The sequence below is a fragment of the Acinetobacter sp. I-MWF genome (genome assembly GCF_025433935.1).
Classification (GTDB): domain Bacteria; phylum Pseudomonadota; class Gammaproteobacteria; order Pseudomonadales; family Moraxellaceae; genus Acinetobacter; species Acinetobacter guillouiae.
Genome location: NZ_JAMBAR010000001.1, coordinates 2,734,308 through 2,791,978 on the forward strand (window position 1 = coordinate 2,734,308; position 57,671 = coordinate 2,791,978).

Genomic DNA, 57,671 nt, shown 5'->3' on the forward strand with positions numbered 1-57,671 from the left:
ATCAGTAAAAATCCACACAAGTTGTTCTTCATATTCTCTTAATGATTAATTTATCACTTCGTCAGTGATAAATAAGACGCAATAAACATTTAACAACTTAACCCTCTAAGCTAAGTTCGTTTGCTGTATCGCGTCGGGATGCTGCGTATTCTATACAGATTTTAAACCAGCGCAAGCCCTATTTTCAACAAAATGCATCGTGTGATTATTTTTTAATCTAAATGTTTAAAAAACCGCATAATTCACCTATTTTTTAGGCATTTTTGAGAAATTCAGCTTAAAAGCAACCTATATCAATTATTCAAAATAATCACCAGAAGATTGTGCATGTAGAAACGCAGGAATTAATCCTGTTAATGCTGCACGTATATCTGCCCGCTCATTAATCAATTGATGCGAGCCTTCTTCAAGAATCAATAAGGTCTGTAATCTAAATTGTCGACGTACAAAATCAATATTATATTTCCAGTCTACAGTTTGGTCTTGTGCACCTTGTGCCAACCAAACCGGAATGCGGCACTTTGGATAGGCTTCCATTTCCAGCATCCACTTAGACATTGCCAAAATCCAATCCATTCCCATCATTCGAGGTTGTAACGGGTCTTTAAGGCGTACAAATCTTAAAAACTCAGGATTGTGATTATTTCTTTTAAAGTGACGTGGAACTTCTCTTTTAATTCTGCGAATAATTCCTAAACCGATAGAATTATGCCACCACGCTGTTTTTGCAGGTCGTACCAATGGTGAAAGCAGTAACACCCGATCCACAATTGGATTTTCACGTTTTTGTGCATATTCAAGTAAATGATGCATCCAAATTGCACCACCTGTACTTTGTCCCACTCCCAACCAGGGCTTAGGAAGCTGCTCTGCATTTTTTACATATTGATAGACCGCATGTAACACTTGTTGGTAATGGTCAAAGTTTTGAATATTTGCAGGAGAACCATTACTCAGCCCATGCCCTGGCAAATCATAAGTAATCACACTAAATCCTTGTTCAAGGATTTCTTTCACAATCGGTTGGTAAATACCACTATGTTCTAAATAGCCATGCAACAAACACACAGTGCCTTTTATTTTATCTATATTGGGTTTAAATACTTGCACATGGAGTTTAAACAACGGCATATCAATAAAACCTTGCCATTGCACACAGTCCAGTTGATCAAAACCATAAAGACGTTGGTAAGATTTTATTTCTTTATTTGGAATATATTCACGATTTAAGTTTAAAGCTTCTAATAGTTGTGGTGTTGTATCTCGACTTGGAATAGGTAAGTCAAGTTGCTTTAGAATTGTTGGATTTAAAAATGGAATATCTGCCATTAAGGCACCTCTCTACAGCCACTCGAACCAAACAACATATCTCTGATTGTTGCTAAAGTTTCATAATTGGCTCTACGACTATGATCATAATTTTGTTTGCTCGGCTGCCATGCTGTTAATTGAGTTGGCATTGGTGCATTAACAGGAATTGTTTCGATACCATTTAATGCAAATAAACGACGTGTTCTTGGCATATGGTAACGATCGGTAATTAATAAGACTGTAGGTGCACCACCTTTCTTCTGTAAAAGTAATGAGCTAAAGCGTGTATTTTCACAGGTGTTCATGCTTCTATTTTCTAATAGTTTTGCTTGAACACCGCGCTCAGATAACCATTTTTGCATATAGGGTGCTTCTACACCACTCAGCACAATAGGAAGTTTAACCTTCTCTTCTAAGGCTAAGGTTGTTTCAAGTCTTAGTTTGGTATAGTCATTCACAATAATGTCTTTTTGATTTTTATCTAAAGTTAAACCACCGCCCAAGACTACAATTGCATAAGGTTGACTGATTGGCTTCGGTTGTTCACTGGTTTTGGTAGGCAAACTTTCAAGATCTTCTTGTACTTGTGAACTGGACAATTCATTTGCCAATGTGTGTGAATTTTCTTGAAGTAATTTTTCATCAATTTTATGTTTTTTTAAGAATGTTAAATATTCATCCATTAAAGCCTTATTGTCTTCACTATTTAAATCCAATAAGTTTTTAACAACATCGTTCGATTGATTCTCAACAACCTCTGATGCAGCATGTTCAGACACCAATGGAATTACTGGTTTGTTTTGTTCTTCATCATCATTTTTTTGATCTTCAGCAATTTTTTCTTGCAAGGCTTTATATCGTAACTGGAGTAGCATTAAATCCTGAGCATTTTTACTCTTAATGGCTTCATCCATCAGCTTAAGATAGGCTTGTCGAGCAATCCATAAATCAGAACCAGGTTCTAAGTTTTCAGCCTCCGAAAGAGCAGCGTTTTGCTGGCTCTTTGCTGCCACCTGATTGACTTCAACTGGAACAATGCTATTCAGGATTTTAACCATCATTGTCGAATAAAATGGCGTGTACCAAAAAACGACCAAACAGCCGAATAATACAAATAATATGGCAATTATTCGTAGAAATCTGACCATCCAATGCGGTTTGACCATATATTTACTCAATTTAATGGTTTTCGATTAACCCTAGTTCATTATAAAGCACAGGTTCAGGTTCTAAGTGCACACCAAACTTCTCAAAAACATCTTTTTGTACTGCCTGATACGTTGCGCGTACATCTGTCAATGTTGCATCGGCATAATTCACCAACACCAAAGCTTGTTTATGAAACATTCCCACCTGATTAAGCTGTTTACCTTTCCAACCTGATTGATCAATCAACCAACCCGCTGCAATTTTAACGTGATTCCCTGCTTGAGGATAATGTGGAATATTAGGGAATTTTGCAATTAATTGTGAAAACTCTTGTTGCTTAATAATCGGATTTTTAAAGAAACTTCCCACGTTTGGATATTCTTTTGGGTCTGGGAGTTTACTTTGACGAATATGAATCACTTGCTTTTGTAAGTTTTCAGCACTCATATCATCCATCATTGCATCTTTTAAATCCCCATAATTCACTTTTAAATCAGCATGTTTAAGTAATTTAAAAATCACATGGGTAATCACATAACGATCTGGATCATCTTTAAAAATACTGTGTCGATAAGAAAAATGGCAATCTTGTGCTTGAATTGAAAGTGTCTGTGCTGATTGACGATCGTAGACTTCTACAGATTGAATAAATTCACCGACTTCAACACCATACGCGCCAATATTTTGCACAGGCGATGCACCAACTAAACCCGGAATCAAAGCCAAGTTCTGTAAACCATAAAGTTGTTGCGTTGTCGTCCATAATACAAAGTCATGCCAAACTTGCCCTGCACCCACTTTGATTGTTTTACTTTCGGCATCTTCACTTAAAAATTCAATACCTTGTATATCTATAGCAACTACAAGCGCATGAATATACTCAGGCAGCATCATATTGCTACCCCCTGAAAGCAGTAGAATATTTAAATCGTGTGCTTTAGAAAATTGCAACGCTTGTTGAAGATCTACGATAGATTGTATTTTGACATAATGTGATGCAATCGAGTTCAAACTCAATGTATTAAAGGGTTTGAGCTGAACCTGTGATTCAATATTCATAACTTAAATTTATTTCCTAAAAATATTTCAATCACTTGCATTAAAACTGTTGTTGAAACACATGTACCCAAGCCAAACTGCTTGATTCACACTGATCAAGTACACGTTCAAATCCATCAGCTTCACCATAATAAGGATCTGGAAGCGCCTGTTGTGGATAAACGCGATCGTGCTCACTCATTAAAGCAATTTTAGCTTTGATTTGAGCAAGACCAAATTGGCTGCAGGCTTGGTTATACACATGCTGTATATCCGCAAAATTCTGATGATCCATGGCAAGCATCAAATCAAACTCTAAAAAGTCTTGTATTTTTAATTGTCTAGCACGTAATCCAGAAAGATCATAACCTCTTTTTATTGCATGTTTTTGACTGCGACTATCGGGAGATTTATTCGGATGATAATTGCTCGTTCCAGCGGAATCCACAACTACATTTAATCGTTTTTCATCACAATAGTGTCGTAAAACCACCTCTGCTGTGGGTGAGCGACAAATATTTCCTAAGCACACACATAAAACTTTGTATGGCATTTTGGATGACATAACAACCTCAAATGATCATTTCTTTTATAAAGTCTTATGTTAAGTTATTTAGCAGGCGAATCCTATAGAACCTTAAAACAATAATGTTTAATTTGTGATGATAGATTAAGGATAATACATATGAGTCATTTTCAATTCCAAACTGTAGCCAATATTATTTCAGGTTTAGGATCAATCCAAGAACTCAGCACAGTATTAGGCAATCAATACCACAAAGCATTAATCGTGACAGATGCAGGCATGATTCAACACGCACTACATTTGCCGCTATTAAAAATTTTAGCGCAATGCAATTTAGACTATGAAATTTATGCCGATGTACAGGCAGATCCAGCAGAGCGGATTGTTTTATCGGCAGTTCAATTCGCAAAAGACAATCAAGTAGATGTGGTGATTGGCTTTGGTGGTGGTAGCTCTATGGATGTTGCCAAACTCATCGCGATATTGGCAAATCCAAAGCAATCACAAAGTATTCAGGAAATCTATGGGGTCAATAATGTCAAAGGCCCTCGCCTTCCTTTAATTCTCATTCCAACCACAGCTGGCACAGGCTCTGAAGTCACGCCCATTTCAATTGTCACTACAGGTGAAACCACCAAAACAGGTATCGTTTCCCCCATTTTATATGCCGATGTGGCAATTCTAGATGCAACATTTACCTCAGGCCTACCTGCACATATCACAGCAGCAACAGGTATAGATGCGATGGTGCATGCCATTGAAGCCTATACCTCTAAAATTAAAAAGAATTTTTATGCAGACATGCTTGCTAAACAAGCCCTTAAACTTTTAAATAAAAATTTAAAATTGGTCTTGGCGGATGGTACAAATTTAGCAGCTCGTCAAAATATGCTGGTTGGTTCTATGCTTGCAGGGCAGGCTTTTGCCAACGCTCCTGTAGGTGCTGTACACGCTTTAGCATACCCCTTAGGTGGTCATTTTCATTTATCACATGGGCATACTAACGCTTTAGTTTTATTGGAGGTGTTAAAATTCAATGCGCCTGATGCAAAAGCACTTTATGCAGAGTTGATGCAATGGCTTGATCCCTATAGTAAAGGCAGTACAGAAGGCTTATGTGACTTATTTATTGATCATATGCAGAGACACTTGGATCACAGTGGTTTGACTTTGAAATTGCGCGATTTAAATGTACACGAGCAGCAACTGGATAGATTGGCATCCGATGCAATGCTACAAACACGTCTTTTACAAAATAATCCAAGGCCTCTACTCCACGCAGATGCATTAAAAATTTATCAGGCGATTTATTAAAATTTATCAACATTGATCATGCATTGATTTATTGAATGCACTTTTAAATAGACTTCTTTCATAGGTCCTTTTTAAAACCATAAATCAACATAAAAGCGCCCTCATCCTAGCCTTCTTCCAGTGGGAGAAGGCACTTTCAATACCAATATGACTCGCACCACATGATCATTTTTTGATTTATGAAAAACCTTGAATAAACATAGAGTACAATTGAGACATACTCGCTGTGTGTTTTATTTAAAAGTATAAAAATATCTATCATATGACCTATAATTTGTGTTTGAAATATGTGGCCTGCATCAGATCAAATCGACCTAAATTTTGAACAAAATTTATAATCTTGTAAAAATACAGCATTAAAATTAAACTTGATTATTCTCAAAATATGAAAAAAACTATCTTATTACGTCGTTTTGTTATATTTTTTAATCAATCGAACTTAAAGTTTTTTTAAATATTTTATTTAAAAATGATTAATTATCAAACCATTAACCCATTAAATGTTTATTTTATGACTAGCTAGTAATTAGTTTTTATTTAATTTTTATTTAATTTTTAAAATAATTACTCTAAAATCGCGCCAGATCTTAATCGGAAAATTAAGACAACTAGTATTGGAAAATGATTCTATGAAAAAACTTACATTAGCAATTCTGCCATTAGCAGCATTTGGATTAAGCAACGTTTCTCACGCAGCAACTTCAGATGGTAAAACTTTTGGTGTTTCTGCTGGTTGGTTACATGTTATGCCTCAAAGTAAAGGACAAGGCGTAAATGGTAAAACTGGTAATAGTCCTTATTTAGGTCCATTGGCGAATATACAAGCCAATAACCCAGATGCAGGCTTTGAAGTACAAAATGCGGATACAGCAGGCTTAATGCTTGACTATTTTGTCAATGACAATGTTTCACTTGAATTAACTTTAGGTGCTCCTCCTGAAATGGAACTTGCTGGCCAAGGCAGCATTAAAGTTCACGGTGTTACTGTCGTTGATCTAAATAAATTTGATAAAGCTGCAACAACAGATGCTTATACACCAACGCTTTCTGCTCGTTATCACTTTGGTTCAATCAACAACAAGATCCGTCCTTATGTAGGTGCAGGCTTGATGTATGCTCATTTCTCAAATGTTGAGACTGATTCAGCAATCAATGATGCATTAAAAGCCAATCCTTTACTTGGTCGATACAATCCAGAACTAGGTAAAGTTAAAGTTGATGATGCGTTTGCACCTGTTGCAATCCTTGGCGCAGATTTCAATATCAACAAAAATTGGTATGCAACTGCTTCTGTTTCATATGCACATTTAACAACAAAAGCAAAATTAAATGTTAATGGTACAACACCAGCTGGACAAACCACTTTAATTTCAGGCCAAAGCAGCATTGAAATTAAACCAATCGTGACTTATTTAGGTCTTGGTTATCGTTTCTAATCGATTTGGACTGAATCAGCTCTAAATTGCAAAAGCTCATTAGGTTAGACTTAATGAGCTTTTTTATTGCATACACTTAATTATGAATGTTTAACTAAAACACTTGTAAACAAGTGCAAAATTCATCTATAAAGTTACTTGTTTATAAAATTTTGTAAAGCATTAACTTAGTGATTGATCACGAAAAAGCACTGTTAACTTTTTATCTATTTGAATGAATAATCCAAATGAAACCAGAAATAAAATTACGTATCCAATATCCCTTTATCTTCCCCATCCAAACACGTTGGGCTGACAACGATATTTATGGTCATGTGAATAATGTGACTTATTATAGTTATTTTGATACCGCAGCGAATGCACTCCTGATCCAAAAAACAGATTTTGATATACATCACTCACCCATCATTGGCTTGGTGGTAAATTCTTCATGTCATTTTCTCGAAGAACTCACCTATCCAGAAATTATTGAGGTTGGGGTCGCCATTGCAAAAATTGGTAATTCATCACTGAGCTATGATCTGGCTATTTTCAAACAAGGTAAAACTCAAGCTTCAGCACAAGGTCAATTTGTACATGTATTCGTAGAGCGTGAGACAAAGAAAAGCACCCCGATTCCACAAAAAATGCGAGATGCTTTGCAAGACTATATGCTTTAAGGCTAAAGCTAAAAATCGACGCTCAAAATAGCTTAAAACCGACACCCTAAAAATAAAACATCATTTTAAGCCAAGGTATTTTGATCCCAAAAAGCCTGACTCACTTCAGGCATTTGATTTAACATTTCAATAATCGGCTGAATTTCTTTTTCCTCAACAGAATTCGCAATCAAAATCGCCCTAATCTCTACATCTTGCTCACCAAAGGGTTCTACATCAAAATCTTTAGCAGGAAAATGATAACGCTTTAAAGCTTTATTTAGCTCATCCATGACATATTTACTGTGCTCTTTTTGACAAACCACATAAATTTCATGTTGCATTTCCGAATCAACATTTAAAGGTTTACGGTCGATAATATGCCCAATAGGGCGTAATAAAGTATTGGCTGCCAAAATAAATATCGTCGCTAATATAGCCTCCACCAAGCGGTCACAACCTGCCGCAGCACCGACAGCAGCAGAACACCACAAGGTCGCAGCAGTATTGAGTCCTTGAATATTCCCTTCTTGGCGCATGATTACCCCTGCGCCAAGAAATCCAATGCCAGAAACCACGTAAGCAATCACTCGTACTGAACCATCAGCACCTGTCAAGTTATTGGCAATATCAACAAATATAGCAGCGCCAAGTGCGACTAATACATTGGTTCTTAAACCTGCTGTTCGCTGTCTATACTGTCGCTCAAACCCGATCAATCCCCCTAAAATAAAAGCGCCAAGTAAACTAATCAAGGTATCTAGCATATTCGCTAATTCTAGATGTTGAATGAATTGGAGTTGCATTGGAGTTCTCCATTACCACCCGTAACGACGGATGTAAATTTTTTTCATCAGTTGCACAACCAGCATGTAGCCAAGCAAGATGAAAGGTAAGAATAAGAAATAAGTTAATGGTAAAGCTTGTAATTTTAAGTACTCAGCAAAAGGCCCCATTGGTAAGAAAATACCAGCAGCCACGATGACCAAGGTCATGACCATCAAAGGCATTGCTGCACGACTTTGAATAAATGGTATTTTTTCTGTACGAATCATATGCACAATAATCGTTTGTGTTAATAATCCGACGACAAACCAACCTGACTGAAACAAGGTTTGCTGTTCTGGTGAATTCGCATGAAATACAAACCACATGAGAGCAAAGGTCAAAATGTCAAAGATCGAACTGAGTGGCCCAAAGAAAATCATAAAACGTCCAATTTCATTTGGTTTCCAGCTTTGCGGTTTTTCAATCAACTCATCATCAACATTGTCAAATGGAATGGCGATTTGTGATACATCATAAAGTAAGTTCTGTACCAGCAAATGAATCGGTAGCATTGGTAAAAACGGAATAAAAGCACTAGCTACTAATACCGAAAAAACATTACCAAAATTTGAACTTGCCGTCATTTTGATATATTTCAGCATATTGGCAAATGTACGTCGTCCCTCTAGCACGCCTTCTTCAAGCACCATTAAACTTTTTTCAAGTAAAATTAAATCTGCTGACTCTTTGGCTATATCCACTGCAGTATCAACCGAAATTCCAATATCAGCACTGCGTATCGCAGCCGCATCATTGATTCCATCGCCTAGGAATCCAACCACATGTCCATTCTCTTTCAGCTGCATCACAATACGTTCTTTGTGAACAGGACTTAACTTGGCAAATACCTGTGCATATTCAACGGCAAATTTTAGTTCTTCATCAGTCATATTCTCAACATGCCCACCTAAAAGAACATGTTCACAGTCCAGACCAAGTTCTTTGCAAACCTTTTGCGTAACAAACTCATTATCACCGGTAAGCACTTTGACATTGACGCCATGCGCTGCCAATTGAGCTAAAGCAGGTGCGGCAGACTTTTTAGGTGGATCCAAGAAAGTTAGATATCCAGTTAAAATCAAATTACTTTCATCTGCGACAGAAAAGTCATCTGATCTACCACTAAAATCTCGATACGCGATGGCAATAACACGTAAACCGTCAAGATTAAATTGGCGTATTTTTTCTTGAATCGCCTCAAGATGGCCTGGTGTTAATAGCTCAATCTTGTCATTTATCTCTACATGCGAACAGACTTTCAGCATTTCCTCTGCCGCACCTTTAGTGATAATACGTGCGTTACCCTGTAAGGTTCTGACTACTACTGACATACGTCGACGCACAAAATCAAACGGTACTTCATCAAGCTTCTTAAATTTAAAATTTAGATCCTGTAAGTCTTGTGCGGCATGGTCCAAAATTGCAGCATCCAGTAAGTTTTTCAGCCCTCTTTGGTAATAGCTATTTAAGTAAGCCTGTACCAGTACACGTTGTGATGTCTTACCATTTACATCGACATGTTGTGATAAACAAATTTTATCCTCAGTCAAGGTACCTGTTTTATCTGTACACAAAACATCCATTGCGCCAAAATTTTGAATCGCATCTAAACGTTTAACGATAACTTTTTTACGAGATAAAAATACTGCACCTTTGGCCAATGTTGAGGTCACGATCATCGGCAACATTTCAGGTGTTAAACCCACAGCTACAGATAAAGCAAACAGCAATGCTTCACTCCAATCGCCTTTGGTAAAGCCATTGATAAATAATACAACTGGCGCCATGATCAACATAAATCGAATCAGTAACCAACTGACTTTATTTACCCCCATTTGAAATGAAGTCGTTGCACGATCTGCATGGGATACTCGGTGTGCCAAAGCTCCAAAATAGGTTTGTGTCCCAGTATTCACCACCACCGCTTTTGCAGAACCAGACACAATATTGGTTCCCATAAAAACAATATTTTCCAGTTCCAATGCATTTTGCAGGGTATGATCTTTTTGATCAGCAAACTTTTCTACAGGAATTGATTCACCCGTCATCGACGCTTGTGAAACAAACAGATCTTTTGCAAAGATTATTCGACAATCCGCAGGGATCATATCTCCAGCAGACAATAAAATAATGTCACCAGGGACCAAATCTTGGATCGCAAGTTCAACCTGTTGAGATCCTTGATCTAGGTCATATTGCAAGGTTTCAAGGTCTGGATCATCCCAATCTACTTGACGAATCACAGTAGCCGTATTACTTACCATTGCTTTTAATGCAGCGGCTGCTTTATTTGACTTAAATTCTTGCCAATAGCGCAGTACCGTAGAAAGTACAACCATGGTTGTAATAATGATTGTGCCTTCTATATCGTCGGTAAAGAAAGCCACCAAAGCCAAAATGGTAAGTAAAATATTAAATGGATTACGATAGGCATACCAAAGATGCTTCCACCACGGCAGTGGTTTTTCATGCGCAAGCTCATTTAATCCAAATTGTTCTTGTCGCTGCTCAACCTGCTTTGCTGACAAGCCTTGCTCTGTTGTATTTAAATGATTGAGCAATTGGTCTGAAGCTACATAGGAAGCATTGATCAAACTTTGTGAAAGCTTTTTACTAATTTCACTGGCATAACTGGCTTGATGTAATTCTTTAAATGAACGATGACGTTCAAATAAGTGTTGAATATGATATTTTTTGATGAAATTAGAAAATAAACGTTGCCATAGATTATGAAGCATAATGTTCTCCTTTTTTGGCAATAAAGACTTCTTCCTATTGAACAGGAATTGAATTAGATGATTTTTTTATGAGCTTAAAATTGGTGAGAAACTCAGCTCCCAGCCCAAACCAGCGATCATGATGGTGGTCAAATCGATCTGCATAAGCCACTTGGACCCTGACAAAATCTTGAATCAACTCATAACCAAATGCGGTTTGAAAAAATACAGACTGATGATCTTGATTAAAGATTTCTGCACTGAGCGAAGTTTTAGCATTGATCCAATAATTGCTTGAAATTGCAGCTAAAACATACTGAGTATTGCCCTGATGTTCATAGGAGATGTTGCCATTTAAAAATAACCGATCATCCAGTAATAAATAAGTTACGGGGAGATTCACTTTCCAACTAGACTGGTCATCACCATACATATTTCGGCTTATTGTTAAGGATGCGGCAGCGCCCCAACTATTCGACTCCACTGCTTTCAAATTACGTTTGAATTGACCTGATATCACATCATGACGATTCTTATTTTGAACATGATCATCCAGTTGAAAACTTAATTCCAAATTTTTGGCAATGCCACATACTGGAGAAAAACTGGAATTGACCTCCTGATGTTTATAAAAGTTTATATTACTTTCAAAATGGCAAGTATATAGATCAGCAACACTTGCATCATCTGTAATTAATACAGGATCGGCATATGCTGATTTATGAATAATAAGTAATAAAAAACAGCCCGTAATCAGTACTGTTTCTATCATACAAAGTTGATTGATTACCATCCGTAATCCTCATTGCTGAGGCGGTATTAATCTAAGTGCGCACAAAAACAAGCCAAAATTGAACTTATTAAAGTCAAAATTGAACTGTTTCACGTCAAAATGGGGATGTAGTTTAAAATCAGATTATAACTGTCTCATTGCAAGACAGCTTTCCTAAAGGCAGTGCTCTCTTGCTCAGATACGAATAATGGCTGTATATAAACTACAGCGCCTCGATGAACAATTTGCCACTTAGGGTCTCCGCTAATTAAAGTTGCCGCAATTATAACCATAAAAATATTTAAAACAAGTGATTTTCAGCATAACAATGCCTATAAATGCAAGATTGATCATCATAATTTGAATTAAAATTCTTATATAAATTGAGAACCTGATGAGATTTTAAAATGATTTACCTTGGCACAGACAGAAAAAGATTGTGAATATTCCATAAATCTCGACAAAATAGAATGGAATAAAAACAAGCCCAATTCCAGTGAAATTGAGCTTGTTTAAAATGATATTGAATCTAGATGTTTTTTTTAAAATTAGGGTCTGTTGACAATTCGTCTACGTTTGCGACTGCGAGTGTTTTTTAGGCGATACTAGGCACGAAATACGAAATTTAGTCATTCTAAATGATGAGAAACATCGTTTCGCAAGGTAACAACGTAGCGGCAAAAAACACACAAGTCCCGAAGGGTTGTGGCTAAAATTATCTCAGCCTGTGTTATGAAACTCGAAAATAGTCTCGCTATTCTCTTCGTTTCCTGCCTTGCCTGCTCAATTTTAGTCTACAACGCAAACCATTTATGAAATGTCTACAGCCCCTAAGCTTTAAGCTGAATATTTTCCAACTTTCCATCCAATGCTTCAATTAAGCTTTTGACTAAAGGCTCTTTTTGAAGCATTTCACTGGCACGATCATAAGCTCGAAGCTTACGCTCGTTTTGCATCATATAAGGTGTGGTCGATTCAACTTCACCATATTGCACCGTAAACAAAGTACTCGGCCATTCCTGTTTTAATTTCGCCTCAAGATCATGTTGTGCTTGGTTCAGTAATTTTTCATATTTTTGTGAAATTTGAAAAATAGATTGACCATTCACATCCCCAGTCATTAACCCATGCTGTGCAAGTTCTTGAACAGCTGGAGAAAGTGAGCTATTTCTAAACCAATACTCCCATTTATCAACCGTCCACTCACCTTCTAAGACCTGTAATTTTAAGGCAAGTATCTGTTGCGGCGTTTGTTCATCAGAACAAGAGCCATGTTCTATTTCAGGGATAATATTAGAAACTTGAGTTGGAATATCTGTTTGAGAATGAATAGGCTCAACCAAATCAATTTCAACATTTTGATCCTGATTTTCAGGTGCTAAAAAGAATACATCTTGATTTGGACTAGACGGAGACGTGGTATTTTTCGGTTGACTCAACTCAGCACCAAACAAGGTTAAACTTGGTTCTGCATTTTCTACGTCAATTTTCTCTTGAACAATTGGCGGCTGCGCTTCAACACCTTGACGATTATGAGCCATTGCTTCAACCACAGCGCTTTGTTGTACTTCCTCAGCAAAGTCATCTAAATAGTCATCACTACTCGGTTCAATCTCAACACTTTGCTGTTGAGTTTGCTGATCTTCAACTTGGTCAAAAGCTGGAGCTAAATCACTCACTATACGCTGCGAATTGATCTCAACCTGCGCTTGCTGTACCTCCGCTAATAGCGCCTCAGTTTCTGGTTGTGAACTCACATTCAAAGTAGCATTTTGTTGTTCACTGTTTTTTTCAACAGGCACTTGCTGAGCCTGCTGTTGATGAGCTGGCTCTTGCTGAATTTGCGCTTGCTGAATCTGTGCTTGTTGCACAAGCCCCGTTTGAACAGATGCTTGATACGGTTGCTGTGAAATAACAACTTGATCGATATTCTGATTGTTTTGTGGTTGTTGAGCTTGAGAGACTACAATTTCATTGATTTGCATCGGTCTAAATGCCAGTAAACGCAATACTGTCATTTCAAAGCCTTGCTCTTGTGTTACTGCAAGTTGTAGCTCCGCTCTACCTTTACTGGCAATTTGATAATAAAGCTGTAAATCTTGTGCAGAGACAATTTTTGATAACTGCATAATTTTTTGATTAATTTCAGCACTGTATTTTAGACTTAAATCAGGCAAATATTGCAACATTGCCAACTCATGCAAAGTCGAAATAAACTGATCTAAAACCAATGAAACATCTAAAGCCTGTTGCCTAAATTGTAGTAATAATTGGCTGACACGTGCATTTTGGTTTTGATGAATTGCCAAGATCAAATCATAAATGATGGTTCTATCAATCAAACCCAGCATTTCTTTGACATCTTGATGATGAATTGCACCTTGACCATAGGCAATTGCTTGGTCAGTTAAGGACAATGCATCACGTAATGAACCTTGGGCGGATTCAGCAATTTGCCAAATCGCATCTTGCTCTGATGAAATTTCTTCTTTATTTAAAATATCTGTAAGGTGATGGGTAATTTCATCTACAGCCAATGGGCGTAATGTAAATTGCAAGCAACGTGAAATCACCGTAATTGGTAATTTTTGTGGATCTGTTGTAGCAAATAAAAATTTTACATGTTCAGGCGGTTCTTCCAATGTTTTCAATAACGCATTAAATGAATGCGTCGACAGCATATGTACTTCATCGATCAAATATACCTTAAATCGCCCTTGGGTCGGTGCATAAGGTACATTGTCCAGTAACTCACGTGTGTCTTCGACTTTAGTCCGTGATGCAGCATCGATTTCAATAAGGTCAATAAAGCGCCCTTCATTTACCGCCTTACAAGTTGCACAAACTTCACAAGGTGTAGAGGTTACCCCTGTTTCACAATTTAAACATTTTGCTAAAATTCGAGCAATCGTGGTTTTCCCCACCCCACGTGTTCCAGTAAATAAATAGGCATGGTGTAAACGTCCACGATCTAAAGCACTGGTCAGGGCACGTGAAACGTGATTCTGTCCGACCAATTCATTAAAGTTACGTGGGCGATATTTACGTGCAAGTACCTGATACATGGAAGCTCCTAGTTACAGGTCTAAGGATACTGTTTTTTTGCTGATTAGTGAATGAAGAACTGTAGAGTTATTTTTTATTAGAGATAATTCGATCAATTTCTTCTAATTTGACACTGTGCTCTACAACATAAAGTTTATCTATCTCTTAAATAGATTTAAAAATATACACTAGCAAATTTACTAAAAAAACACTGCCGTGGCAGTGTTAAATAAATCACAATTTAAGCTGCTAAAGTTTTTCAATCGCTTCACCAAACTCATTTTTTCACACTGTAAAATCTAAATGTAAAAAATAAGCGCATAATTTAAATTATGCGCAATATTCTACACAGCAATCTGTTTCTTTGCTGGTAAAGCACGCCAAACAAATACAGATAAAACCAAGAACATCAAACCCGAAATACCCAAGACTTTACTATGTGAATGAATAAACGCTTCAAAAGCAGCTTGTTTTACCTGTTGCATCAATGCAGGTTCTAATTGTTTGCTCAGCAATAATGCCTCACCAATAGAAGAACTTGCTTGAGCTGCGATATTCAGCGGTAAATGATCAGGCAAGATAATCGAATGCGCATAAAATATAGACAACAATAATCCAAAAATCGCAATCCCAAGACCTGCACCTAACTCATACGCCATACCTTCAATTGCACCAGCAGCCGTTGCTTTTTGTGGAGATACAGCAGACATAATAGCTGCTGTGGAAGATAATAATGCGATTTCAACACTGATCCCCATCAGCACCATCCACACCCAAGCTTGAATATAATCGATGTCAAAATTGGTCATGGCCAAACCAAAGAAACATAAGGCACACATCAGCATCCCAACAGTTGCTACAGGTCTTAAACCATAGTGATTCATTAAAATACTGGTAAAGGGTCCACCAATACTAATTGCAATCATAAAGGGTAAAATAAACAAACCTGCTTCTAATGGGCTATATCCATACACAAACTGTAATTCTTGTGAAAGCAGTAGCTCAAAACCAACTAATGCAATCATTGCCACCATTGCCATCACAATACTGGTTGAGATCACAGGATTCTTAAACAGACTAAAATCGATCATCGGTTGGGTTGTTTTCAATTGATGGCGGATAAATCCCACTAACAATCCCAATCCAAGCACAAAAATCAAAATCATCCCTAGGCTAAACGCATAGATAGAGGTCTTAATCGAATAAATCAGCATTAAGATTGCAGTGACCAAAATGAGCGCTTGTAATAGATTTAAAGGTTGTTTGGTTTGTACTGCTTGCTTTGGCACCAGCCATGTCGTCAATACCAAGACCAAAATAATAATTGGCACGTTAATCAGGAAAACGGTTCCCCATGAAAAATGTTCCAGAATAAAACCACCCAACAGTGGACCAAAAGCGGCTCCACCACCACCGACAGTTCCCCAAATACCTAAAGCATAATTACGTTGTTTTTCATCTAAAAAGGTATTTCGAACACCTGCCAAGGTTGCAGGTAAAATCATGGCAGCGCCTACACCAAGAAATGCTCGGGCAGCAATCAACATATAGGCTGAACTCGCAAAAGCAGCCATGAGAGAAGCCACACCAAAAATACCAGCACCAATCAACATCAGCCGTTTAAAACCAATACGATCCCCCAATGCCCCCATGGGTAAAATCAACCCTGCCATGATCAGTGAATAGATATCTATCACCCAGAGCATTTCATTACTGGATAGTGATAAGGCAGCACTCAATGTTGGGATGGCAACATGCAAAACCGTTGCATCAATTGAAACCGGTAAATAAATTAAAACGATGATTGCCAAAATCACCCAATTGCGGTACATAACACACCTAATTAAAGTTGGACACTTGTTCAAGTTTCATCATTATAACCAGACTTGAACAAACGTCCAACTTTGTTTAATATTTGTTTTGTAAATTTTGTTGTATTAAAAGTGATGAACTATTTAAACCGAGAACAACGTCGTAATATGATTTTGGCTGCAGCAAAGCGTGTTGCATTACAAGATGGATTGAATGGATTAACTGTGCGCCGTATTGCCGCAGAAGCACAAGTTTCAACAGGGCAAGTACATCATCACTTTGAATCAAGTTCGCATTTAAAGGCCGAAGTTTTTATCGAATTGATGGATCAACTCAATGAAGTAGAAGGTCAAATTAAAACCAACAGTAGTTTTGAACGTTTATCTCTCTTGCTAGGCTTTGAAAATATTGAACTAACTCAACCCTATTTACGGCTCTGGAATGAAGCTGAGATTTTAATCGACCAAGATCCTGAAATTAAAAAAGCTTATAATATTACGATGGAACAATGGCATGTTGCCTTGGTTACAGCGATTGAACATGGCATCGCCCAACAAGAATTTAAAATTGCTACAGCCAGCAGTAGCCAAGACATTGCTTGGCGGCTGATTGCTTTTGTTTGTGGTTTAGAAGGAATCTATCAACTTGGCTTAAAAGGTCTAGACCAACACTCGTTTAAACATCATGTCGAAACCATCTTAAAAATGGAGTTACTTGCCTAAGAAAATATAGATGGATCTACATGCCGCTGTATAAAGTCCTTATTTTTAATTCTTTTGCACTATAAGACTCAGCCATCTAACCTTCTATGAAATTTCAATCGCTTTGATCTTAATATTTAGAACCAGCCTTTACTTCCCTTAAGTAAACCATCAGCGCAACGTAATGTTTCTTGGGTCAGTCCCCAAAGACGATAATCGCCTGTGATTGAACCAATGGCAAAATTATGAGTATAGGCAAAACTAAGCCCTCGTTGCGGATCACACCACGCCCCAGAGCCATTATATCCAATATGTCCAAAGCCTTGCTTAGCACGTTTACCCATACTAATCACACGATGGTAGCCTAAACGCCATTTCATAGGAATTGGCATCACGCGATCTCGTTTAATCGATTGGATCTGACTTAACTCTGTAAATATTTCAGGGCGAATTAAAACTTTTCCTTCCCAAACCCCTTTATTTGCCATCATGGCATAAACTTTTGCAAGACTATTGGCGCTAAATACACCATTGGCCGCTGGAATAATCGCTTGAAGCCCTTGGTCACTAAAGAAACTAAAATCACGCATCCCTTTCGGTACCATAGCATCTAAAAAATCTTGCGGATTTTGTCCGGTTAATTCAACCAATTTATCGGAAAAAGACGTTTTATGATGCTTCTTAGCTTTGCTCTTACTGGATTTTGTTTCTGTTTTTTGTACTGGCACTGCTTTTTGAATTAAACGCGCCACACGATTTAACTCAGATTCAGGCACACCAAAATAGGCACCATCAAGTTGTAGGGGTTCAACCAAATACTTCTGCATTAACTGTGTTAAAGATTGATGCGTTGCTTTCTCTAAAACACCACCCACCAACCAGCCAAATGTTAATGCCTGATATGCAATATCAGTTCCTACAGCAAAACGAGGTGTGGCCTGCTCCATTACCTTGAGCATATGCTGCCAATCGGCCATTTCAACGGCACCAGCAATAATATTTCGAATATCGTATAAGCCACTTTGATGACTTAAAATATGACGCAGTGTCATATTCTCTTTACCATTTTGAGCAAATTCAGGCCAAAAATTGACTATAGGCGTATCGTAGTCTAAGAAACCTTCACTCACTAAAATATGTGCGAGTGTGGCCAGTACACCTTTCCCTGTGGAATAACAAACCGACAAGGTTCGCTCATTCCATTGCTCAGTTTTTGATTTTTTACCCGTATATATATCGACAACTTTTTCATTTTGAAAATAAACAGTTAAAGCAGCACCACCATTTTCGCTACGACCATCCTGCAAACGACTAAATTGAACAGCGAGATCTTGAAAACGCTCATCCACATAGCCCTGATAATTTTTCGTACTCGCAAAAATAATGTCCGTTAAACTGCTCATTGCCCTATCCTATTTTTTTAATCATAACTTTTTTAATTAAAAAAGCCAGAATCATCTCGACTCAGGCTTTATATTTTATCTTATAAAGCGTTAACCACACCAGAAACATGAGGTTTTTGTGATTTTTGATTACGAATCAAAAAGTCAGTTGTTGTACCATCTTGTGCAGTTAAAAATTCTACTGTTGAAGGTAAATACATCGGCAATTTAAACAATACATCGGCTTCATAAGCTTCTGGTAAGTTAAGCCCAGCGAGAACGCGCGCCTTGCTCCACATCCCATGAGCAATCGCTTGTTTAAAACCAAATGCTTTTGCAGTTAATGCATGGATATGAATCAAGTTAAAGTCACCTGATGTCATAGCATAACGACGACCAGTATTTTCAGAAACTTCCCAAACCGCCTGAACTTGATAATTTGGTTCTTTTTTATCTTTTGGTTTTTCTGTAACTGAACCATCGGTTTTTTGACGTGCTAGATAGGTGGTTAATCCTTGCATGACCACGTCACCGCCAACTTTGGCTGTTGTGATGAAGTCGAACTGAACCCCTTTATCATGGGGCTTTAGCTCACCAAATTGACAAGATAAAGTCAGCTGTTCATTGACCCCAATTTTACGTGTTTGCTTAATTTGATTGCGAATATGCACCAAGCCTAAGATTGCAAAAGGAAATGCTTCAGAGGTCATCATATGCATTTGTAAACTTTGCGATAAAACAGCTAAATAAATCGCGGGAATATACCCATTATTTTTAAAGCCACACACTTCATTATATGCTTTTAAATGATTTGGATCAATTTTGAATGAATCAACCACATATTCAACTTGCGGTAGAACTTTTTCACCTTTTGGCTTTTTAAAAATTAAACCCTGAATCACTTTTGGATAAGCTAAATATGGCTTAGGAAGTTGACTAAAATGGCGAGTATTCATACTGGACCTTTGAAAAATTAATTCTTATTCAACATTTAAAAAATCCAACATTTCAGTTGGAAATTAACGGATGATACAGCTTAAACATCCTGATTTCGTTCAAGAGAAAGCCAGCGAAAGCGTTATTTAAATACACAAATAATCTCTTCGCGGTAATCCCCTAAACGAAACAGGATTTCACTTATGCGTGATTATGCACCCAATAAGCTTTGACCACAAACACGCACAACATTACCATTTAATCCTGTAGATGCTGAAGATGCAAATAAAGCAATTGTTTCAGCAACATCAACAGGTAAGCCACCTTGACTCATTGAGTTCATACGACGACCCGCTTCACGGATTGCAAATGGAATTGCCGCTGTCATTTGAGTTTCAATGAAACCCGGCGCTACAGCATTAATGGTAATACCATTTTTTAACACAGGCGCAGTAAATTTCACCAAACCAATGACACCTGCTTTTGATGCCGCATAGTTGGTTTGACCTAAGTTACCAGCAATACCTGAAATTGAAGATACGCAAACGATACGACCATTTGCATTTAAACCATCATTTGACAATAAATAATCGTTAATACGTTCAGCAGCAGATAAGTTGATATTAATCACCAGATCCCACATCTCTGGCTTCATATTTGCCAAAGTTTTGTCACGTGTAATACCCGCATTATGTACGATGATATCTAAACCACCTTGTTGAGCTGCCGCAGCTTTGATTTTTTCACCAGCATCAGCAGCAGTGATATCAATTGCAAGTGTAGAACCACCGATTTCACTTGCAACACGGTCAAGGTCTGCTTGTTGTGGTGGAACATCTAAACAAATTACATGTGCACCATCACGTGCCAATACATGTGCAATCGCTTCACCAATACCACGGCTTGCACCTGTTACTAGTGCAGTTTTGCCTGCAAGCGGTTTTGCCCAATCGATATCAATCACATCACCTTTAGATACGCGAATCACTTGACCCGATACGTATGCTGAACGTGGAGAAATTGCAAAACGTAAACTTGATTCCAAGTTTTGTGCAGCATCTGCATCAACCAGAATAAGATCAGCAGCAATTCCTTTCTTAAACTCTTTACCAACCGATTTAACAAACCCTTCTAATGCACGTTGTGCAATCGCCTGCTTAATCGTTGGTGCAGTTTCAGGTGTTAAACCAATAATAATTACACGGCCTGATGTTGCAATTTGACGGGCAACAGGATTAAAAAACTTGTGTAGTTCATGTAATTGTTCTGAATTTTGAATCCCTGATGCATCAAATATCACTGCTTTGAATTTTGATTCTTTATCGCCTTCATTAAAAGCGCCAACATTCAAACCAGATTTTGCCGCAGCTTGTTGTAACTCTGCGTTATTCCCTGCATAAGTGTTGGCATGAATATTACTAAGAACCTGCGCAACTTCACCAGTGAAATGACTCTTTGGAGCTGCACCAAATAATACAGCACCTTTAACGACAGGAGTGGCTGACTCAAAGCGGTCTAGCTGGATTGGTGATGGTAAACCTAAATTTTTTATGACAAATTTACCAATTGGAGATTTAGCAAATGCTTGGTATTGGTCAGACATGTTTCTTATCTCTCATCAAATTAATTTTGTATGGGGCTTAAGCTATCTTTTAACTTCAGTATAATCTCAGATATTTAGCTGTGTTACGCTTTCTTAAATGGCTTGCGTTGGTCTTCGCGCAAGACTTAGAGGAATCGTCAACAACGCTATCATCTATATGACCCATAAGTTTCAGTTAAATCATACTTGAGTTGCCAAAATGATGACTTGACCTGAAAGAATATGCAAATGTCATTATAGTCAATTCGAGTCATAGCCAATTATGTTAATGTAAGCACTAAGAATATTGCGAACATGCTTGGAAAAGCCTTATGAGCAAAACAACTCAAGAAAATTCAAACGCTGAAAGCACTGTACAAGAAACTGTGTCAAATACATCAAAAGCTCGTACTCGTACGAGTAAAAGTAGCAACACAAATTCTACAAATGCCAATGCAGCCAACACGACTAAAAAACCGACTCGTGCGCCAGCAGCTGCTTCACGTAGTAAAGCAACAGCATCGACGGCAAAAAAAGTTACAACAGCTTCATCTTCTAAAACTCAAACTTCTGGTCAGCAGGATAAAATTATGAGTCAAAACACTGTACGTCGCGTAGCAATTATTGGCGGTAACCGAATTCCTTTTGCACGTTCAAATGGCCCTTATTTCCGAGCGTCAAACATTGACATGCTTACTGCGTCTTTAAACGGTTTAATTGAACGTTTTAACCTTCAAGGTCAACGTTTAGGTGAAGTTGTTGCTGGTGCAGTTCTAAAACATAGCCGTGATTTCAACATGACACGTGAATGTGTTTTAAATACTCAACTTGCACCTGAAACCCCTGCTTATGATATTCAACAAGCATGTGGTACTGGCTTACAAGCAGCTTTCCTTGTTGCAAACAAAATTGCATTAGGCCAAATTGAAGTGGGTATTGCTGGTGGTGTGGATACTACCTCTGATGCACCGATCGCATTTGGTGACGGCTTACGTAAAGCATTGCTTGAATTAAACATAGCAAAAACAGGTAAAGACCGTTTAAAAGCCTTAGCTAAAATCAATGTTAAAGACTTGATGGATGCGCCAAAAAATGGTGAACCTCGTACAGGTTTATCTATGGGTGATCACCAAGCGATTACTGCTCTAGAATGGGGTATTCCTCGTGAAGCTCAAGATGAACTTGCTGCATCTTCACATCAAAAAATGGCCAAAGCATATGAAGAAGGTTTCTTCGATGATTTGATCACGCCATTTATGGGTCTAGACAAAGACAATAACTTACGTCCTGATTCTTCAGTTGAAAAATTGGCTAAGCTTAAACCTGCATTTGGTAAAGGTGATACTGCAACAATGACTGCAGGTAACTCTACTCCTCTTACAGACGGCGCTTCAGTTGTACTTTTAGCCTCTGAAGAATGGGCGAAAGCAAATGGTCATGAAGTACTCGCGTACTTAACATTCACTGAAACTGCTGCTGTAGATTTTGTCAATAAGAAAGAAGGTTTATTGATGGCACCTGCTTATGCTGTTCCACGTATGTTGGCTCGTGCGGGTATTAAACTTCAAGACTTCGACTACTATGAAATTCATGAAGCTTTTGCATCACAAGTTCTTTCGACCTTAAAAGCATGGGAAGATCCTAAGTTCTGTAAAGAACGTTTAGGTCTAGATGCACCATTGGGCTCAATTGACCGTAGCAAACTCAATGTTAAAGGTTCTTCTTTAGCTGCTGGTCATCCATTTGCAGCAACAGGTGGTCGTATTTTGGCAACTGCTGCAAAATTGATTAACCAAAAAGGTTCAGGTCGTGTGTTAATTTCGATTTGTGCTGCTGGTGGTCAAGGTGTAACTGCAATCGTAGAGAAATAAGTTCTCTGATTTGTACCATACCTTCAAAAAAGCATCCTAAATGGATGCTTTTTTATTGCTCGTCAATCTACATATCGCTAACAAGATTTTACCTAGACCACAAAAAATGGTCAGCCGAAGCTAACCATTTAAAATCTTCACTATTCTTAGGGAAAATAGTGTTGATTTTAGAAGCGATACCCCACACCAACATAAGTAATCAATGGATCTATATCGACTTTTGTCGTGGAATTAATCAGTCGCTTACCAGTCTTGGCATCAACGACATCAATCTTTGCCTGATTGTTGAGCTTGGCATAAGAAACAGAAGCCACACCAAACCAGTTTTCATTAATATCGTAAGTAGCGCCCAGACTTACAATAGGTGCTATTGCATCAGTCGTTTTAACTCTTACATAAGGATTTGCACTGGAAGGTTTGCCATCTAACGCAGCCCCAGCTTTTCCATCTAAAACGTTTTGAATCATGTGTCCCGCTGCAACCAGATCACTTTTGATCTGTGAGTTCAACTTAATATCCGTGAAATGAGAGTACATCACCCCTACCCCAACATATGGACGCAATTTATTGACACCAGATTGACCAAATTGATATTGCGCTTCCAGCGCTGGTGTCCATGCACGCACCGATGCTGCTTTAGACTTATTGCCTAAATTGGTGATTGGAATGGCTTGATTTAAACCAATACCATCTGGAAATAAGATATTAACCAACTCATTTGGCGAAGTGGCTAATCCTGTGAGTGGTGCCAAGATTTCCCCTTTACCTTTAATATCCACTTTTGGAGGAATCCCACCAATGAGCTGCAAAGAAACATTGTCGTTGATGTAATAATTTAACATCAAGCCAAGTGTATCCACATCATCGACTTCAAGCCCTGTACCCTTGGCTTGCCAATTTTCCAAGCCATGAATATTTGCGGTTCCTGCGACCTCCGGCAAAATATTACCCTTACCATCAGTCAATAAGGTTTGCATAAAGGCATCATTGAGAAATTCAGTTAACACCTCTTTCTGATTAAATGGCACTCCGCCTAAGTCTTCTCCCATCGCATTAGGATCAACTGAGTTTAAAAAACTGGTTGTAGAGATACTTCCGACTGTTGCATTGGTACCATTTTTAACACTGGTATTAATATTAAAGGGATTTGCTTTTCCTTGAGGCATGACATGTAACCAACCTGCAGATACTGAAAAGCGTTTATACTCCCCCGCAAAACTCGTGCTGGTAATCGCGAATAATGAAGTTGCTATAGCAATATTTTTTAACGTTAATATTTTTTTCATTTTTTATCCTTAAAATATGAGATTACCGAACCGTGGCAACCTGTTTAAAAAACATACATAAAAAACAATATTTATGTATAAAATTCTGATCAATAGCATTAACACTCATCCAAAAAAAATATTGGCACTTTTATTTTTAATTTTTCTATAATACTTATTAATGATATATATCATTATTTTATTTTTATCATTTAGCATAAATTAACAGTACAGGTATATTTAAAAAGTCTATTTAAGCCCATACTGACCTAGTATAGAAATATCAAACTTTTCACATATTTTTCACTTTTTAATTATTAATACACATTCTCATTAATTGATAATTTAGTCTATTTTTATAGATTTTAAAATTTATGCTCGAAATTTAACTCAACCATTCACTTTTTAAACACAAAATGATCTGTCAAAGCAAAAAATACCAAATAAAATCAGTTTTTGTCGTTTTTAATCAAAACTCGTGTTAAAGCCCGATTTTCAGCTTAAAATTATAAAGAAAAACTTCATCACTTTATTTTAAATAAAAATATCAAATACTTAATTCAAAGTTTGCATGATTAAAATTTGGTAGGTGTTTAGTAGGTATTCAACCTAGCCCTCAAAACTGATACTCAACCTCAAGGTGATCATCACCTTTCTGGAATGATGAAATAACAATGGTAGAAGGAATCGCACCATGGCTTTTAAAAATATAGCAGATCAAACAAACGGTTTTTACATCCCTTGCGTCTCACTTTTTGGTCCAGGTTGTGCCAAAGAAGTCGGCGCTAAAGCACAAAATTTAGGGGCAAAAAAAGCCCTCATCGTCACTGATGCTGGCCTATTCAAATTTGGTGTTGCAGACATTATCGTTGGCTATCTCAAAGAAGCTGGCGTAGACAGTCATGTTTTTCCTGGCGCAGAACCAAACCCGACAGATATTAATGTACACAATGGCGTAAATGAATATAACAATAATGGCTGTGACTTTATTGTGTCTTTAGGCGGCGGATCTTCTCATGACTGTGCAAAAGGAATTGGCCTAGTCACCGCAGGTGGCGGTCATATTCGTGATTATGAAGGGATTGATCAAAGTAAAGTCCCAATGACACCGCTTGTCGCAATCAATACAACGGCGGGAACTGCTTCTGAAATGACTCGTTTCTGTATTATCACCAATACAGATACCCATGTAAAAATGGCGATTGTTGACTGGCGTTGTACACCGCTTGTTGCAATTGATGATCCTAAACTCATGATTGCAAAACCTGCTGCTTTAACAGCTGCAACGGGTATGGATGCTTTAACTCATGCTGTAGAAGCTTATGTTTCAACTGCTGCAAACCCAATTACAGATGCATGTGCAGAAAAAGCCATTTCGATGATTAGTGAATGGTTAAGCCCTGCGGTAGCCAATGGTGAAAATCTTGAAGCACGTGATGCGATGGCATATGCACAATATTTAGCAGGTATGGCATTTAACAATGCATCTTTAGGTTATGTACATGCAATGGCTCATCAATTAGGTGGCTTCTATAACCTTCCACACGGCGTATGTAATGCAATTCTATTACCGCATGTGTGTGAGTTTAACTTAATTGCTTGTCCTGACCGTTATGCAAAAATTGCCCAATTAATGGGTGTCAATACCGAGGGTTTAACCGTTACTGAGGCTGCCTTTGCTGCGATTGATGCAATCCGTGAGTTATCATCATCTATTGGCATCCCTTCTGGCTTAGCTGAACTGGGTGTCAAAGCGGAAGATCATGCAGTAATGACATCAAATGCGCAAAAAGATGCCTGTATGTTGACAAATCCACGTAAAGCAACTGATGTTCAAGTCATTAAAATTTTTGAATCAGCAATGTAAAACGATACTCTTTGGTTCTACGTCAGCCTGACAACTGTTTTAGGCCAAATTCAATGAAGTGTGCTTGATACTCAGGAATATTACTTAGGTAATATTCCTTTTTTATACGCTTATTAAAAAATGACAATCATTATTGTCAGATATATTGATAAAGTCACAATCTATGACTATGATGCTTAAAACATCAGCGGATTATTTCAGCAATGACAACAACAAGTAAAACCATCATCATCACGGGTGCAAACACTGGAATCGGGCTTGCAACTGCAGAAACATTTATTAAGGATGGTCACCATGTGATCATTGCTTGTCGTAATCCAGAAAAAGCAAACACAGCACAGCAACACTTAGAGTCATTCGGTACAGGTCAAGTAGACGTGATTCACCTTGATTTAAATAGTCTTGAACAAATTAACCAAGCAGCCAATGAAATTATTGCCAAATATGAAAAAATTGATGTATTAGTCAACAATGCTGGCATGATGACACCTGATCTTGAGGCCACAGCTGATGGTTTTGAAAAACAGTTTGGGGTAAATTATCTGGGGCCTTTTCTTTGGACATTGAAACTTCTTCCATTGGTTCAAAAAGCCCAACAAGGTCGTGTAATTCATTTGGCTTCAATGATGCATCTTTTAGGTCGTATCCAACCTGAGAATTTTAACGCGGATCAAGTGAAAAAATACAATGGTGTATTGAGCTATGGCAATAGTAAATTAGCCAATCTGCTGTTTAGTAATATCCTTGCCAAACAACTACAAGGAAGTCATGTCACCAGCAATGCATTGCATCCAGGTGGCGTAGATTCTGAGATTTATCGTGAATTACCCAAATGGCAATATGCAATAATTAAACTTGGTCTTATTCCACCTTCTAAGCCTGCCGAATTAATTAAAAAAATTGCTTTTGATCCATCATGGGAAAAGCGCAATGGGGATTATGTGAGTTTGCAAACCCCTGCATTTAAATCAGGCAAAGCCAAAGATATACAGTTGGCACAAAAACTATATGATGAATCCTATGCGCTGGTAAAAGACTATCTGTAATTTTTCGGATTTCATTTTTCAATAAATTCAGGAATATGCTATGACCACTCAATCTACTGAATATCAACCTGATATCCTTGGTACAGGTTATGAAAAACTAACCTTAAACTTAACAGATGACTATGATGGTAAAGTCATTGCGACTTTGGTACGCAAACAAGCAGTTCAAGCGACCAAGAAAGCGGTGCTCTATATCCATGGTTTTATCGATTATTTCTTTCAAACAGAAATGGCTGAACAATTTAATCAACATGATTATGATTTTTATGCACTTGATTTAAGAAAATATGGTCGTTCTTACCTACCACATCAAAAATATTATTATGTTCTAAATTTGAATGAATATGATGAAGAAATCACACAAGCATTAAAGATTATTGGTCAGGAAGGCCACACTGAGGTGTTACTGGCAGGACATTCTACAGGTGGATTGATCGCAACATTATATGCAGCACATTATCCACAACACCCCCTTATTCAAGCCTTATGGTGCAATAGTCCTTTCTATGACTTTAATATGCCTGCTTGGAAGAAAAAATTAGCCCTCCCAAAACTCAGCGCATTGGGTAAACGCTTACCTAATTTAAAATTTCCAAGTGAATTAAATAAATGGTATGTCACTAGTCTGCATAAAGATTTGCAAGGCGAATGGGATTTCAGCTTAGAGTGGAAAAAACCAACTTACCCCAAAGTATATTTAAGCTTTGTGCATGCAATTTTTGAAGCACAAAAAGAAATTCATGCAGGCGTACAGATCAATGTACCAACCTTGGTGATGCATTCTCACAAAACGACCTATCCCAAGAAATTTAACCGAGATGCTCAAAGCACTGATGTTATTTTAGAGGTCAAAGACATCATCAGGGATGCAGGTAAAATACAGGGCGATGTTAATGTCATGACCATTCAAAATGGACTGCATGACTTGGTCTTATCGGCACCAGAAGTCAGAAAAGAAGTTTATCATCAACTTTTTTCTTGGTTAGCCCAAAAACAGCTTTAAAAGCGCCAATTCATTCTTCTTTACAAGCGAATGATCAGTTAAAAGTATCCTGCAAAATCAATGTTCATCTTTATATTTCATTAGAATTTGATGAGCAGGATGCCCGACTGGTGTAAGTTCAATCAAACGTTCAACGGCATCAATCGCCTCTGGAAAATGTGCAAGGTGTTTTAATAAAGCATCTGTTTCATTGGCTTTAAAAATCGCTTCACTCAGGCGTGATTCAAGGCAGTCTCGCCATGCAGATAAAAAAGGACTTTCAGTTTTAGCTAAAAATACACCTTTGCATAATTTTAAAGCGGATTCTGTATAGCCTGCATCTAAAGCATTCTCTGCTTGCAAGAAATCTGCTTCAACATGTGCCAATAAACGATAAGGCCGTGAACCCAGCATGCCACCCAAGATATCGCGCAATTGCGACATTTCAGCTTTTAATGTGCCGACACTCACTTTTCGTTCACCATATAGTGCTTGATGTAAATTTTCCAGATTCATCCCTTGTGGGCACAACGCAAGAATGGTCAAAATTTCAATTTGTCGTGGTGTCAGTACCACGATCTTGCCATTGAACAACACTTGTGGCACAGCAAAAGCCCGGATAAATAAATGTTGTTGCTGAAACTCTAGCAATGCCGATTGAATAATTGAGGCACAGCGTTCAGCGGCCAGTAATCCCAAACTATTGTGATGATTCCATGTGGTTGAAAGATCAATTACCCCTAAAACTTGTTTGGAATATGGATCTATAATTGGAGAGGCATAACAAACCCAGTCATGCACCGAAGACATAAAATGTTCATTAGAAAACACACAACTGGATTGTTGGGTTTTTAATGACAGTGCCAAAGCATTGGTTCCCACCAAATCTTCTCGCCATTGCCCACCAGCAATAAAATGAACACGTTCTGCGGCATTACGCATTTGCCCACTTGCAGCTGACCAGATAATGGTACTGCCAATATCCCCTACCGCAGCAACCATTGCAGACTGTTCTGCGATATGAGTTAATTCATCACGACAATGTTCGATTGCTTTTTCTAACAGTGTTTTTCTTTCTTGTTTTACATTCATCAAGGGTGCAGCATCACGATCTTTGGGAATCGCAGCTGAGTTGGAACGTTGCCATGAACTTGCAATACTCTGCCCGAGTTGATCAGCATGTTTTAAAGACAAACTACTACTTTGGCGTAATTGCTCAATTAAACTCCGTTTATTTGATAACTCTTGTTGGCTTAACATACGCTACTTCCTCTGTAATTCGTTAAAAAATATCCTATCCTTTCTCTGTTGTTTTTATCCAGCGGACCTGCCTATAAATTACTCTAGCACATTAACACAGTGAGCTTAACCTCAGTCAACACAACTCATACCAAAGCGTTAGAATAAAACCAATTTTTTCCAATATTTAGCAATTTTCCAATAAACAAGAAAATATTGCCAAAGATTAAAGCATAGCGCAAATATGTCTTGGATTTCATCCAACCTTTTCCCTACCTTTGACTCTCTATGCTCAAACCATCATGTAAACAATCATTGTTCATACATGCCATATTAAACACATCATGAATGATCATGAATATAAGTAAAGGGATACTCTTATGCGTTATGTAGATCCAAATCAGCCTGGTTCAAAAGTACAGTTCAAAGCCCAATATGAAAACTTTATTGATGGCAAATGGGTAGCACCGGTTAAAGGGCAATATTTTGATAATGTCTCTCCTGTAGATGGTAAAGCCTTTACCAAAATTCCACGTTCTTCTGCGGAAGATATCGAACTTGCATTAGATGCAGCACATAAAGCCAAAGCTTCATGGAACAAAGCTTCTCCAACAACACGTTCAAATGTACTGCTGAAAATTGCAGATCGTTTAGAAGAAAATTTAGAATTACTCGCAGTTGCAGAAACATGGGAAAACGGTAAGCCAATTCGTGAAACATTGGCAGCCGATATTCCTTTAGCAATTGACCATTTCCGTTATTTTGCAGGTTGTTTACGTGCACAAGAAGGTGGTATTTCTGAAATTGATGAAGATACCATTGCTTACCACTTCCATGAGCCTTTAGGTGTAGTTGGTCAGATCATTCCATGGAATTTCCCTATTCTTATGGCAGCATGGAAACTTGCACCGGCACTTGCAGCGGGTAACTGTATTGTGCTTAAACCTGCTGAACAAACTCCATCAAGTATTTTAGTTGTTGCTGAACTCATTCAAGATATTTTACCGCCAGGCGTTTTAAATATTGTCAATGGTTACGGCGTTGAAGTGGGTCGCCCACTGGCAACCAATCCACGCATTGCTAAAATTGCATTTACAGGCTCCACTGCTGTTGGTCAAATGATCATGCAATATGCAACTGAAAATATTATTCCTGTGACACTTGAGCTTGGTGGTAAATCACCAAACATTTTCTTTGAAGATGTCATGGATAAAGATGATGATTATTTAGACAAAGCACTTGAAGGCTTTGCTATGTTCGCTTTAAACCAAGGTGAAGTATGTACTTGCCCATCACGTGCCTTGGTTCAAGAAAGTATTGCCGATAAATTCCTAGAAATGGCAGTTGAACGTGTAAAACGCATCAAAACTGGACATCCTCTAGATACAGACACCATGATTGGTGCTCAGGCATCTCAAGAGCAACAAGACAAAATCTTGGGTTGTATCGCAACAGGTCGTGCTGAAGGTGCTCAATTGCTTACAGGTGGCGGCGATCGTCAGGAAGTCGGTCAAGGTTTCTATATTGAACCTACCATTTTCAAAGGCGACAACAGTATGAAAATTTTCCAAGAAGAAATTTTTGGACCAGTGCTCTCTGTCGCAACATTTAAAGATTATGACGATGCAATCCGAATTGCCAATGATACGATGTATGGCTTAGGCGCTGGTGTATGGTCGCGTTCTGCGCATACCTCTTATCGTGCGGGTCGTGCGATCGAAGCTGGTCGCGTATGGACCAACTGCTACCATATCTACCCTGCACATGCTGCATTCGGTGGTTATAAGAAATCAGGCATTGGCCGTGAAAACCACAAGATGATGCTTGATCATTATCAACAAACCAAGAATTTATTGGTTAGCTATTCAACCAAAGCAATGGGCTTCTTCTAAGTTCAGTAATTGATTTACACTTTAAAAAAGCGAACTTCGGTTCGCTTTTTTGGTCATGATGAAGATGCTTTTTAATTCTTATCACAATCAGCTCTTCATCATTTTATACAGATTGTGATGGTTCGCTAAATTTAGTCGGTTGTTGGATTCATCCAAACATCTTCATAGCCATGCTCATCAATAATGACATGATAACCGTGCTCAAGCGCCAAATAAGGTAAAATTTCAGGTAAATATTGCTGTAAATGCGAGGCATGCAGCGGTTGATAAAAATCATCAGCGGAAGAATATTCTCCACAGTGAATAAACCAAGAAACATTGTCTGGTTTTTGTAGCGCAACTCGAACTGCATAAATCGGTTGTTGACCTAGACTCTGTAATGCAATTGCAACCCTATCCGACAGATTAAATTCGATATATTTTGACTGATATTTTTTGCAGATTTACCGTTGTAATGTTTCTAAATCCATCAACATATTCCTTTATCGCCTGTTTAGTATTGTTTGTTTAGTTGCATAAACCAATACGTTCAAATCAGATATACTCAGATTAGCAGCAAAATTATTTAAGTCTTTTCCATAACATTTTAATATTTTTGAAGCTATATCCCACCACGACTCTTAAATTCATCATCAATAACATTGTGAAAAACACAACCACAAACATCACTAAACTTCGTGGAAAAAATTTCTGATCTAAAACAGATTGATAAGTATTCAATGCTAAATATAAAATGATCAAAAGTGTGTAAAACAACAGTTGAAAGTAGATTTTGTATCTTGGCTTTTTCTCAACAATTTCCATCAAATATATAGACAAAGCTAATGCAGAAAATGCAGTAAAAACGAAAAAGCCGAGTACCCATAAAATGCTAAAGCTTTTGATATGGCTGATTGCCCATAAGGATAGGTTAGCAACACAGCCACATAATATAAATGCTGTTTTAGGACGTTCTATGAGTTTATAAATCAAATCATTCATTCTCTGTGCTTATACTGTTCTTTTGTTCTTTTGCGAAACGCTCACGATAAAATGCTAAACCATTTGTGCAATATCAATAAATGCCTGTGTAATTGGACTCATCTGTTTTTTATTCTTCACTGCCAGACTAATAGACCGCTTGATATTGGGTGATAAAGGTAATTTTTGAACATTGGGAAACAGCGTCATCAACTCTTTATTCAAGGCCATATCTGCGACAATTGAAACACCAGCACCATTGTTCACCATATTAATAATGGTCAAAATTTGAGAAAAATAACATTTAATTTTTGGACTCAGATTGGCTTTTCTAAACATCTCTGTCACATGGTTTTGACTGCCTGCTGAGGTCATTAAAAAAGGATGTTCAACCAATTCATCCAATCGAACTGCACTTTGTTGTGATCGTGCATAGGATTTGGGTATAAGTGCTACAAAAATATCCTCAATCACAGGAAAAGTATCAAAACGTTCTTCAGGTAAAACCACAAATCCAACATCAATAGTACGGTCATGAATCCATTGAGCAATATCTTTGTCCGTTCCTTCTTTAATAAACACTTCAATATTTGGATATTTTAAACTAAATTTTTCTAGAATTAAGGGAATCAATACATTAGAAGATGAAGCACCAAAAGATCCAATTCTTAAAGTGCCAGAATGAAATCCTTGTATATCGGAGATTTCTTGTTTTAGCACATTAGAAATATTCAAAATTTCTTTCACATGCACTAAAAGCCGTATACCCGATTCAGTTAACTCAACTTCATTATGATTGCGATAAAACAATTTGACCGACCAATCTTGTTCTAAGCCTTTAATTGCATGAGAAATCGCAGATTGAGAAATTTGCAAACGCTGTGCTGTAACAGTAAAGCTTTTCTGTTCAGCCAACATGGCAAAAATAGTCAGTTGAGTAAATGTCATCGCCACTCTATCCATGAGTAAAGACTCATTTTACCATGAATAGGCATAAGTCATATTCTTGATTAAAGTTTACTTGGGTTTAGCTTACAGATGAAAAAATCAGTGGCTGGGACTTGGTCGAATTAGGTTCTGCATAGAGCGTTCAGCATGCTACAAATGATTACTATTCTTTTCCCATCCATTGCCCTGATTGGTTTAGGTTTTTATCTGTTCCAGTCGCGTATATTGGAAGAGAAATTCTGGAATGGCGCAGAAAAGCTCAATTACTATATTTTATTTCCAGCCTTATTGTTTAGCTCTCTTGCAAATGCAGATATGAATATGGGGCATCTCAACAGCATTCTTACGGTCATTTTTTTAATTATGGCCATGATCATTGCTGGCATTTATCTGTTTGCAAAGTTAAACCGCACACCTATTGCTCAGATCGGTGTATATGTCCAAAGCTTGATTCGTTTTAATACCTATCTCGGACTCTCGATTGCCACGACACTCAATCATGCTGAAATCAAAAGTATCTTGGTAAATATCCTTGCTATAGCAATTCCCTTGGTTAATGTTATTTCGATCCTTTCTCTGACAGATAAAGATCAACTGAACATTAAAAATATTTTCTGGTCTTTAATCAAAAACCCACTGATCAGCTCTTGTATATTGGGAATTACATTTAATGTTTTAAACATCCCTATTTGGTCTGGCTTTGCAAATCTGTTAAATGCTTTTTCAAGTAGTAGTCTGATGTTGGGCTTATTATGTGTAGGAACAGCAATTCAGTTTTCGACCCTCAGAATTTATCTGAAAAAGTCTTTGCTCATTAGCCTACTCAGATTATTGCTGATCCCGCTTATTGCCTTTATCTGTTTGCAGTTTTTTGAGCTAAGTCATGCCGCGGTGATTGCTATCATGATTTTCTTTTCTATCCCAACCGCATCTTCCGCATATATCTTAACCAAACTGTTAAACGGCGATCATCAATTAATGGCAGCAAGCATCAGCATGCAAACACTTTTATCCGTATTCACTTTGGCACTGATCCTTGCACTATTACAGCATTATTATGTTTAATCTATTATATTTTTGATTAGCGTTTATTCATCAAATATTTTGCTGATTCGATGTGGTTTGGCTTTGTATAGAATAGCTGTGCTGCATGGCTAGCTACAGCACAGCTATTCTCTCATGCTAGCAGTCTAAATAATGGAATCAGAATTTAAAAGCGTATTGATCAAGATTTAGCCAATTCCATCTCAACAAAGTGAAGATGATCAACGCCCCAAAACATTTCATTGCCAATAAACCATGTCGGTGCACCAAAAACACCACGCCCAATGGCTTCTTCTGTGATATTTTTTAGTTGGGCTTTAACCTGTTCATCTGAAAGCCAAGTTTGAACCTGCTCTGTACTAAAACCCAATGATTGAAATAAGCTAATAAGTTCATTGATATCATTTAAATTACGCGGATGCCCAAACATTGCATCAAATAAAGCGTTTAACACTGTTAAGAATTTTTCAGCTTGATAAAGCTGAACCGCTGTAATCACGCGCATCAGATTTAAAGTATTAATAGGAAAATAGGGATTCATTTGTATTGGAATATTCCAGAGTTTTGACCAACGCCCCATATCAATCATCGAATAGCTGGCTTTTGCTGGCACAGCCATTGGACTACTGTTCCCTGTGGCTTTAAAAATACCACCAAGCAAGACCGGCTTCCAAATCACTTGCGCTTGATTTTGTTTTGCAATTTTTTGAATCTGATAAAAGCCTAAATAACTATATGGACTACCCAAATCAAAATAAAATTCTACCTGTTTCATTTAGTGTTATTCCTTAACTGTACTGATCATGTTTTTATCGTACTACTGTAAAAATGATTCTAGAAAAAACTTAAATCATCACTTCTTAATCTCTCTATATCGAGATAAGTCATCTAGCTATATTAACCTACTCATACAAACCAACTTACTAATATAAAGTGACTTACCATTTTTCCATCCAAGGACGTAAATCTAGCTCATGTGTCCATGCATCACGTGGTTGCTGGGCAAGATGCCAATAATTTTCAGCAATATGTTCAGGATTTAAAATACCATCTTGATCTTTTTTCTCATAAAGATGAGGAAAACTGTTTTTAATAAAATCTGTATCAATTGCACCATCAACTACCACATGAGCCACATGAATATTCTGTGGACCAAGTTCACGCGCCATACTCTGTGCCAAAGCTCTAAGTGCATGCTTTGCCCCTGCAAATGCTGAAAAATAAGCAGCACCACGTAGACCAGCAGTCGCGCCAGTAAAGATCAATGTCCCGCGTTGTCGGCTTACCATTCGTTTCGCCACTTCACGACCAGTTAAAAAAGCAGAAAAACACGCCATTTCCCATATTTTAAAATATTTACGCGCTGTTTCTTCAAGTATGCTACATGGAACATTGGCACCGATATTAAAAACCAGTACCTCTATTTCGCCAATGTTGCTTTCAATTTCTTCGATCAATTGTATAACTTGCTGTTCTTTTCGAGCATCAGATGCAAAACCATATGCTGTTCCACCTGCCTGTTCAATCTCATCAATCAGTGGTTGTAACTTGTCAGCATTGCGACGGGTCATACAACTAATATATCCCCCTTTGGCAAAACGTTTCGCAATTGCGCCACCTGTTGCATCACCTGCTCCAATAATCAATGCAACCTTCTGATTTGATGTTGTTATTTCATCTTGCATATCATGCTTCCCTTTTTGCATAACGATCGTTATTATAACGATTACTATGTTATAGTTTAACTAGAGCGTCAAGAAAAAATTTGATCGAGGAAAATATGCGATACAAATCTGGCTATAAAGAAGAAAAAAGAAAAGAGCTATTAAAAATCAGTGGACAGCTTGCTAAAAAAGATGGTTTTGCTGCAACCGGTGTAGATGGCTTTATGAAAGCTGCTGGTGTGACCAGTGGTGCATTCTATTCACATTTTTCTTCCAAGCAGGATTTGTTTAAAGCATTGGTTGAAAACGAACTCAAAAATAGCATTCAGATGTGGCAAAACAATCCCCATGAGCAGGCTGAGTTATGGATTGAATTTGAACTCAATCGTTACTTAACCCTCTCGCATGTTGAACATCCAGATTATGGTTGTGTATTGCCAACACTCGCTACAGAAGTCGCACGTTCTGATGAGGAGATTAAACAATGCTATCAACAAGAATTACAACGCGGTCATGCCCTATTTACTCAACGCCTTGGGAGTGAAGAAAAAGCTTGGGGCGTCTTATGTCAACTGGTGGGTGCTATACTGATAGCAAGAAGTGTTTCTGATAATTCGGTTAAATTGACCATTTTGGAATCAAGCAAACACTGTATTTATTCTATGTTGCAAATCACAGCATAAATTTAGTTTTCAACCCAATACAATCTAGTATAAATTAGCAATATTCTCGTTAAATCATTATAAAACCATGACTTCCTCCACACACGCTTTGCCGAAGACAATCTATGCCATTCAACATTTAGCATTTGAAGATTTAGGTATTCTTGAAGACACTTTTTATGATTTGGGCTATCGCATACGTTATTTTGAAGCGGGTATGGATGATTTAAAGCAAGCTTTTGAATTTGAAGGTCTAGTCATCATTCTAGGTGGCCCAATTGGTGTTTATGAAACTGAAGACTATCCTTTTTTAAATGATGAAATCGCTTATCTTAAACAGCGTTTAGCCAAGAATTTACCAACAATTGGCATTTGCTTAGGTGCACAATTGATTGCACATGCTTTGGGCGCAAAGGTTTATGCAGGCCATCAAAAAGAAATTGGCTGGAGTCAATTGAAGCTAAATCTAGCTCAAAATAATCCCTTATTACCACTCGTTAATACCGAAGTTTTACATTGGCATGGTGATACCTTTGACTTACCTGTACAGGCTGAATTACTTGCCAGTTCAGCAATTTATACAAATCAGGCGTTTAGAGTTGGACAAAATATCTTGGCGTTACAATTCCATGTGGAAGTTGCGGCAGACGATATGGAAAAATGGTTGATTGGTCATACGTGTGAATTACGCAAAGCTGGCTTAAATATTCCTCATTTACGATCTGAAAATGAAAAATATGCAGCAAATCTTGAATTAAAATCACCACTGGTTTTAGAGCATTTTATCAAACACTTAAATGTATAATCTATTTATCTATATCAGCATGAAATAGACTTTTCTGTTTCGTGCTTTTTATAACGTATTTACTCTTCACCCATTAATACGGCGTTGCTCGAAATATAATATCAATACTGCATTACTTATATTTAACTGATTATTATATTTAACTGACTATAGCATTTACATTAAAAAGATATTCTTTATTCTCACACAATATTATTTAATCAAACTTAATATTTTACACTAAATCATACCTGATCATTATGTTTGAGCTACAGGATTATACAGAGTAGATACATTAAAGCTTGCTGAATTATTTATACTGCATACTTTAAAACCAAGACTTTGTTTGCAATGAATAAAATATATATTGGCGCTTCTGTGCTCATGACAACACTTCTTTCTGCCTGCTCTACCCCTGAAGTAAATAATCAAAATGCTAAGCCGCTGGGCATGGCCAATCCTGCAAGTGTGTATTGTCAAAAAATGGGAGGAGAGTCTCAGATTAAAAAAGATGCTTTAGGAAATGAAGTAGGATATTGTAAGCTTCCAAATGGAACAGTGGTTGATGAATGGAAGTTGTTTAGAAGTGCACAAGGCGATGAGCAAGCTGCTACTAAATAATTTTGAATAATCGCTGCGGAATATAAACAATAGATAAGCCTTCTGGAATGACTGATTTTCTATTGGCATAAATTTCAGACTCATTACTGTATATTCACTACGGTAATGAGTTGCTCCATCATTGTCATAGTTAAAATAAATTAGATCTAAACATGCATTAAATATAAACAGTATTGTATTTATTTTGGGAATATTGAATAAATGAAAACCTACCAGTCTAAACAGGAACTGATTGTTGCAATTAATAATTCATTAAAGCAATATTTAACAGAATTTGAAGAAATATCCGAAGACTTAAAAGATCATAAAGTTGCGGCTGTAGATAAAACCCCTGCCCAAAACTTAGCCTATCAATTGGGATGGGTAAATTTATTATTAGAATGGGAAAGTAAAGAACTTGCAGGTTTCCCCGTTTCAATGCCAAAAGAAGGCTATAAATGGAATAACTTAGCAAGTCTATATCAAAATTTTTATCAAACTTATGCCCAGTATTCATTAAAAGAAAATACTCAGTTATTGTCTAAACGAGTCAAAGAAGTCACAGACTGGATTGAAAATCTAACAGATGAAGAACTATTTAAAATAAATCAACGTAAATGGGCAACCACACCTGCCAACTGGCCACTGTATAAATGGATTCATATCAACACTGTCGCCCCTTTTACCAATTTTAGAGTTCAAATCAGAAAATGGAAAAAACTTAGCATAAATACTGAACCAACTAAAAAGCCTTAACAGGTTATTTTTTTCAATTCTAAATATTGAGTAATGGTGTTATTTAATTCATCCAAATAATACTGTTTAGGCTTTTCTTGTCCCATAGATTTGTCTAATTTCATTAAAGCAGGCAGGTATTCATTTTTATAGACACGCTCATATTCACTACAGAATAATGCTCTATTTACCTCATTACTGGTATTTTCATTATCCAGTTGCTCATGCATGACTTCAATTTTTTTCTTGTTTCATCAATACCAAACTATTTTTATCCTATATCACCTTCTCAATTTATCGATAACAATTAAAATTTGAGTTTTACTAAAGTACGTATTAAAATCTTGATTAAGTAACAAAATCAAGATTTGATATAAACAGATCGAATATCATTCACTAAAAGTGCAGAGCGTTAAAATTCAATCACTCGTAGTTTTATTGATTATTAGCCATCATCAAGGTGTAAAGAATTTAATCCATGTCCCCTAGAAATAAGCCAAACAGAAAACAATTGTTATCCTCTGCTTGGTCAACAGATCAAGATTGCTTTCTGATTGAAAACAATCATTTAACTGTTGATCAATTGGTTGAAATACTGCCCTACCAACATGATGAAATTATCGCAAGAAAAAGTCAACTTGGACTACTTAGAAGAGATTTTTACATGAAAAAACTACATGACTTGTAAGCAAAATTACAATATCGCCGCATCGGGCGCGACATAATGAATATATATATTAAATACTTAAATATAGGGCTATGTCATGAACAACAAGTTTAAAATATTTACGCTCGTCGGTGGAATAGCATTACTGAGTGTTGCGGCATTTGCTTATGCAGGAAATGAAAAGATTCAAACCGTTAACAATGTAGATTTAAAGAGGTATCTGGGTACTTGGCATGAAATTGCACGCAAGCCAATGTATTTTCAAAAGAAATGTGATTATAACGTTACTGCTGATTATTCCTTAAATGAAAATGGTTCAATCAAAGTGGATAATCGTTGTTACGATAAAAATAGCAAACTTCAACAATCGATTGGCGAAGCATCTGTACAAAACGCGCCTACAAACTCCAAATTAAAAGTGAGTTTTTTACCAAAAGCACTTCGTTGGTTACCTGTAGGGCGTGGTGATTATTGGATTTTAAAATTGGATGAAAATTATCAAGTTGCATTGATCGGTACACCCAATAAGAAATATTTATGGTTACTCAGTCGATCTCAACAGCTTGATCCAGCCAAGACTGAAGAATATTTAAATTATGCTAAAAGCTTAGGGTATGATTTAAGTGATTTAATTGAAACCAAACAAAAATAAAAACTTAAAAGCCCTCTTTTTGAGGGCTTGTTGAATCTAGCTCATTTTATACGATTGCACTGCAAGCCCTTCTGATCAAATATTATTATCTACGAAATGAGACACAACTGATGAGCAACCCCACAACCATCAATGCTCCAGCACAGATAAAGGTAAATTGCATCCCATCAATGATTGCTAAAGCCGTTGCCTGATTGAGCTGATTTGTGCCAACACCGAATGAAAAAATAGCTCCCATCACAGAAGCCCCGATAATTAAGCCCATATTACGAGATAAGCTAAGAAGTCCTGATACCATCCCTTGTCGAGCTTTGGGAACATCCGCCAAGGTCATGGTATTGTTGGCTGCCTGAAACAGCTGATAACCCGAAGTCAAAATAATGATCGGCATAATATAGCCACTTATACCCATCAATTTCGGTAAGATAGCGAGCATCGAGCTACCGATAATCAGAAAAATTAACCCTGTAATGACGATATAGCGACTGCCCCAACGATCGACAAGTCGACCCGATGGAATCCCACTTAAGATAGCAACCACTGGCCCAATCCCCATAATCAAACCCACTTGTATTTGATCCAAGTTTAGACCAAGACTGAGATAAAAAGGTCCAATGACAAGTGTGGTCATCATAACAGCTGCAACCAACGAATTAACCATAAGGTTTGGTGTTATGTTCTGGTCTGTTTGCAAAGAAGTTAGCGCAGGAATTTCTTTTTTAATGTAATCATTAGGCAGCAGTACCCTAGCCAGAATAATCGCGATACCCGCAAGTATAAACTGTAATCCAAAAATGCTTTGCCAACCGCTCACGACAAGCAGAAACCCGCCCAACACTGGTCCAAGTGCTGTACCTAAAGCAGATATTGTTCCAAGCATTCCCATTGCTCTTCCCAACTGTGATTTACTGACAGTCTGACGTGTAAGTGCCATTGCAAGTGTCATTAAGAATGCCGCACCTATTCCTTGAAATGATCGTGCAGCAACCAATATCCATAAGCTGGGTGCAACACTACATAGCAGTGAAGCCAAACTGAATATAATCAGCCCAACGATCAGCATAGACTTACATCCATATCGATCACCTAAGCGTCCAGCAATCACAACCGTGATCGTCAACGAGATCAGATATCCAATTACAACAGCCTGTACTTGAATAAATGGCAGTAAAAAGACCTCAGCTAGTGTGGGTAATGCGATATTAGCAATGCTTGTTCCCAGCGATGCCAATAGCATGGATAACCCCAAAGTGATGGTGATTCCAGTATGGGTCTTGTTTGTCAATGTTAATGATTCTGTCTGCTCTGTCATGTTGCGCTCTTGTCAGCAGTGGTGTTTAATCACATACTACTAATTCAAGTTGACTTGAGGTCAAGTATGAAATTTCTTGATATTGGTGAAGTTTCAGCAAAAAGTGGAATTAAACCTTCAGCACTACGCTATTATGAAGAAATCGGTTTGATTTTCTCAATTTCTCGCCATGGATTACGTAGACAATTCTCTTCTGAAGTGCTGTTACGACTCACTTTAATTTCAATGGGGAAATCAGCAGGCTTTTCACTTAAAGAGATCGCAGCAATGTTCGATAGTCATGGCGCACTTGATCTCTCCCCAAGTGTTATTCACCAAAAAGCTGATGAGATTGATCTTCAAATTCATAAATTGATCGCACTCCGTGACATACTTCGTCACGTAGGTGACTGCCCTGCACCATCGCATTTGCAATGCCCTAGTTTTAAGCGACTAGTTGAAAAGGCTGCTCATAAATAAAAGATTTTTTAAAAAGGTTGTTAGGCGTATTTGCTGAATAGCTAAATTAGATTGTAGAACAATAATTAAAATTAGCACGCAATGACATTGAACAGTCAAATGGCTTTCTCTAAGATGATACAACAAGCTTAAATTTTGATGACTTTTATACGTTTGTAGCCTGATCTACGAATATAAATTGTATCTGTTGAAATCGGTATTTTTGATTTATGGATCAAAGCAAATCTAGTGATTCTGGTGTTTTCCTCTGGTTAACATATCACACTCTAAATAAAATGAATTTGGACGCAAATCGGATATTTTCACAAATAAGATTATCTGAACAACCCCCTGACAAAACCATTCGGCGAGATAATTCGACCCAACAACGCTTTTGGGAAATAGCTGAAGAAATCAGTACTGATCAGGATATCGGACTTCATGTAGGTGAACATTTCCCGATTTTTAGAGGCGAAATATTAGAATATATTTTTATGAGTAGCCCTACATTTGGGGACGGCTTACAAAGAGCGTTACGTTATCAAAAAATTTTTACCGATGCTTTTGTGGCTCATTTACACATTGAAAATCAAAATGCAATGATCACGAATCTTCAGCACCCAGTTCGTCATTATCTAGAATGCGCCATAAGCGTTATGCTTAATTTTTTAAACTATATCAGTAACAATCATTTTTATCCCAAAGAAATATGGTTGCCTTACCAAGAAGGCGCGAGTTTAGATGAATATCAACGTATCTGGAAATGCCCGACTCGTTTAGGTATGCAGTACGGCTGTATAATTTTTGATGCGGAAATATTGAGTTTAGCTTCAGCATCGGCTGAACCAATGCTATTAAAAATACATGAGCATGTCGCTAAACAGCAGGTAAAAGTTGTCGATAAATATTATTTGATTAATGATATAGAAAACTTACTCAACTCCGGTTTATTAGAATCAGGTCAATTAGATTTAAAATTAATTGCCCAACATTTAGGGCTACAGCCGCGAAAACTTCGTGCAGATCTTAAAGAAGTTAACACGACTTTTGAAAAAGTTTTGGCAACTTATCGTGAAAAAATGGCCAAAAAGCTGTTGATGAATCCCAATATAAGTATAGATCAAGTTGTATATTTAATTGGTTTTTCTGAGCCTTCCGCCTTTTCACGTGCCTTTAAACGTTGGACAAATGAAACGCCATCCCATTATCGCCAGCGTAAGCAAAAATAAGTTTTTAGCTATAACTTGATTCTAATGACATTTAACGAGTTAGCTTTTCGGTCAAAAAAAATGAGCTGTTCTTTTCTACACTGATGGTTATTTCTTAATTGAAAAGGATCAGAGATGTTAGGTTTTCCAATTGGCCTTTTAGTTGCGAATGGATTTGAATGGTATGCACATAAGGTATGGTTGCATGAGTTTCCAAGTAAACACCGTAATAGCCCTTTCTTCACACATATAGCACATCATAAACGTGCCAGAACAGATGTATTTCATGATGAAGGATATCGTGAATCTATGTTTAAAAATGCAGAAATTTATAATGAAAAAACCGCATTGTTAGGTTTAGCCGCGGTTTCAACTGTATTTTTACCCATTGCACCATTTTTTACTGCCGGCTTATATTATGGGATTTGGAATTATTGGCGAGTACATGCAAAATCTCATCTAGACCCTGAATATGCGCGTAAACGAATCCCTTGGCACTATGATCATCATATGGCAAGTAATCAAAATGCCAATTGGTGTGTTACACGTCCGTGGTTTGATTATATTATGGGAACACGTGTTTTTACTGAGCTTTCGATTAAAGAAAGCAATCCCCTAGGAATAAAACTACCTAAAAATTTTGAAATCATCTTAAACAAGACATCACAGAAAATATTTGCAAAATCATATCTTAAAATTACTTCTAAGAGTGCATTGGATATAAAAAGTGCTCGTCAAGGCATCTCATTAGAACTGTAAATTTTAACAAATAAAGTATTAAGGATCATCTAGATGAAACGATTATTGCCCAAACACATTGCTGCGCCAAAGTTTTTACATCATTTTATCGATCGTTCAGAGACAATCAACGGAAGACCGTTCGATGAGAATACGCCAACGCATACACCAAAAGGAAAGTATTCTTGCGTTCATTATGGGGTTATGATTCCGAATCTTGAAGCACCATTTAATTTTTTGAATCTATTAATTGTGGTTGGCCAGCCTCGTGTAAAAATTTTTCGGAATCAACATTTGATCCAAACTACTGCGCTTGATACTGCAAATGTATTGATCGGTACCACAGTAGGTACAAAAGAACATTTTAATGGCTATAGTGTAGAAAATGACTGTGTATTGGAAAGCAATGGTTCATCTTTAAGTTTTGGTCGTGACGTGTTACTCGAAGGTACATATCCAAATTTTCATGCGCATCGTGAAGGTCATGATTTCAATTTTGATTTAAAGATTCGTGCGACTGATAAAATTGCCCATTTTGCACAAATGTCATTGGGTTTATATGATCACTGGGCATTATTATGTACATATGAAGGATTTCTTGAATATCAAGGTAAAAAAACCAAGGTTCAGGGTCTTTGTACTTATGAATATGCTCGTGCAGTAGATGTAAACTTATATATCAATTATTTTACTTATCATATTTTAAATATCGATGAGAAAACTCAAGTCCTACTTGTAGAAGTCCTTGGTCCATTAAATCTGGTATTGCAACGTCGAGTATATATTCGTTCTACAGATGATCATGGCAGTATTCATTCAAATGGATTTAATTTTAATGTCCATACATTTGAAGCTCAGCGCGTTATAACCCCGAATGGTTTATCAATGCGCTTAGCTCGTACCTTTTCATGGAGCGTGAATGATGATAATGGAAACCCGTTAATCCATATTGATGGGCGAACAAATGCTGATTTTCGATATGGTATGGCGGGAGGCTATGCAGGGAGCTATAAATACAAAGGTACATTCAAGGGTCGTGCAGTTGAAGGTACTGGTTATATTGAATATTTAGATATCCGTACTGATTAAATCGATTCAACTTATAACTAGGTGATAAAAAGCCTAGTTAAAACAGATATAGACATCATCCACTTTACCATTGCTCAATATTCACCAATGTAGTTTTAAAATATATCAAGGCAACGATAATACGGAATTCGGTCTTTTCTACATTTACTTTGGAGGGAAGTAAAAGTAAATTACAGAGAACTATTCCTTAAGCAATAAGACAAAATGAATATCTTTAACCAATTTAAACTTTGTATTGAGCAGCGTAAAAGCTTAATTCCAGCATCCTTGCTATTAATAGTTTCAACAAGCGCTATGAGTGTTTACGCAGAAACGGATGAGCAATTAAGCAAATCTGGGCAATGGCGTGACCCTGCAACAGGTCTAATCTGGATGCGTTGTTCAATTGGGCAATTATGGACAGGCTCAACTTGTAAGGGTGATCCTTTGGAATTTAAAAACTGGGAAGATGCACAAGATTATCTTGATCAAATGAATAAAAATAGTGGATTTGAAGGTAAAAATAACTGGCGTGTTCCCAAAATAAAAGAATTAATAACAATTCGTAAATGTAGTACTGGCTGGAGGAAAATAGGACAAATACAATTGCCAGAACAAGAGCGGAGACAATATGGACAAGATCATGAACTTGAAATGAAAAAATTACCTTATGGGCAAAAAGCTCCGACTAACTGTGCTGATGATTCAACTAGCCCTACATTAGATACTCATATTTTTCCCAATACCCCATCTAATGGTAAATATTGGTCAAGTTCATTATCCCCATGGAAACCTATAGGCTACAAATATAAGGCATGGAATGTCGACTTTAAGACTGGTTTTTTTGCACCGACCATTAACTACACAGATGACCGTCGTTTTTCTAGAGCAGTTCGAAATAGTCGTTAGTTTCCCAGCAGGAAATTGTCTAGCATTTTATATAAGCAGTATCATGCTAATGTTAGAAAAAATTTAAAAATATAAAAGAATTGCAACGACTGAAAAATAGCTGATTTTGCCTCTAGAGCAAATCATAGTGAGTAATGATTATTTAAGTATCTTAAATTGAATAAGGAATAGACGATAAAAAAGGCCTATAAAGTTAAACTAACTTTATAGGCCTTTAATCTATTCCAATATTACTTCGCTACAGAAGCTTCTGTTGTAATATTTACAGTGATTTTATCACCTACATTTGGGACATATGCTCCAACACCAAATGCTGAACGATTAAATGATGTTGTTGCATTGAAACCAATTGACTGTGCTTTAGTCATTGGATGCTCACCTTGTTTGTTTAAAACAGCATCTAAAACAACAGGTTTAGTCACATCTTTCACAGTTAAGTTACCTGTGATTTTGTATTTGTTTTTACCTAAAGCTTGAACTTTCGTACTTTTAAAAGTGATGTTTGGATACTTTGCAGCATCAAAGAAATCTGCATTTTTTAAATGTTCATCTAATGCTGCAACATTGGTATTTAAACTAGACAATGGAATAGTTACATTGACAGATGAGTCTGCTGGTTTTGCATTATCAACAGAGATCGTACCTTGGATGTCACTGAAGTTTGCTGAAGGAGTTGAAAAACCGAAATGATTCCAAGTAAATACTGTTGCAGTATGCGTTGGATCAATTTTGTAATCTACAGGTTTTGCCATGCTGAAAGTTGCTACTGATGCTACGGCTAAACCCAATGTTAATGCTTTAAAGTTCATCTTTATATTCTCGCTATCGAATGGATATTAGTTTATACACTTCCCGTATAAATTCATTGTTATTGATAATACGATATGTTGCATATATGCAACGATTCTATAATGACCATTTTTAAAACTTGATCAAAACCTTAAAAATCAATACAAGGCATTGTTTTATCATTATTTAATTTTTTACAATCTAATTAAGCAAAGCATAGACCATAGGCTAAATTCAAAGCTAAAATTTATAAAGCAATAAATTACACTAGACCATTTTACGGAAATTTTATATTTATAGTACTGGTCTTTTTTATCTGACGAATGTTTTATGGCAAATATTGCTCAAGCACAAAGTACACAAACAGCTTATCGTGTAACACTCACCAATCCGCAAGGACATACATGGTATGCCGATGAACCTAGCGATAAAGGTGGTCAAGATACTGCACCGAATCCAATTCAAATTTTATTATCAGCACTAGGCGCTTGTACTGTGGTCACCCTAGAAATGTATGCAAATCATAAAGGGCTTAAAATTGAACATGTTCAATTAGATTTAGCTTTAAATCCTGAGGGTGATCCTGAAGCAGGCCAAAATAATATTTCAAGGAAAATTATTCTTAAAGGTGATTTTACCGAGGAACAACATAAACGACTGCTTAAAGTTGCAGAAAGTTGTCCTGTTCATAAATTATTGACTTCAAATATCCAAATTCAGACAGAGTTGGGTATTGAATAAGAATTCCCTCATTTTTAACAAGAGGATCAGGTATTCTTATTAATAAATACCCCGCTCAATGCCCTCTATCCATTTTCTGACCCAGTTAGCATTTCCTTGATCATAGATTGTATTATTATAATTTTTTTCAGCTGTTAATTTAGATGAAAATTAATTTTTAAAATTACAAACGATAAAAATCAAAGCCCCTTTCGGGGCTTTTAAACTTATAACTTTTCAACCAAGACACGATCAACTTGCTTTAAACCAGATTGTTTTTCATGGTTTTTACGGCGAATCTTAATCAACTTGTCTTCTTGAAAATCTTGTAACAGCAACTCAACGGCAACCATAGATTCGAGCGGCAAATCCTGCCCAATCCACTTTTGCTCACCTGCGTCCATCAAGGTAATTTCATCACTAATTTGTTCATAAAGGCTCATATTTTCCTCACTTCTGGGATATGTATCACTATGTTTCATGAATACCCAATGAATGGCACAACTATATACCTATTGCTAAAAACTGCTACTAAAATTTACTTAATTTACAAACAAATTTCACAATATAAAAACGCCCCTCTCGGGGCGTTTCAATATTTAAAACGATGCAAGAATTAAGCAGTTAATTCTTTTACAGCGCCAACAACAGCTTCAGTGGTAATACCAAAGAATTGGAACAAATCTTTGGCTGGTGCAGACTCACCGTAAGTTGACATACCAATAACTTTGCCGTCTAGACCTACAAATTTCCACCAGTAATCTACATGTCCAGCTTCAACTGCAACACGTGCACGGATATTTGATGGTAATACCGCTTCACGATATGCAGCATCTTGCTTCACAAATTCTTCCGCACATGGCATAGACACTACACGTACACCATCAAGTTGTGCATATGCTTCCATTGCCAATGAAACTTCTGAACCAGTCGCGATGATGATCGCTTTTAATTCGCCTTTTTCTTCAGCCAATACATAACCACCTTTCACAACATTCTCAATCTGAGCTTGAGTACGTGTTTGGAATGGTAAGTTTTGACGAGAGAAAATTAACGCTGTAGGACCTTCGTTACGTGTTAAAGCAGATTTCCAAGAAATAGACGCTTCAACTGTGTCACATGGACGCCATGTATTTAAATTTGGCGTACCGCGTAAAGAAGCAATTTGCTCAACAGGTTGATGCGTTGGACCATCTTCACCTAGACCAATTGAGTCATGAGTATAAACATGGATCACACGTTGTTTCATCAATGCAGACATACGAACTGCATTACGAGCATATTCCATAAACATAAGGAAGGTTGCTACATAAGGAATGAAACCACCATGCAATGCTACACCATTGGCAATTGCAGTCATACCAAACTCACGCACACCATAATGTACATAGTTACCCGCAGGATCAGACTCAACCCCTTTCGCGCCTTTCCAAAGTGTAAGGTTTGAACCAGCCAAGTCAGCAGAACCACCTAAAATTTCAGGTAGTAAAGGTGCAAATGCTTGAATCGCATTTTGGCTTGCTTTACGTGTTGCAATGGTTTCACCTTTGGCATTCACTTCAGCAATATAAGCATCCGCTTGTGCCAAAAATTCTGCAGGCAAGTCACCATTCACACGGCGTTTTAACTCAGCCGCTTCTGTTGGGTATTTTGCAGCATAGCTTGCAAAAACGTCATTCCAAGCAGCTTCTGAAGCTGAACCCTTTGCTTTTGCATCCCAAGCGGCATAGACATCAGCAGGAATAACAAACGGCTCTTCTTTCCAACCCAATGCTTCACGAGTTAATGTAATTTCATCATTACCCAATGGCGCACCATGGCAATCTTCTTTACCTTGTTTGTTTGGAGAACCTAAACCAATAATCGTTTTACAGATAATCAAAGTTGGTTTCGAGCTTTCTGCACGCGCAGCAACTGTCGCAGCACGAATTGCATCTGCATCATGACCGTCTGCACGAAGTACTTGCCAACCATAAGCTTTAAAGCGCTCTTCTGTATCGTCAGAGAACCAACCTTCTACTTCACCATCAATAGAAATACCATTGTCATCATAATAAACAACGAGTTTTCCAAGACCTAATGTTCCAGCAAGTGAACATGCTTCATGGGAAATACCTTCCATTAAGCAACCATCACCCAAGAAACAGTAAGTGAAGTGATCTACAACTTGAATATCTTCTTTATTAAATTGTGCCGCTAAAGTTTTCTCAGCAAGTGCAAAACCTACAGCATTGGCAACACCTTGACCAAGTGGACCTGTTGTCGTTTCAATCCCTGGTGCATAACCTAATTCTGGGTGACCAGGAGTTTTAGAATGTAATTGGCGGAATTGTTTAATATCTTCAATAGAAAGATCATAACCAGTTAAATGAAGCAAAGCATATTGCAACATTGAACCATGACCATTTGACAATACAAAACGGTCGCGGTTTGCCCATTGTGGGTTGCTTGGATTATGGTTTAAAAATTCACGCCATACGACATCAGCGATATCTGCCATCCCCATTGGAGCACCTGGATGTCCAGAATTAGCTTTTTGCACAGCATCCATAGCCAATACACGAATTGCGTTAGCTATACGACGTTCATTCAGCGGGGTTGTCATAAATCAGAGTCCAATAAATTAAAATATAGGAAGATGAATAGAAAATTCAAAAACTGGGATGTATTGTCTTAAAAAAAGCGATCAGGGTAAAGACTTAAGTCTATATTTATCCGCTTAGGTTGCAAATTAATTAAAAAATATACCGAATAGTCTTAAATCAACGTTAAAAACGGTCTTTTTTCTTATTCACATCGAACATCTCAACATCAGCAAAACAAATTTGATTATGTTTAAGCGATGCAGTTACATTCGGATATTCTTGCACCATCCGATTCAGTCTAAATTTTGAAAATTTCATGCTGATCATTATTCAATAGAACAAGATCTTGCTAAAGCGTTTCACTCGATAAAAAGTCATGTTAACTTGAATGCAAATCGCTCTGCTTTTGCAAATTTTCCAAGAAACAGGACTCGATCGTAATCTTTTATCAATTTTTCTAATGAGCATATCAATTAAAAACACATGAAAATGAATTTAATTCATGCATTTTAGTCAGGTAATGCTAGTCCTCAGGCTGAAGTCGATGTAACATATTGCGTCTTTATAAATTACTGTGATAGGACTTTCATGCGCGAGTATGCTGTTTTTACTTCGGAATCTGTGAGCGAAGGCCATCCAGATAAAATGGCTGACCAAATCAGTGACGCTATCTTGGATGCAATCTTAAAAGAAGACCCATACGCTAGGGTTGCATGCGAAACATTAGTAAAAACTGGTGCAGTCGTTCTTGCAGGTGAAATTACAACGACTGCAAATGTCGATTTTGAAACTATTGTCCGCAATACCGTAAATGGAATTGGCTATCACCATACCGATTTAGGTTTTGATGGTTCAACTTGTGCTGTGATTAACATGGTGGGTAAACAATCACCTGAAATTGCACAAGGTGTAGACCGTCAGAAACCAGAAGACCAAGGTGCAGGTGACCAAGGTTTAATGTTTGGTTATGCAAGCCGTGAAACTGATGTGTTGATGCCAGCACCGATTTCATATGCGCATCGCTTAATGGAAAAACAAGCTGAATTACGTCGTAACGGCGCACTACCGTGGTTACGCCCAGATGCAAAAAGCCAAGTAACCTTTGCCTACGAAAATGGCAAACCTGTTCGCTTAGATGCAGTTGTTCTTTCAACTCAGCACGATCCTGAAATTTCACAAGCCAATCTTAAAGAAGCTGTGATTGAAGAAATCGTGAAAAAAATCATCCCTGCTGAAATGTTCCATGCGGGTACTAAATTTCACATCAACCCGACAGGGTTATTTGTGATTGGTGGTCCAGTGGGTGACTGTGGTTTAACTGGTCGTAAAATTATTGTCGATACTTACGGTGGTATGGCGCGTCATGGTGGTGGTGCTTTCTCTGGTAAAGACCCATCAAAAGTTGACCGTTCTGCTGCTTATGCAGGCCGTTATGTTGCAAAAAATATTGTTGCGGCAGGTTTAGCGGATAAATGTGAAATTCAAGTGTCTTATGCAATTGGTGTTGCTGAGCCGACTTCGATTTCGATCAACACATTTAATACCGGCAAAGTATCTGATGAATTGATTATCCAGTTGGTTCGTGAGCATTTTGACTTACGTCCATACGGTATCACCCGTATGCTTGACCTGATTCAACCAATGTATAAGCAAACCGCTGCTTATGGTCATTTTGGTCGTGAAGGTTCAGATACTGCATTTACTTGGGAAAAGACAGATAAAGTTGAAGCACTTAAAGCTTCTGCAAATTTGTAATTCTAGCCTAAGATCTAAATCTAAAAAAGCTCGCAAATGCGAGCTTTTTTATTGAATTAATGTTATCGGGATGAATACCTCAAAATTTTTCCTCCTCTACTCCACTGAATATCTATATGTTAAATATCTTATCGATATTTATAACTTAAAACAGCTCTAATGGTTTGTTTATTTTAATCATTAGCATGATCTAATTTTATTGTTCTTCAAAAAAATCAAATCTTTATACAATTAAACCCATCATCTACACGTACACGAATTATTGACCATCTGATTTAGCATCTGGCTGTAATACACTCAATAAAGAAACTTGCGCTGGGGTTTCTGTATTGTGATTTTGCAAATAAATATGTCCCACTTTAAACGTTACTGCTGTAATCAAACAAGCAACCAGACAAAACGTCCATAATCCATATGGGCTTTTAATATGTTGAGAGCCACATTTTGGACAAACTTTTTGTGTTGAACTGACAGCTTCATCACAACAAGCACAATGATATTGTAGAATCATATTCAGATCTCCTTTTATGGCGCTATTATTGTTTTTAATTATTACACTACAATTATATCCATATATGTAATGCAAAAAATCTGTTTCTTTTTTTAGTGTACATGATTCGTATCTTTTGACAAGACAAATTTGTTTCAATATATTCTTACATAAATTCAATAACTTAAATCCACACACTAAAAATAAGTGATTATAAATCAACACCGATCAAATTGTGGATCATTCATTCAATATTCTGTATTACATTGATTCAAGTTATAATCTGTAAAGTTAAAGATATTGTTGTGGAGATTATTTTGGTACAGCTGATAAAAAAAGGCGGTTTAAGAGAGCGTGCAAATCGCAGTCGTAAATACACGCAATCTGAAAATAATATTAAAACCTTAGATCCACATCGCTATACCACTCAAGATCAAAACGATAGTCGCAATGATCAACAGTCACAACAACAACCCGTAAATCCTCAACAACATCCCGACCACTAAAACATTTTCAAGACATCGACCCAAAGGAAAATGGCAAATAATAAGAAAAAGCTTCCTGAAACAATATCGATATAACTTCCCGATTTTTGATAAATGCGTTTAATTTTAGGAATTGACATGATCATCATCAACAGACTGAAAACTAAAAATGTTTGTATTGGAATAATCACTGCCAACTGCGGTTTTAAATTTGCACCTGCTGTTGAACTTAATGCCAATGAAAAAACACTACTAAAATAAATCACAATCTTAGGATTAGCTAAATTGGTATAAAGCCCCAATAGAAAATAGTTTTTAGGGGGCTGCTCTATCACACCATCTAAATTGGTATTTTGTTTAAGTGTTGCAATGCCGCCTCTTAACATTGCATAGCCCATTTTGGCAAGGAACAAGCCTCCGATAAGCATCAAGACTTGTTGAATCCATGGCCATTGTTCCAATAAAACCGTAAAACCGAGCAAGGTTAATGCAACCCATACCACCACACCAGCAGAGATGCCTAAAATGATTTTTAAAGTATTGGCACGTGTTGTTGATGCTGAGCTTTTAGCAACAAGTAATACATCTGGACCAGGACTCAACTGTGCAACAAAGTGTAGTGCACAAATGGTCAATAACATCGACATAATAGAATCTTAGAAATTGTGACTCAGTGATTATATCGTTTGATCAAAAATATGTTTAAGAAATTATGCTTGCTTCCGTTGATTTCAGGCATAAAAAAGCCGAATCATTGATTCGGCATTCTATTCAATATCGTAGACTGTATTTTATTTTTTATTTACATCTTTCAATTCAATTTGTTTATGCTGCGGTTCAACTTCATGCGCTTCACCATCAATAATGGTTGAATCACGATATTGCCCACCAGATTGCTGGTTTTGCATATCCTGCATTTGACGCATCAAATCTGCAAATGGGTTTTGACCTTGAACACCACCCATGTCCCCCATTCCACCCATCATATTGTTCATCATGGCTTGTTGCTTTTTCGCCATATATTTCATACCTGCATTTTTAATTGCATTCTGTACAGGTGGAAGAATAACCAGTAACGCCAAGACATCGGTGATTAAACCTGGAATCATCAACAAAATACCAGCAAATGCTGTCGCCATTTTTTTGGCAATAGCAGGATCATTCCCCATCATTCCTGTCATTTGCATTTGTTGTAATTGCGGCATAATTGTTGCGGTACTTGAACGCAACAAGTTTAAACCAATTACAAAAGCAATGATAAACCAGAAAAATACGTACCAACCGCTAATGAATTGGGCTACACCAATCCATACAGCAATTTCAAGAATCGTACCAATTAAAATAATAGGAAAAAGTTTCATCGAAACAAGGCATCTCAAAGATAAATTAAAAGTGAGCTTGAAAATTCACATATAAAAACAATGAATTTCGTTGCTTCTATCATTTATATGGGCAGTTAAAAATTTTTAAAGGGTAATTTTGTGTTCTGACAGCGATTTTATGTATTTGTGCGATTTATTGACTAAGATTTTATAAATAATGAGCCCTCTAGCGTTGTGCTTAAGGGAAATAATACTGTTGTGTACTTTGATTATACAACTAAGTTAAAATTTTACTTACAATTCATTTTTAGAATCATATAATTGAAGCAAGACTTACGATAAGCAGTATTATGCCTTTAATTATTGGAATTGACCCCGGTTCACGCCTAACAGGTTATGGCATCATTGAAAAAGATGGTCAAAAACTTACTTTTGTTGATGCTGGTACAATTCGCACTGAAACAACAGAAATGCCTGAGCGACTTAAACGAATTTTTGCTGGAGTTGAACGTATTGTTCAGTTTCATGGCCCTACAGAAGCTGCTGTAGAGCAAGTATTTATGGCACAAAACCCTGATTCCGCTTTAAAACTTGGGCAAGCGCGTGGCGCGGCAATTGCAGCGTTGGTCAATTTAGACTTACAAGTTGCAGAATATACGGCTCGTCAAATTAAACAATCTGTTGTGGGCTACGGTGCTGCGGACAAAGAACAAGTTCAGATGATGGTAATGAAGTTACTTAACTTATCAATCCAACCCCAACAAGATGCTGCCGATGCACTCGCTGCAGCAATTTGCCATGCCCATGCTTCTGGCAGTATGAGCAAATTAGCTGTACTGAATGCTTTAGGCGGTATGGCTCGTGGGCGGAGTCGCAATAGTAGTCGTCGACGTTAATTTATATACACCACCAAAACGCCTCGCTCTACCCATGTCAAAGTCCAAGCTATTGCAATCATAAGCAAGCTATCGCAATCACCAAGGTGATCTGAAAGGGTTTCTATTTATTGAGATGGTAGAGCCCATCTCAAGTGAGATAAGGCAAAGTATCTTTTCGAATCTCACGAATACTTGGCTGCTTTGTATAGGTTGCAATTAACATTTTTCCAGAAGTTCTTAGATTTTTCTTCTGTTCAGAATCAACACGAATCAATACCAACTCTTCAGGGATACGTGGATTACTCCCTTCTCGACAAATTATAAAGTTTTGATTCCGTTCAAGAATAGTATAATTTGGAAATTCCTTTTGTAACTTCGCTTTGAATGACAAAGACTTATCTTCTTTTTTTCCACTATCGAGTTGGGTATAAATGATCAATACCAAACACGCAGCAAATACAATTCCAACAACTAAATATTTATCAATCATGTAATTTCACTCGAATATACTTCTGCTGTTTTTCATTATACTGATAAACATGGGTTTCATTTATAGGCACAATTTTAGCAATATCACCAACATAGATTTGCTGTGTACCAGAATAGTGAATTTCAATATCGTACAAACCATCATGCTCAGTGCTTAAAAAGCGATAATCAGCTTGTGTATTGTAGATTTTATCACTTCCTGTCACTTCATTGTCATTCCCAATTTCTGCAACTTCCAATTTGACCATTACAGGGTTTTCATCAAATGGGATGATATAGAGCGTGCTCGTTGAATAGCCTTGTCGACTATACGCTTGTTCTTCGACATAGCCTTTTATTCGCGGACCAATTTTTCGAATATTTTTAACTATATTTTCAGTCGGATAAGGCAAATAATTAAAATCTGCATTCATCCAACTATTTTCATTCTGACTCCGGCTCACTAACTCAAATTGACCTAAAGCATTTTTCTTAAACAGGTAGACTTTAGTAAATGTTGCGCATACACCACAAAAGTTTAGTAATTCATTATTTTTATCTATCGAAACTTCTGTTGTACTTATCAGATAGCGCAACTCATTTTGAGCATTTTGATAAGCACTCGCAGGACTAAATACAATCACTGCATCATCAGTATCGAAGACATGGGTATATTCGGCATTTTTAATCCCGACATACTGTATATTGCTCTGATCTAATTGAGGGATTTTGACATATTGGATCTGTTTTTGATAAAAAGATTTCATCACAGTTTTAAAGTCCAAATCTTTTAAAACAATCTTATTCTTATTCATCACAGCGTTTACTGGTTGTGCGACAAGCTCAGTATGAATACCGCACATCAAAATACAGCTTAATAAAATTTTGTTGATCATCATAGGTAATATTGATTTATATCAGTATGTGGTTGCTATTCTAAATGATCACTTTAACGAATCATCTTAAAATCAGTATAGTTTAAATCATGATTCAGGTTTTGTTGTTCAATACTGCTCACATCAGCACGTAAAGGCCCAACATAGCAATGACGAATCAAACTTAAAATCGCTTGTTCATCTCCGACTACAACAGCTTCAACCTCGCCTGTAGTTAGATTTTTCACATAGCCTTTTAAATCCAATTGTAAGGCTTCTTTTTCAAACCAACGACGATAGCCTACAGCTTGAACTTTACCACGAATTAACAATTTTACCGCTTTCATCACATACTCACTCCTGACAATGATTGACCACATAGTACACTGCATCACGCATTTGCTGGGCCTGTAAACCACGCATACCGTTTTTTGCGAGCCTATCACCTGCCAAAGCATGTAAGGTGACAATTTCATGTAAGTGAATATTTTCATCAAATTGTGCTTTTAAACTGGCAATCATTCCTGCAAGAACATCTCCCATCCCACCAGTGCCCATGCCTGCATTCCCCGCAGTACAGATCCATAGATGCTTTTCTAAAATCAAACTTCCAGAACCTTTAAGTACCCATTGTCCTGAATATTTTTGCTGAAGTTTTTGAATCGCAGCAATACGATCATTTTCAATCTCTGCCACTGAGCAATTTAATAATTTAGCAGCCTCACCTGGATGAGGCGTCAGATAAGTTCGTTGATTGAATTGAACAGCTTGTTCAGTTAAAAACCATAAAGCATCAGCATCTAAAACCACTTGTAGCTGTGGCGTTAAATGAATGGGGGAAAACCATTTTGAAAATTGTTGTTTCGCCCAAGCATCACGCCCTAAACCCATTCCAAAACTGACAGCATCCACATGGCTTAATAAATCTTGTATATCCACATCAGTTAAAGCATTGATATCTCTTAGCATGATGTTAGGAGAGCGTGCCAGAATTGCTGTGTGATGTTTGGCATGACATACAATCGTGACTTTTCCTGCACCCGCACTAAATGCAGATTCAGCAGCTAACATGACTGCACCGCCCATCTCTGCATGCCCACCGACCACCAAAACATGCCCATAACTGCCTTTATGGCCGAACGCTTGGCGTTGTGGCAATTGAATCTGGGTGGGCGACAACTGTGCGACAGCTTTTAATTGTGGGTCTATTGGAACAATTGAAATGAGCTCAATTTGACCCGCATATTCTCGACCCTGCCCTGTAAACAAGCCCGCTTTCAGGCCTAAAACAGTCAATGTTTGATCTGTTTTTACCGCCACAGGTAATGGCTGTCCAGTATTGGCATTTAAACCACTTGGAATATCGATGGCTACTTTTAAACCTGATTGGACATTATAGTGTTGAATAATCGCTTGCAATGCATCATCCAAATCACGGTTTAAGCCAATACCAAACAGTGCATCAATATGACAATCAAAGCGCTTTTGGATATTAAAATGTGGATGGATTTTTATTTTATCTGTCTGTACTAATTCAATTGCCGCCTTTAACTGCTGAGAATGCCC

Annotated in this window: 57 protein-coding genes (1 of these 57 only partly in view); 25 read left to right on the forward strand and 32 right to left on the reverse strand. The window is 37.3% G+C overall.

The window, feature by feature from the left end:
* Positions 1-297: 297 nt before the first annotated feature.
* From M2R48_RS12685 to M2R48_RS12700, 4 genes are read right to left on the reverse strand one after another with little or no spacing between them, the layout of a single operon-like run.
* Positions 298-1,329, reverse strand: coding sequence for an alpha/beta hydrolase (locus tag M2R48_RS12685; protein ID WP_004719563.1), 1,032 nt, complete (start codon positions 1,327-1,329; stop codon positions 298-300).
* Positions 1,329-2,477 (reverse strand): YdcF family protein, encoded by a 1,149-nt coding sequence (locus M2R48_RS12690; RefSeq protein ID WP_056512837.1) that lies wholly within the window; start codon positions 2,475-2,477, stop codon positions 1,329-1,331. The genes M2R48_RS12685 and M2R48_RS12690 overlap by 1 nt, the downstream gene beginning before the upstream one ends.
* A 13-nt stretch (positions 2,478-2,490) precedes the next feature.
* Entirely contained in the window at positions 2,491-3,519 is a 1,029-nt protein-coding gene (gene murB, locus M2R48_RS12695) for a UDP-N-acetylmuramate dehydrogenase (protein WP_262086349.1), read from the reverse strand.
* 40 nt (positions 3,520-3,559) lie between these two features.
* Positions 3,560-4,063, reverse strand: a complete 504-nt coding sequence (locus M2R48_RS12700) for a low molecular weight protein-tyrosine-phosphatase (protein WP_262086350.1) — start codon at positions 4,061-4,063, stop codon at positions 3,560-3,562.
* 120 nt (positions 4,064-4,183) lie between these two features.
* On the opposite strand from M2R48_RS12700, the gene M2R48_RS12705 reads away from it, so the two are divergent.
* The 3 genes from M2R48_RS12705 (at position 4,184) to M2R48_RS12715 (ending at position 7,433) form a co-directional block, all read left to right on the forward strand.
* A complete protein-coding gene (locus M2R48_RS12705; protein WP_262086351.1) occupies positions 4,184-5,338 on the forward strand; it encodes an iron-containing alcohol dehydrogenase in 1,155 nt (384 codons plus the stop codon).
* A 629-nt stretch (positions 5,339-5,967) separates the two neighbouring features.
* Positions 5,968-6,774 (forward strand): OmpW/AlkL family protein, encoded by an 807-nt coding sequence (locus M2R48_RS12710; protein WP_262086352.1) that lies wholly within the window; start codon positions 5,968-5,970, stop codon positions 6,772-6,774.
* A gap of 227 nt (positions 6,775-7,001) precedes the next feature.
* Positions 7,002-7,433 (forward strand): acyl-CoA thioesterase, encoded by a 432-nt coding sequence (locus M2R48_RS12715; protein ID WP_262086353.1) that lies wholly within the window; start codon positions 7,002-7,004, stop codon positions 7,431-7,433.
* 65 nt (positions 7,434-7,498) lie between these two features.
* Here M2R48_RS12715 and M2R48_RS12720 read toward each other — a convergent pair whose 3' ends face one another.
* The 5 genes from M2R48_RS12720 to M2R48_RS12740 form a co-directional block, all read right to left on the reverse strand.
* Positions 7,499-8,218, reverse strand: coding sequence for an MgtC/SapB family protein (locus M2R48_RS12720; protein WP_056512824.1), 720 nt, complete (start codon positions 8,216-8,218; stop codon positions 7,499-7,501).
* Positions 8,219-8,230: 12 nt separating this feature from the next.
* Entirely contained in the window at positions 8,231-10,978 is a 2,748-nt protein-coding gene (mgtA, locus tag M2R48_RS12725; protein WP_262086354.1) for a magnesium-translocating P-type ATPase, read from the reverse strand.
* 34 nt (positions 10,979-11,012) lie between these two features.
* On the reverse strand, positions 11,013-11,750 hold the full coding sequence (locus tag M2R48_RS12730; protein ID WP_262086355.1) for a hypothetical protein: 738 nt from the start codon (positions 11,748-11,750) through the stop codon (positions 11,013-11,015).
* Between the two features lie 809 nt (positions 11,751-12,559).
* Positions 12,560-14,794: a DNA polymerase III subunit gamma/tau gene (gene dnaX / locus M2R48_RS12735; protein ID WP_262086356.1), complete on the reverse strand. Its 2,235-nt coding sequence runs from the start codon at positions 14,792-14,794 to the stop codon at positions 12,560-12,562.
* A gap of 324 nt (positions 14,795-15,118) precedes the next feature.
* A complete protein-coding gene (locus tag M2R48_RS12740; protein WP_262086357.1) occupies positions 15,119-16,606 on the reverse strand; it encodes a SmvA family efflux MFS transporter in 1,488 nt (495 codons plus the stop codon).
* A 114-nt stretch (positions 16,607-16,720) separates the two neighbouring features.
* Between M2R48_RS12740 and M2R48_RS12745 the strand changes: the two genes are divergently transcribed.
* A complete protein-coding gene (locus tag M2R48_RS12745; protein WP_262086358.1) occupies positions 16,721-17,308 on the forward strand; it encodes a TetR family transcriptional regulator in 588 nt (195 codons plus the stop codon).
* Between the two features lie 116 nt (positions 17,309-17,424).
* On the opposite strand, the gene M2R48_RS12750 is transcribed toward M2R48_RS12745, so the two are convergent.
* The 3 genes from M2R48_RS12750 to M2R48_RS12760 all read right to left on the reverse strand — a co-directional run bounded on the left by M2R48_RS12750 (position 17,425) and on the right by M2R48_RS12760 (position 21,208).
* Positions 17,425-18,690 (reverse strand): serine hydrolase domain-containing protein, encoded by a 1,266-nt coding sequence (locus M2R48_RS12750; protein WP_262086359.1) that lies wholly within the window; start codon positions 18,688-18,690, stop codon positions 17,425-17,427.
* An 80-nt stretch (positions 18,691-18,770) separates the two neighbouring features.
* A complete protein-coding gene (locus M2R48_RS12755; protein ID WP_004719535.1) occupies positions 18,771-19,625 on the reverse strand; it encodes a MaoC family dehydratase in 855 nt (284 codons plus the stop codon).
* Between the two features lie 191 nt (positions 19,626-19,816).
* Positions 19,817-21,208, reverse strand: coding sequence for a 3-oxoacyl-ACP reductase (locus M2R48_RS12760; RefSeq protein WP_004822281.1), 1,392 nt, complete (start codon positions 21,206-21,208; stop codon positions 19,817-19,819).
* A 311-nt stretch (positions 21,209-21,519) separates the two neighbouring features.
* On the opposite strand from M2R48_RS12760, the gene M2R48_RS12765 reads away from it, so the two are divergent.
* Entirely contained in the window at positions 21,520-23,058 is a 1,539-nt protein-coding gene (locus M2R48_RS12765; RefSeq protein ID WP_004719531.1) for an acetyl-CoA C-acetyltransferase, read from the forward strand.
* A 167-nt stretch (positions 23,059-23,225) separates the two neighbouring features.
* Here the strand turns inward: M2R48_RS12765 and M2R48_RS12770 are convergent, their stop codons facing one another.
* Entirely contained in the window at positions 23,226-24,344 is a 1,119-nt protein-coding gene (locus M2R48_RS12770; protein WP_262086360.1) for an OmpW/AlkL family protein, read from the reverse strand.
* Between the two features lie 673 nt (positions 24,345-25,017).
* Here M2R48_RS12770 and M2R48_RS12775 point away from each other — a divergent pair.
* From M2R48_RS12775 to M2R48_RS12785, 3 genes are all read left to right on the forward strand, one after another.
* Complete coding sequence (locus M2R48_RS12775; RefSeq protein WP_262086361.1) at positions 25,018-26,190, forward strand: iron-containing alcohol dehydrogenase; 1,173 nt, start codon at positions 25,018-25,020, stop codon at positions 26,188-26,190.
* A gap of 203 nt (positions 26,191-26,393) precedes the next feature.
* Positions 26,394-27,236, forward strand: coding sequence for an SDR family oxidoreductase (locus tag M2R48_RS12780; RefSeq protein ID WP_262086362.1), 843 nt, complete (start codon positions 26,394-26,396; stop codon positions 27,234-27,236).
* Positions 27,237-27,276: 40 nt separating this feature from the next.
* On the forward strand, positions 27,277-28,239 hold the full coding sequence (locus M2R48_RS12785; RefSeq protein WP_034615198.1) for an alpha/beta hydrolase: 963 nt from the start codon (positions 27,277-27,279) through the stop codon (positions 28,237-28,239).
* A 57-nt stretch (positions 28,240-28,296) separates the two neighbouring features.
* On the opposite strand, the gene M2R48_RS12790 is transcribed toward M2R48_RS12785, so the two are convergent.
* Positions 28,297-29,478, reverse strand: coding sequence for a hypothetical protein (locus tag M2R48_RS12790; RefSeq protein ID WP_004719519.1), 1,182 nt, complete (start codon positions 29,476-29,478; stop codon positions 28,297-28,299).
* Between the two features lie 359 nt (positions 29,479-29,837).
* Here M2R48_RS12790 and M2R48_RS12795 point away from each other — a divergent pair, with 359 nt between their 5' ends.
* A complete protein-coding gene (locus M2R48_RS12795; protein ID WP_004719517.1) occupies positions 29,838-31,349 on the forward strand; it encodes an aldehyde dehydrogenase family protein in 1,512 nt (503 codons plus the stop codon).
* Positions 31,350-31,480: 131 nt separating this feature from the next.
* On the opposite strand, the gene M2R48_RS21615 is transcribed toward M2R48_RS12795, so the two are convergent.
* The 3 genes from M2R48_RS21615 to M2R48_RS12805 form a co-directional block, all read right to left on the reverse strand.
* Positions 31,481-31,792: a hypothetical protein gene (locus M2R48_RS21615; protein ID WP_410004179.1), complete on the reverse strand. Its 312-nt coding sequence runs from the start codon at positions 31,790-31,792 to the stop codon at positions 31,481-31,483.
* A gap of 118 nt (positions 31,793-31,910) precedes the next feature.
* Entirely contained in the window at positions 31,911-32,330 is a 420-nt protein-coding gene (locus tag M2R48_RS12800; RefSeq protein WP_262086363.1) for a hypothetical protein, read from the reverse strand.
* A gap of 54 nt (positions 32,331-32,384) precedes the next feature.
* The gene (locus M2R48_RS12805; protein WP_262087494.1) at positions 32,385-33,257 is read right to left on the reverse strand and encodes a LysR family transcriptional regulator; all 873 of its coding nucleotides are present in this window, start codon (positions 33,255-33,257) and stop codon (positions 32,385-32,387) included.
* A gap of 147 nt (positions 33,258-33,404) precedes the next feature.
* On the opposite strand from M2R48_RS12805, the gene M2R48_RS12810 reads away from it, so the two are divergent.
* Entirely contained in the window at positions 33,405-34,322 is a 918-nt protein-coding gene (locus tag M2R48_RS12810) for an AEC family transporter (protein ID WP_315972842.1), read from the forward strand.
* Between the two features lie 160 nt (positions 34,323-34,482).
* Here M2R48_RS12810 and M2R48_RS12815 read toward each other — a convergent pair whose 3' ends face one another.
* Entirely contained in the window at positions 34,483-35,076 is a 594-nt protein-coding gene (locus tag M2R48_RS12815) for a 2-hydroxychromene-2-carboxylate isomerase (RefSeq protein ID WP_262086365.1), read from the reverse strand.
* Positions 35,077-35,239: 163 nt separating this feature from the next.
* Complete coding sequence (locus M2R48_RS12820) at positions 35,240-35,986, reverse strand: SDR family oxidoreductase (RefSeq protein ID WP_004719501.1); 747 nt, start codon at positions 35,984-35,986, stop codon at positions 35,240-35,242.
* A gap of 95 nt (positions 35,987-36,081) precedes the next feature.
* Between M2R48_RS12820 and M2R48_RS12825 the strand changes: the two genes are divergently transcribed.
* The 4 genes from M2R48_RS12825 (at position 36,082) to M2R48_RS12840 (ending at position 38,767) form a co-directional block, all read left to right on the forward strand.
* Complete coding sequence (locus M2R48_RS12825; RefSeq protein WP_262086366.1) at positions 36,082-36,648, forward strand: TetR/AcrR family transcriptional regulator; 567 nt, start codon at positions 36,082-36,084, stop codon at positions 36,646-36,648.
* Between the two features lie 67 nt (positions 36,649-36,715).
* Positions 36,716-37,432, forward strand: coding sequence for a glutamine amidotransferase (locus tag M2R48_RS12830; protein WP_209828594.1), 717 nt, complete (start codon positions 36,716-36,718; stop codon positions 37,430-37,432).
* Positions 37,433-37,795: 363 nt separating this feature from the next.
* On the forward strand, positions 37,796-38,032 hold the full coding sequence (locus tag M2R48_RS12835; protein WP_245349895.1) for a DUF333 domain-containing protein: 237 nt from the start codon (positions 37,796-37,798) through the stop codon (positions 38,030-38,032).
* A 201-nt stretch (positions 38,033-38,233) separates the two neighbouring features.
* Positions 38,234-38,767, forward strand: coding sequence for a ClbS/DfsB family four-helix bundle protein (locus tag M2R48_RS12840; RefSeq protein WP_262086367.1), 534 nt, complete (start codon positions 38,234-38,236; stop codon positions 38,765-38,767).
* On the opposite strand, the gene M2R48_RS12845 is transcribed toward M2R48_RS12840, so the two are convergent.
* Positions 38,764-38,976 (reverse strand): hypothetical protein, encoded by a 213-nt coding sequence (locus M2R48_RS12845; RefSeq protein WP_262086368.1) that lies wholly within the window; start codon positions 38,974-38,976, stop codon positions 38,764-38,766. The genes M2R48_RS12840 and M2R48_RS12845 overlap by 4 nt on opposite strands.
* 248 nt (positions 38,977-39,224) lie before the next feature.
* On the opposite strand from M2R48_RS12845, the gene M2R48_RS12850 reads away from it, so the two are divergent.
* Together M2R48_RS12850 and M2R48_RS12855 are read left to right on the forward strand one after the other, a co-directional pair.
* The gene (locus tag M2R48_RS12850) at positions 39,225-39,434 is read left to right on the forward strand and encodes a hypothetical protein (protein ID WP_034615229.1); all 210 of its coding nucleotides are present in this window, start codon (positions 39,225-39,227) and stop codon (positions 39,432-39,434) included.
* A 76-nt stretch (positions 39,435-39,510) separates the two neighbouring features.
* A complete protein-coding gene (locus M2R48_RS12855; RefSeq protein ID WP_262086369.1) occupies positions 39,511-40,065 on the forward strand; it encodes a lipocalin family protein in 555 nt (184 codons plus the stop codon).
* Between the two features lie 85 nt (positions 40,066-40,150).
* Here M2R48_RS12855 and M2R48_RS12860 read toward each other — a convergent pair whose 3' ends face one another.
* A complete protein-coding gene (locus M2R48_RS12860; protein ID WP_262086370.1) occupies positions 40,151-41,377 on the reverse strand; it encodes an MFS transporter in 1,227 nt (408 codons plus the stop codon).
* Positions 41,378-41,443: 66 nt separating this feature from the next.
* Between M2R48_RS12860 and M2R48_RS12865 the strand changes: the two genes are divergently transcribed.
* The 5 genes from M2R48_RS12865 (at position 41,444) to M2R48_RS12885 (ending at position 45,738) form a co-directional block, all read left to right on the forward strand.
* Positions 41,444-41,836 carry a helix-turn-helix domain-containing protein gene (locus tag M2R48_RS12865; protein WP_262086371.1) on the forward strand — a complete coding sequence of 131 codons (393 nt, stop codon included), beginning with the start codon at positions 41,444-41,446 and terminating at the stop codon, positions 41,834-41,836.
* Positions 41,837-42,045: 209 nt separating this feature from the next.
* Positions 42,046-43,044 carry an AraC family transcriptional regulator gene (locus tag M2R48_RS12870; protein ID WP_262086372.1) on the forward strand — a complete coding sequence of 333 codons (999 nt, stop codon included), beginning with the start codon at positions 42,046-42,048 and terminating at the stop codon, positions 43,042-43,044.
* Between the two features lie 114 nt (positions 43,045-43,158).
* Positions 43,159-43,782, forward strand: coding sequence for a sterol desaturase family protein (locus tag M2R48_RS12875; protein WP_004719477.1), 624 nt, complete (start codon positions 43,159-43,161; stop codon positions 43,780-43,782).
* 33 nt (positions 43,783-43,815) lie between these two features.
* Positions 43,816-44,850, forward strand: coding sequence for a DUF6670 family protein (locus M2R48_RS12880; protein WP_262086373.1), 1,035 nt, complete (start codon positions 43,816-43,818; stop codon positions 44,848-44,850).
* 204 nt (positions 44,851-45,054) lie between these two features.
* The gene (locus M2R48_RS12885; RefSeq protein WP_262086374.1) at positions 45,055-45,738 is read left to right on the forward strand and encodes a DUF1566 domain-containing protein; all 684 of its coding nucleotides are present in this window, start codon (positions 45,055-45,057) and stop codon (positions 45,736-45,738) included.
* Between the two features lie 230 nt (positions 45,739-45,968).
* On the opposite strand, the gene M2R48_RS12890 is transcribed toward M2R48_RS12885, so the two are convergent.
* Positions 45,969-46,547, reverse strand: a complete 579-nt coding sequence (locus M2R48_RS12890) for a YceI family protein (protein ID WP_004719471.1) — start codon at positions 46,545-46,547, stop codon at positions 45,969-45,971.
* A gap of 310 nt (positions 46,548-46,857) precedes the next feature.
* On the opposite strand from M2R48_RS12890, the gene M2R48_RS12895 reads away from it, so the two are divergent.
* Entirely contained in the window at positions 46,858-47,268 is a 411-nt protein-coding gene (locus tag M2R48_RS12895; protein ID WP_096734389.1) for an OsmC family protein, read from the forward strand.
* Between the two features lie 206 nt (positions 47,269-47,474).
* Here M2R48_RS12895 and M2R48_RS12900 read toward each other — a convergent pair whose 3' ends face one another.
* The 3 genes from M2R48_RS12900 to M2R48_RS12910 all read right to left on the reverse strand — a co-directional run bounded on the left by M2R48_RS12900 (position 47,475) and on the right by M2R48_RS12910 (position 50,150).
* Positions 47,475-47,690: a hypothetical protein gene (locus M2R48_RS12900; protein ID WP_004719469.1), complete on the reverse strand. Its 216-nt coding sequence runs from the start codon at positions 47,688-47,690 to the stop codon at positions 47,475-47,477.
* 173 nt (positions 47,691-47,863) lie between these two features.
* Positions 47,864-49,852 carry a transketolase gene (gene tkt / locus M2R48_RS12905; protein ID WP_262086375.1) on the reverse strand — a complete coding sequence of 663 codons (1,989 nt, stop codon included), beginning with the start codon at positions 49,850-49,852 and terminating at the stop codon, positions 47,864-47,866.
* A gap of 163 nt (positions 49,853-50,015) precedes the next feature.
* A complete protein-coding gene (locus tag M2R48_RS12910; protein WP_262086376.1) occupies positions 50,016-50,150 on the reverse strand; it encodes a hypothetical protein in 135 nt (44 codons plus the stop codon).
* 270 nt (positions 50,151-50,420) lie between these two features.
* Here M2R48_RS12910 and metK point away from each other — a divergent pair, with 270 nt between their 5' ends.
* Positions 50,421-51,587, forward strand: a complete 1,167-nt coding sequence (gene metK, locus M2R48_RS12915; RefSeq protein ID WP_004719464.1) for a methionine adenosyltransferase — start codon at positions 50,421-50,423, stop codon at positions 51,585-51,587.
* A gap of 259 nt (positions 51,588-51,846) precedes the next feature.
* On the opposite strand, the gene M2R48_RS12920 is transcribed toward metK, so the two are convergent.
* A complete protein-coding gene (locus tag M2R48_RS12920; protein ID WP_262086377.1) occupies positions 51,847-52,098 on the reverse strand; it encodes a hypothetical protein in 252 nt (83 codons plus the stop codon).
* A gap of 296 nt (positions 52,099-52,394) precedes the next feature.
* Between M2R48_RS12920 and M2R48_RS12925 the strand changes: the two genes are divergently transcribed.
* Positions 52,395-52,583: a hypothetical protein gene (locus M2R48_RS12925; RefSeq protein WP_016539348.1), complete on the forward strand. Its 189-nt coding sequence runs from the start codon at positions 52,395-52,397 to the stop codon at positions 52,581-52,583.
* Here M2R48_RS12925 and M2R48_RS12930 read toward each other — a convergent pair.
* Entirely contained in the window at positions 52,580-53,209 is a 630-nt protein-coding gene (locus M2R48_RS12930; RefSeq protein ID WP_056512737.1) for a LysE family transporter, read from the reverse strand. The genes M2R48_RS12925 and M2R48_RS12930 overlap by 4 nt on opposite strands.
* Before the next feature lie 144 nt (positions 53,210-53,353).
* Positions 53,354-53,923, reverse strand: coding sequence for an FxsA family protein (locus M2R48_RS12935; RefSeq protein WP_262086378.1), 570 nt, complete (start codon positions 53,921-53,923; stop codon positions 53,354-53,356).
* A 311-nt stretch (positions 53,924-54,234) separates the two neighbouring features.
* Here M2R48_RS12935 and ruvC point away from each other — a divergent pair, with 311 nt between their 5' ends.
* Complete coding sequence (gene ruvC / locus M2R48_RS12940; protein WP_004719459.1) at positions 54,235-54,780, forward strand: crossover junction endodeoxyribonuclease RuvC; 546 nt, start codon at positions 54,235-54,237, stop codon at positions 54,778-54,780.
* Between the two features lie 130 nt (positions 54,781-54,910).
* Here the strand turns inward: ruvC and M2R48_RS12945 are convergent, their stop codons facing one another.
* The 4 genes in view from M2R48_RS12945 to M2R48_RS12960 are tightly spaced (at most 50 nt apart) and all read right to left on the reverse strand, a layout consistent with a single transcriptional unit that may run on beyond the window.
* Positions 54,911-55,252, reverse strand: coding sequence for a hypothetical protein (locus M2R48_RS12945; RefSeq protein WP_004719458.1), 342 nt, complete (start codon positions 55,250-55,252; stop codon positions 54,911-54,913).
* Positions 55,245-56,129: a hypothetical protein gene (locus tag M2R48_RS12950; RefSeq protein WP_262086379.1), complete on the reverse strand. Its 885-nt coding sequence runs from the start codon at positions 56,127-56,129 to the stop codon at positions 55,245-55,247. The genes M2R48_RS12945 and M2R48_RS12950 overlap by 8 nt, the downstream gene beginning before the upstream one ends.
* Before the next feature lie 50 nt (positions 56,130-56,179).
* Positions 56,180-56,452 (reverse strand): acylphosphatase, encoded by a 273-nt coding sequence (locus M2R48_RS12955; protein WP_262086380.1) that lies wholly within the window; start codon positions 56,450-56,452, stop codon positions 56,180-56,182.
* Positions 56,453-56,459: 7 nt separating this feature from the next.
* A protein-coding gene (locus M2R48_RS12960) for an NAD(P)H-hydrate dehydratase (protein WP_262087495.1) crosses the window boundary here: on the reverse strand, positions 56,460-57,671 show its 3' portion. 264 nt of this gene lie beyond the right edge of the window; the window shows 1,212 of its 1,476 coding nt (coding positions 265-1,476); its start codon lies beyond the right edge, outside the window; it ends in the stop codon at positions 56,460-56,462.

Excerpts from the sequence above, each read along its gene's own strand:
- M2R48_RS12685 (WP_004719563.1), bottom strand. The coding sequence starts at position 1,329 with ATGGCAGATATTCCATTTTTAAATCCAACAATTCTAAAGCAACTTGAC.
- M2R48_RS12690 (WP_056512837.1), bottom strand. The coding sequence starts at position 2,477 with ATGGTCAAACCGCATTGGATGGTCAGATTTCTACGAATAATTGCCATA.
- murB (WP_262086349.1), bottom strand. The coding sequence starts at position 3,519 with ATGAATATTGAATCACAGGTTCAGCTCAAACCCTTTAATACATTGAGT.
- M2R48_RS12700 (WP_262086350.1), bottom strand. The coding sequence starts at position 4,063 with ATGTCATCCAAAATGCCATACAAAGTTTTATGTGTGTGCTTAGGAAAT.
- M2R48_RS12705 (WP_262086351.1), top strand. The coding sequence starts at position 4,184 with ATGAGTCATTTTCAATTCCAAACTGTAGCCAATATTATTTCAGGTTTA.
- M2R48_RS12710 (WP_262086352.1), top strand. The coding sequence starts at position 5,968 with ATGAAAAAACTTACATTAGCAATTCTGCCATTAGCAGCATTTGGATTA.
- M2R48_RS12715 (WP_262086353.1), top strand. The coding sequence starts at position 7,002 with ATGAAACCAGAAATAAAATTACGTATCCAATATCCCTTTATCTTCCCC.
- M2R48_RS12720 (WP_056512824.1), bottom strand. The coding sequence starts at position 8,218 with ATGCAACTCCAATTCATTCAACATCTAGAATTAGCGAATATGCTAGAT.
- mgtA (WP_262086354.1), bottom strand. The coding sequence starts at position 10,978 with ATGCTTCATAATCTATGGCAACGTTTATTTTCTAATTTCATCAAAAAA.
- M2R48_RS12730 (WP_262086355.1), bottom strand. The coding sequence starts at position 11,750 with ATGGTAATCAATCAACTTTGTATGATAGAAACAGTACTGATTACGGGC.
- dnaX (WP_262086356.1), bottom strand. The coding sequence starts at position 14,794 with ATGTATCAGGTACTTGCACGTAAATATCGCCCACGTAACTTTAATGAA.
- M2R48_RS12740 (WP_262086357.1), bottom strand. The coding sequence starts at position 16,606 with ATGTACCGCAATTGGGTGATTTTGGCAATCATCGTTTTAATTTATTTA.
- M2R48_RS12745 (WP_262086358.1), top strand. The coding sequence starts at position 16,721 with ATGAACTATTTAAACCGAGAACAACGTCGTAATATGATTTTGGCTGCA.
- M2R48_RS12750 (WP_262086359.1), bottom strand. The coding sequence starts at position 18,690 with ATGAGCAGTTTAACGGACATTATTTTTGCGAGTACGAAAAATTATCAG.
- M2R48_RS12755 (WP_004719535.1), bottom strand. The coding sequence starts at position 19,625 with ATGAATACTCGCCATTTTAGTCAACTTCCTAAGCCATATTTAGCTTAT.
- M2R48_RS12760 (WP_004822281.1), bottom strand. The coding sequence starts at position 21,208 with ATGTCTGACCAATACCAAGCATTTGCTAAATCTCCAATTGGTAAATTT.
- M2R48_RS12765 (WP_004719531.1), top strand. The coding sequence starts at position 21,520 with ATGAGCAAAACAACTCAAGAAAATTCAAACGCTGAAAGCACTGTACAA.
- M2R48_RS12770 (WP_262086360.1), bottom strand. The coding sequence starts at position 24,344 with ATGAAAAAAATATTAACGTTAAAAAATATTGCTATAGCAACTTCATTA.
- M2R48_RS12775 (WP_262086361.1), top strand. The coding sequence starts at position 25,018 with ATGGCTTTTAAAAATATAGCAGATCAAACAAACGGTTTTTACATCCCT.
- M2R48_RS12780 (WP_262086362.1), top strand. The coding sequence starts at position 26,394 with ATGACAACAACAAGTAAAACCATCATCATCACGGGTGCAAACACTGGA.
- M2R48_RS12785 (WP_034615198.1), top strand. The coding sequence starts at position 27,277 with ATGACCACTCAATCTACTGAATATCAACCTGATATCCTTGGTACAGGT.
- M2R48_RS12790 (WP_004719519.1), bottom strand. The coding sequence starts at position 29,478 with ATGTTAAGCCAACAAGAGTTATCAAATAAACGGAGTTTAATTGAGCAA.
- M2R48_RS12795 (WP_004719517.1), top strand. The coding sequence starts at position 29,838 with ATGCGTTATGTAGATCCAAATCAGCCTGGTTCAAAAGTACAGTTCAAA.
- M2R48_RS12800 (WP_262086363.1), bottom strand. The coding sequence starts at position 32,330 with ATGAATGATTTGATTTATAAACTCATAGAACGTCCTAAAACAGCATTT.
- M2R48_RS12805 (WP_262087494.1), bottom strand. The coding sequence starts at position 33,257 with ATGACATTTACTCAACTGACTATTTTTGCCATGTTGGCTGAACAGAAA.
- M2R48_RS12810 (WP_315972842.1), top strand. The coding sequence starts at position 33,405 with ATGCTACAAATGATTACTATTCTTTTCCCATCCATTGCCCTGATTGGT.
- M2R48_RS12815 (WP_262086365.1), bottom strand. The coding sequence starts at position 35,076 with ATGAAACAGGTAGAATTTTATTTTGATTTGGGTAGTCCATATAGTTAT.
- M2R48_RS12820 (WP_004719501.1), bottom strand. The coding sequence starts at position 35,986 with ATGCAAGATGAAATAACAACATCAAATCAGAAGGTTGCATTGATTATT.
- M2R48_RS12825 (WP_262086366.1), top strand. The coding sequence starts at position 36,082 with ATGCGATACAAATCTGGCTATAAAGAAGAAAAAAGAAAAGAGCTATTA.
- M2R48_RS12830 (WP_209828594.1), top strand. The coding sequence starts at position 36,716 with ATGACTTCCTCCACACACGCTTTGCCGAAGACAATCTATGCCATTCAA.
- M2R48_RS12835 (WP_245349895.1), top strand. The coding sequence starts at position 37,796 with ATGACAACACTTCTTTCTGCCTGCTCTACCCCTGAAGTAAATAATCAA.
- M2R48_RS12840 (WP_262086367.1), top strand. The coding sequence starts at position 38,234 with ATGAAAACCTACCAGTCTAAACAGGAACTGATTGTTGCAATTAATAAT.
- M2R48_RS12845 (WP_262086368.1), bottom strand. The coding sequence starts at position 38,976 with ATGCATGAGCAACTGGATAATGAAAATACCAGTAATGAGGTAAATAGA.
- M2R48_RS12850 (WP_034615229.1), top strand. The coding sequence starts at position 39,225 with ATGTCCCCTAGAAATAAGCCAAACAGAAAACAATTGTTATCCTCTGCT.
- M2R48_RS12855 (WP_262086369.1), top strand. The coding sequence starts at position 39,511 with ATGAACAACAAGTTTAAAATATTTACGCTCGTCGGTGGAATAGCATTA.
- M2R48_RS12860 (WP_262086370.1), bottom strand. The coding sequence starts at position 41,377 with ATGACAGAGCAGACAGAATCATTAACATTGACAAACAAGACCCATACT.
- M2R48_RS12865 (WP_262086371.1), top strand. The coding sequence starts at position 41,444 with ATGAAATTTCTTGATATTGGTGAAGTTTCAGCAAAAAGTGGAATTAAA.
- M2R48_RS12870 (WP_262086372.1), top strand. The coding sequence starts at position 42,046 with ATGGATCAAAGCAAATCTAGTGATTCTGGTGTTTTCCTCTGGTTAACA.
- M2R48_RS12875 (WP_004719477.1), top strand. The coding sequence starts at position 43,159 with ATGTTAGGTTTTCCAATTGGCCTTTTAGTTGCGAATGGATTTGAATGG.
- M2R48_RS12880 (WP_262086373.1), top strand. The coding sequence starts at position 43,816 with ATGAAACGATTATTGCCCAAACACATTGCTGCGCCAAAGTTTTTACAT.
- M2R48_RS12885 (WP_262086374.1), top strand. The coding sequence starts at position 45,055 with ATGAATATCTTTAACCAATTTAAACTTTGTATTGAGCAGCGTAAAAGC.
- M2R48_RS12890 (WP_004719471.1), bottom strand. The coding sequence starts at position 46,547 with ATGAACTTTAAAGCATTAACATTGGGTTTAGCCGTAGCATCAGTAGCA.
- M2R48_RS12895 (WP_096734389.1), top strand. The coding sequence starts at position 46,858 with ATGGCAAATATTGCTCAAGCACAAAGTACACAAACAGCTTATCGTGTA.
- M2R48_RS12900 (WP_004719469.1), bottom strand. The coding sequence starts at position 47,690 with ATGAGCCTTTATGAACAAATTAGTGATGAAATTACCTTGATGGACGCA.
- tkt (WP_262086375.1), bottom strand. The coding sequence starts at position 49,852 with ATGACAACCCCGCTGAATGAACGTCGTATAGCTAACGCAATTCGTGTA.
- M2R48_RS12910 (WP_262086376.1), bottom strand. The coding sequence starts at position 50,150 with ATGAAATTTTCAAAATTTAGACTGAATCGGATGGTGCAAGAATATCCG.
- metK (WP_004719464.1), top strand. The coding sequence starts at position 50,421 with ATGCGCGAGTATGCTGTTTTTACTTCGGAATCTGTGAGCGAAGGCCAT.
- M2R48_RS12920 (WP_262086377.1), bottom strand. The coding sequence starts at position 52,098 with ATGATTCTACAATATCATTGTGCTTGTTGTGATGAAGCTGTCAGTTCA.
- M2R48_RS12930 (WP_056512737.1), bottom strand. The coding sequence starts at position 53,209 with ATGTCGATGTTATTGACCATTTGTGCACTACACTTTGTTGCACAGTTG.
- M2R48_RS12935 (WP_262086378.1), bottom strand. The coding sequence starts at position 53,923 with ATGAAACTTTTTCCTATTATTTTAATTGGTACGATTCTTGAAATTGCT.
- ruvC (WP_004719459.1), top strand. The coding sequence starts at position 54,235 with ATGCCTTTAATTATTGGAATTGACCCCGGTTCACGCCTAACAGGTTAT.
- M2R48_RS12945 (WP_004719458.1), bottom strand. The coding sequence starts at position 55,252 with ATGATTGATAAATATTTAGTTGTTGGAATTGTATTTGCTGCGTGTTTG.
- M2R48_RS12950 (WP_262086379.1), bottom strand. The coding sequence starts at position 56,129 with ATGATGATCAACAAAATTTTATTAAGCTGTATTTTGATGTGCGGTATT.
- M2R48_RS12955 (WP_262086380.1), bottom strand. The coding sequence starts at position 56,452 with ATGAAAGCGGTAAAATTGTTAATTCGTGGTAAAGTTCAAGCTGTAGGC.